59 protein-coding genes and 1 tRNA gene (2 of these 60 only partly in view) are annotated in these 57,671 nt (G+C 35.2%); 23 read left to right on the top strand and 37 right to left on the bottom strand.

All coding sequences use genetic code 11. From position 1 onward, the window contains the following. On the top strand, nt 1–118 hold the 3' portion of the coding sequence (locus tag ACQ65V_RS15135; protein WP_273289384.1) for a helix-turn-helix transcriptional regulator. Its footprint begins 83 nt before the window's first position; only the last 118 of its 201 coding nucleotides appear in the window; its start codon lies beyond the left edge, outside the window; its stop codon occupies nt 116–118. Between the two features lie 29 nt (nt 119–147). Here ACQ65V_RS15135 and ACQ65V_RS15130 read toward each other — a convergent pair whose 3' ends face one another. Continuing rightward, nucleotides 148–606 (bottom strand): hypothetical protein, encoded by a 459-nt coding sequence (locus ACQ65V_RS15130; RefSeq protein ID WP_430468567.1) that lies wholly within the window; start codon nt 604–606, stop codon nt 148–150. Beyond that, entirely contained in the window at nt 603–1,304 is a 702-nt protein-coding gene (locus ACQ65V_RS15125; RefSeq protein WP_430468566.1) for an SIR2 family NAD-dependent protein deacylase, read from the bottom strand. Before ACQ65V_RS15125 ends, ACQ65V_RS15130 begins: the two co-directional genes overlap by 4 nt. Before the next feature lie 96 nt (nt 1,305–1,400). Between ACQ65V_RS15125 and ACQ65V_RS15120 the strand changes: the two genes are divergently transcribed. The 4 genes from ACQ65V_RS15120 (at nt 1,401) to ACQ65V_RS15105 (ending at nt 4,359) form a co-directional block, all read left to right on the top strand. Further along, nucleotides 1,401–2,585, top strand: a complete 1,185-nt coding sequence (locus tag ACQ65V_RS15120; RefSeq protein ID WP_430468565.1) for a hypothetical protein — start codon at nt 1,401–1,403, stop codon at nt 2,583–2,585. A gap of 60 nt (nt 2,586–2,645) precedes the next feature. Then, nucleotides 2,646–3,302, top strand: coding sequence for a TrmH family RNA methyltransferase (locus ACQ65V_RS15115; RefSeq protein ID WP_430468564.1), 657 nt, complete (start codon nt 2,646–2,648; stop codon nt 3,300–3,302). A gap of 38 nt (nt 3,303–3,340) precedes the next feature. After that, nucleotides 3,341–3,874 (top strand): SRPBCC family protein, encoded by a 534-nt coding sequence (locus ACQ65V_RS15110; RefSeq protein ID WP_430468563.1) that lies wholly within the window; start codon nt 3,341–3,343, stop codon nt 3,872–3,874. 122 nt (nt 3,875–3,996) lie between these two features. After that, nucleotides 3,997–4,359: a VOC family protein gene (locus tag ACQ65V_RS15105; RefSeq protein WP_430468562.1), complete on the top strand. Its 363-nt coding sequence runs from the start codon at nt 3,997–3,999 to the stop codon at nt 4,357–4,359. Nucleotides 4,360–4,362: 3 nt separating this feature from the next. Here the strand turns inward: ACQ65V_RS15105 and ACQ65V_RS15100 are convergent, their stop codons facing one another. The 7 genes from ACQ65V_RS15100 to ACQ65V_RS15070 form a co-directional block, all read right to left on the bottom strand. Beyond that, entirely contained in the window at nt 4,363–5,166 is an 804-nt protein-coding gene (locus ACQ65V_RS15100; protein WP_155089536.1) for a carboxypeptidase-like regulatory domain-containing protein, read from the bottom strand. A 180-nt stretch (nt 5,167–5,346) separates the two neighbouring features. After that, nucleotides 5,347–7,164, bottom strand: a complete 1,818-nt coding sequence (locus ACQ65V_RS15095) for a DEAD/DEAH box helicase (RefSeq protein ID WP_430468561.1) — start codon at nt 7,162–7,164, stop codon at nt 5,347–5,349. A 178-nt stretch (nt 7,165–7,342) separates the two neighbouring features. Continuing rightward, a complete protein-coding gene (locus ACQ65V_RS15090; protein WP_430468560.1) occupies nt 7,343–7,495 on the bottom strand; it encodes a hypothetical protein in 153 nt (50 codons plus the stop codon). 168 nt (nt 7,496–7,663) lie between these two features. Continuing rightward, the gene (locus ACQ65V_RS15085) at nt 7,664–8,128 is read right to left on the bottom strand and encodes a hypothetical protein (RefSeq protein ID WP_430468559.1); all 465 of its coding nucleotides are present in this window, start codon (nt 8,126–8,128) and stop codon (nt 7,664–7,666) included. Nucleotides 8,129–8,343: 215 nt separating this feature from the next. Beyond that, nucleotides 8,344–8,760, bottom strand: coding sequence for a hypothetical protein (locus tag ACQ65V_RS15080; RefSeq protein WP_430468558.1), 417 nt, complete (start codon nt 8,758–8,760; stop codon nt 8,344–8,346). Nucleotides 8,761–8,879: 119 nt separating this feature from the next. Further along, complete coding sequence (locus tag ACQ65V_RS15075) at nt 8,880–9,707, bottom strand: alpha/beta hydrolase (RefSeq protein ID WP_430468557.1); 828 nt, start codon at nt 9,705–9,707, stop codon at nt 8,880–8,882. After that, the gene (locus ACQ65V_RS15070) at nt 9,707–10,285 is read right to left on the bottom strand and encodes a non-canonical purine NTP diphosphatase (protein WP_430468556.1); all 579 of its coding nucleotides are present in this window, start codon (nt 10,283–10,285) and stop codon (nt 9,707–9,709) included. Before ACQ65V_RS15070 ends, ACQ65V_RS15075 begins: the two co-directional genes overlap by 1 nt. 214 nt (nt 10,286–10,499) lie before the next feature. Here ACQ65V_RS15070 and hpf point away from each other — a divergent pair, with 214 nt between their 5' ends. The 3 genes from hpf (at nt 10,500) to ACQ65V_RS15055 (ending at nt 12,480) form a co-directional block, all read left to right on the top strand. Then, entirely contained in the window at nt 10,500–10,799 is a 300-nt protein-coding gene (gene hpf / locus ACQ65V_RS15065) for a ribosome hibernation-promoting factor, HPF/YfiA family (RefSeq protein WP_155089540.1), read from the top strand. A 189-nt stretch (nt 10,800–10,988) separates the two neighbouring features. Then, complete coding sequence (locus ACQ65V_RS15060; protein ID WP_430468555.1) at nt 10,989–12,020, top strand: helix-turn-helix domain-containing protein; 1,032 nt, start codon at nt 10,989–10,991, stop codon at nt 12,018–12,020. A 19-nt stretch (nt 12,021–12,039) separates the two neighbouring features. Further along, nucleotides 12,040–12,480, top strand: coding sequence for a BLUF domain-containing protein (locus ACQ65V_RS15055; RefSeq protein WP_430468554.1), 441 nt, complete (start codon nt 12,040–12,042; stop codon nt 12,478–12,480). A gap of 9 nt (nt 12,481–12,489) precedes the next feature. On the opposite strand, the gene rlmH is transcribed toward ACQ65V_RS15055, so the two are convergent. After that, nucleotides 12,490–12,963 (bottom strand): 23S rRNA (pseudouridine(1915)-N(3))-methyltransferase RlmH, encoded by a 474-nt coding sequence (rlmH, locus tag ACQ65V_RS15050; RefSeq protein ID WP_273289400.1) that lies wholly within the window; start codon nt 12,961–12,963, stop codon nt 12,490–12,492. A 91-nt stretch (nt 12,964–13,054) separates the two neighbouring features. Between rlmH and nadC the strand changes: the two genes are divergently transcribed. From nadC to priA, 3 genes are read left to right on the top strand one after another with little or no spacing between them, the layout of a single operon-like run. Continuing rightward, nucleotides 13,055–13,912: a carboxylating nicotinate-nucleotide diphosphorylase gene (gene nadC, locus ACQ65V_RS15045; protein ID WP_430468553.1), complete on the top strand. Its 858-nt coding sequence runs from the start codon at nt 13,055–13,057 to the stop codon at nt 13,910–13,912. A 1-nt stretch (nt 13,913) separates the two neighbouring features. Beyond that, complete coding sequence (locus ACQ65V_RS15040; RefSeq protein ID WP_430468552.1) at nt 13,914–14,873, top strand: YihY/virulence factor BrkB family protein; 960 nt, start codon at nt 13,914–13,916, stop codon at nt 14,871–14,873. A gap of 1 nt (nt 14,874) precedes the next feature. Beyond that, on the top strand, nt 14,875–17,328 hold the full coding sequence (gene priA, locus ACQ65V_RS15035; RefSeq protein WP_430468551.1) for a replication restart helicase PriA: 2,454 nt from the start codon (nt 14,875–14,877) through the stop codon (nt 17,326–17,328). Between the two features lie 261 nt (nt 17,329–17,589). Here the strand turns inward: priA and ACQ65V_RS15030 are convergent, their stop codons facing one another. Next, nucleotides 17,590–18,285 (bottom strand): LytR/AlgR family response regulator transcription factor, encoded by a 696-nt coding sequence (locus ACQ65V_RS15030; protein WP_076620930.1) that lies wholly within the window; start codon nt 18,283–18,285, stop codon nt 17,590–17,592. A gap of 199 nt (nt 18,286–18,484) precedes the next feature. Between ACQ65V_RS15030 and rpsF the strand changes: the two genes are divergently transcribed. The 6 genes from rpsF (at nt 18,485) to ACQ65V_RS15000 (ending at nt 24,336) form a co-directional block, all read left to right on the top strand. Next, nucleotides 18,485–18,823 (top strand): 30S ribosomal protein S6, encoded by a 339-nt coding sequence (gene rpsF, locus ACQ65V_RS15025; RefSeq protein ID WP_155089546.1) that lies wholly within the window; start codon nt 18,485–18,487, stop codon nt 18,821–18,823. Beyond that, nucleotides 18,823–19,122 (top strand): 30S ribosomal protein S18, encoded by a 300-nt coding sequence (gene rpsR, locus ACQ65V_RS15020; RefSeq protein WP_273289456.1) that lies wholly within the window; start codon nt 18,823–18,825, stop codon nt 19,120–19,122. The genes rpsF and rpsR overlap by 1 nt, the downstream gene beginning before the upstream one ends. 13 nt (nt 19,123–19,135) lie before the next feature. After that, the gene (gene rplI / locus ACQ65V_RS15015; RefSeq protein WP_155089548.1) at nt 19,136–19,597 is read left to right on the top strand and encodes a 50S ribosomal protein L9; all 462 of its coding nucleotides are present in this window, start codon (nt 19,136–19,138) and stop codon (nt 19,595–19,597) included. A 111-nt stretch (nt 19,598–19,708) separates the two neighbouring features. Beyond that, nucleotides 19,709–22,915 carry a TonB-dependent receptor gene (locus ACQ65V_RS15010; protein WP_430468550.1) on the top strand — a complete coding sequence of 1,069 codons (3,207 nt, stop codon included), beginning with the start codon at nt 19,709–19,711 and terminating at the stop codon, nt 22,913–22,915. Between the two features lie 57 nt (nt 22,916–22,972). Next, a complete protein-coding gene (locus ACQ65V_RS15005) occupies nt 22,973–23,845 on the top strand; it encodes a glycerophosphodiester phosphodiesterase family protein (protein WP_430468549.1) in 873 nt (290 codons plus the stop codon). Nucleotides 23,846–23,856: 11 nt separating this feature from the next. Further along, on the top strand, nt 23,857–24,336 hold the full coding sequence (locus tag ACQ65V_RS15000) for a DUF6495 family protein (RefSeq protein WP_430468548.1): 480 nt from the start codon (nt 23,857–23,859) through the stop codon (nt 24,334–24,336). Between the two features lie 188 nt (nt 24,337–24,524). Here ACQ65V_RS15000 and ACQ65V_RS14995 read toward each other — a convergent pair whose 3' ends face one another. Beyond that, nucleotides 24,525–25,766 carry an ABC transporter permease gene (locus ACQ65V_RS14995; protein ID WP_430468547.1) on the bottom strand — a complete coding sequence of 414 codons (1,242 nt, stop codon included), beginning with the start codon at nt 25,764–25,766 and terminating at the stop codon, nt 24,525–24,527. Nucleotides 25,767–26,038: 272 nt separating this feature from the next. On the opposite strand from ACQ65V_RS14995, the gene hisS reads away from it, so the two are divergent. After that, nucleotides 26,039–27,421 carry a histidine--tRNA ligase gene (gene hisS / locus ACQ65V_RS14990; RefSeq protein ID WP_430468546.1) on the top strand — a complete coding sequence of 461 codons (1,383 nt, stop codon included), beginning with the start codon at nt 26,039–26,041 and terminating at the stop codon, nt 27,419–27,421. Nucleotides 27,422–27,505: 84 nt separating this feature from the next. Here hisS and ACQ65V_RS14985 read toward each other — a convergent pair whose 3' ends face one another. The 3 genes from ACQ65V_RS14985 to ACQ65V_RS14975 all read right to left on the bottom strand — a co-directional run bounded on the left by ACQ65V_RS14985 (nt 27,506) and on the right by ACQ65V_RS14975 (nt 36,933). After that, nucleotides 27,506–33,859, bottom strand: coding sequence for a choice-of-anchor D domain-containing protein (locus ACQ65V_RS14985; RefSeq protein WP_430468545.1), 6,354 nt, complete (start codon nt 33,857–33,859; stop codon nt 27,506–27,508). 178 nt (nt 33,860–34,037) lie between these two features. Further along, a complete protein-coding gene (locus tag ACQ65V_RS14980; protein ID WP_430468544.1) occupies nt 34,038–36,548 on the bottom strand; it encodes a M14 family zinc carboxypeptidase in 2,511 nt (836 codons plus the stop codon). A gap of 311 nt (nt 36,549–36,859) precedes the next feature. Further along, a tRNA-Met gene (locus ACQ65V_RS14975) sits at nt 36,860–36,933 on the bottom strand. A gap of 129 nt (nt 36,934–37,062) precedes the next feature. Here ACQ65V_RS14975 and ACQ65V_RS14970 point away from each other — a divergent pair. Both ACQ65V_RS14970 and ACQ65V_RS14965 read left to right on the top strand, forming a co-directional pair. Then, entirely contained in the window at nt 37,063–37,455 is a 393-nt protein-coding gene (locus tag ACQ65V_RS14970; protein ID WP_155089576.1) for an START-like domain-containing protein, read from the top strand. A 69-nt stretch (nt 37,456–37,524) separates the two neighbouring features. Further along, nucleotides 37,525–38,379, top strand: coding sequence for an aminotransferase class IV (locus ACQ65V_RS14965; RefSeq protein ID WP_430468543.1), 855 nt, complete (start codon nt 37,525–37,527; stop codon nt 38,377–38,379). On the opposite strand, the gene ACQ65V_RS14960 is transcribed toward ACQ65V_RS14965, so the two are convergent. The 5 genes from ACQ65V_RS14960 to ACQ65V_RS14940 all read right to left on the bottom strand — a co-directional run bounded on the left by ACQ65V_RS14960 (nt 38,376) and on the right by ACQ65V_RS14940 (nt 42,920). Beyond that, the gene (locus ACQ65V_RS14960; protein ID WP_155089578.1) at nt 38,376–38,930 is read right to left on the bottom strand and encodes a YqgE/AlgH family protein; all 555 of its coding nucleotides are present in this window, start codon (nt 38,928–38,930) and stop codon (nt 38,376–38,378) included. The genes ACQ65V_RS14965 and ACQ65V_RS14960 overlap by 4 nt on opposite strands. 127 nt (nt 38,931–39,057) lie before the next feature. Next, nucleotides 39,058–39,330, bottom strand: coding sequence for an HU family DNA-binding protein (locus tag ACQ65V_RS14955; RefSeq protein ID WP_155089579.1), 273 nt, complete (start codon nt 39,328–39,330; stop codon nt 39,058–39,060). 196 nt (nt 39,331–39,526) lie between these two features. Then, nucleotides 39,527–40,486: a methionyl-tRNA formyltransferase gene (gene fmt / locus ACQ65V_RS14950; protein WP_430468542.1), complete on the bottom strand. Its 960-nt coding sequence runs from the start codon at nt 40,484–40,486 to the stop codon at nt 39,527–39,529. Next, nucleotides 40,483–42,378 (bottom strand): RecQ family ATP-dependent DNA helicase, encoded by a 1,896-nt coding sequence (locus tag ACQ65V_RS14945; protein ID WP_430468541.1) that lies wholly within the window; start codon nt 42,376–42,378, stop codon nt 40,483–40,485. Before ACQ65V_RS14945 ends, fmt begins: the two co-directional genes overlap by 4 nt. Then, entirely contained in the window at nt 42,378–42,920 is a 543-nt protein-coding gene (locus ACQ65V_RS14940) for an AAA family ATPase (RefSeq protein WP_155089582.1), read from the bottom strand. Before ACQ65V_RS14940 ends, ACQ65V_RS14945 begins: the two co-directional genes overlap by 1 nt. Before the next feature lie 90 nt (nt 42,921–43,010). On the opposite strand from ACQ65V_RS14940, the gene ACQ65V_RS14935 reads away from it, so the two are divergent. From ACQ65V_RS14935 to murA, 3 genes are all read left to right on the top strand, one after another. Next, a complete protein-coding gene (locus ACQ65V_RS14935) occupies nt 43,011–43,304 on the top strand; it encodes a DUF493 family protein (protein WP_155089583.1) in 294 nt (97 codons plus the stop codon). Between the two features lie 89 nt (nt 43,305–43,393). Then, nucleotides 43,394–44,038: a DUF4290 domain-containing protein gene (locus ACQ65V_RS14930; RefSeq protein ID WP_155089584.1), complete on the top strand. Its 645-nt coding sequence runs from the start codon at nt 43,394–43,396 to the stop codon at nt 44,036–44,038. Between the two features lie 5 nt (nt 44,039–44,043). Next, on the top strand, nt 44,044–45,360 hold the full coding sequence (murA, locus tag ACQ65V_RS14925) for a UDP-N-acetylglucosamine 1-carboxyvinyltransferase (RefSeq protein ID WP_412560447.1): 1,317 nt from the start codon (nt 44,044–44,046) through the stop codon (nt 45,358–45,360). Nucleotides 45,361–45,463: 103 nt separating this feature from the next. Here the strand turns inward: murA and ACQ65V_RS14920 are convergent, their stop codons facing one another. The 17 genes from ACQ65V_RS14920 to ACQ65V_RS14840 form a co-directional block, all read right to left on the bottom strand. Continuing rightward, on the bottom strand, nt 45,464–45,826 hold the full coding sequence (locus ACQ65V_RS14920; protein ID WP_430468540.1) for a SnoaL-like domain-containing protein: 363 nt from the start codon (nt 45,824–45,826) through the stop codon (nt 45,464–45,466). 401 nt (nt 45,827–46,227) lie between these two features. After that, nucleotides 46,228–47,532, bottom strand: coding sequence for a cryptochrome/photolyase family protein (locus ACQ65V_RS14915; protein ID WP_430468539.1), 1,305 nt, complete (start codon nt 47,530–47,532; stop codon nt 46,228–46,230). A gap of 67 nt (nt 47,533–47,599) precedes the next feature. After that, complete coding sequence (locus ACQ65V_RS14910; protein ID WP_273289421.1) at nt 47,600–48,061, bottom strand: SRPBCC family protein; 462 nt, start codon at nt 48,059–48,061, stop codon at nt 47,600–47,602. A gap of 32 nt (nt 48,062–48,093) precedes the next feature. Beyond that, the gene (locus tag ACQ65V_RS14905) at nt 48,094–48,558 is read right to left on the bottom strand and encodes a TspO/MBR family protein (protein WP_430468538.1); all 465 of its coding nucleotides are present in this window, start codon (nt 48,556–48,558) and stop codon (nt 48,094–48,096) included. A 4-nt stretch (nt 48,559–48,562) separates the two neighbouring features. Further along, the gene (locus ACQ65V_RS14900; RefSeq protein WP_273289423.1) at nt 48,563–48,730 is read right to left on the bottom strand and encodes a Lacal_2735 family protein; all 168 of its coding nucleotides are present in this window, start codon (nt 48,728–48,730) and stop codon (nt 48,563–48,565) included. Between the two features lie 5 nt (nt 48,731–48,735). Beyond that, nucleotides 48,736–49,275, bottom strand: coding sequence for a glutathione peroxidase (locus ACQ65V_RS14895; protein ID WP_430468537.1), 540 nt, complete (start codon nt 49,273–49,275; stop codon nt 48,736–48,738). A 4-nt stretch (nt 49,276–49,279) separates the two neighbouring features. After that, nucleotides 49,280–49,966 carry an SDR family NAD(P)-dependent oxidoreductase gene (locus ACQ65V_RS14890; protein WP_430468536.1) on the bottom strand — a complete coding sequence of 229 codons (687 nt, stop codon included), beginning with the start codon at nt 49,964–49,966 and terminating at the stop codon, nt 49,280–49,282. Between the two features lie 5 nt (nt 49,967–49,971). After that, the gene (locus ACQ65V_RS14885; RefSeq protein WP_155089593.1) at nt 49,972–50,199 is read right to left on the bottom strand and encodes a hypothetical protein; all 228 of its coding nucleotides are present in this window, start codon (nt 50,197–50,199) and stop codon (nt 49,972–49,974) included. 3 nt (nt 50,200–50,202) lie between these two features. Further along, a complete protein-coding gene (folE, locus tag ACQ65V_RS14880) occupies nt 50,203–50,892 on the bottom strand; it encodes a GTP cyclohydrolase I FolE (RefSeq protein ID WP_273289426.1) in 690 nt (229 codons plus the stop codon). Nucleotides 50,893–50,948: 56 nt separating this feature from the next. Beyond that, complete coding sequence (locus ACQ65V_RS14875; protein WP_155089595.1) at nt 50,949–51,221, bottom strand: TIGR03643 family protein; 273 nt, start codon at nt 51,219–51,221, stop codon at nt 50,949–50,951. After that, nucleotides 51,218–51,649 (bottom strand): hypothetical protein, encoded by a 432-nt coding sequence (locus ACQ65V_RS14870; RefSeq protein ID WP_273289427.1) that lies wholly within the window; start codon nt 51,647–51,649, stop codon nt 51,218–51,220. Before ACQ65V_RS14870 ends, ACQ65V_RS14875 begins: the two co-directional genes overlap by 4 nt. 89 nt (nt 51,650–51,738) lie before the next feature. Continuing rightward, the gene (locus ACQ65V_RS14865) at nt 51,739–53,229 is read right to left on the bottom strand and encodes a deoxyribodipyrimidine photo-lyase/cryptochrome family protein (RefSeq protein WP_430468535.1); all 1,491 of its coding nucleotides are present in this window, start codon (nt 53,227–53,229) and stop codon (nt 51,739–51,741) included. A 1-nt stretch (nt 53,230) separates the two neighbouring features. Next, nucleotides 53,231–54,700 carry a cryptochrome/photolyase family protein gene (locus ACQ65V_RS14860; protein WP_430468534.1) on the bottom strand — a complete coding sequence of 490 codons (1,470 nt, stop codon included), beginning with the start codon at nt 54,698–54,700 and terminating at the stop codon, nt 53,231–53,233. Between the two features lie 2 nt (nt 54,701–54,702). Beyond that, the gene (locus ACQ65V_RS14855) at nt 54,703–56,007 is read right to left on the bottom strand and encodes a DASH family cryptochrome (protein ID WP_430468533.1); all 1,305 of its coding nucleotides are present in this window, start codon (nt 56,005–56,007) and stop codon (nt 54,703–54,705) included. Further along, the gene (locus ACQ65V_RS14850) at nt 55,989–56,126 is read right to left on the bottom strand and encodes a DUF2256 domain-containing protein (protein WP_412560455.1); all 138 of its coding nucleotides are present in this window, start codon (nt 56,124–56,126) and stop codon (nt 55,989–55,991) included. Before ACQ65V_RS14850 ends, ACQ65V_RS14855 begins: the two co-directional genes overlap by 19 nt. Further along, a complete protein-coding gene (locus ACQ65V_RS14845) occupies nt 56,123–57,544 on the bottom strand; it encodes an SDR family oxidoreductase (protein WP_430468532.1) in 1,422 nt (473 codons plus the stop codon). Before ACQ65V_RS14845 ends, ACQ65V_RS14850 begins: the two co-directional genes overlap by 4 nt. Then, a protein-coding gene (locus tag ACQ65V_RS14840; protein WP_430468531.1) for a flavin reductase family protein crosses the window boundary here: on the bottom strand, nt 57,544–57,671 show its 3' end. The gene runs 511 nt beyond the window's last position; only the last 128 of its 639 coding nucleotides appear in the window; its start codon lies off the right edge, out of view — the gene reads right to left on this strand; its stop codon occupies nt 57,544–57,546. The genes ACQ65V_RS14845 and ACQ65V_RS14840 overlap by 1 nt, the downstream gene beginning before the upstream one ends.

Raw genomic sequence — 57,671 nt, 5'->3', positions numbered from 1 at the left:
AACCATTAATTCCATTGAAGCCAATCGTTATGTGCCTTCTACAGTTTTGGCTTTAAAATTATCAGAGGTTTTTGGTAAGCCTGTAAATGACTTTTTTAAATTGAGTACAGATGATTAATTTAATGGGCTTTTTGATTTCAATATTGATTAATTGCTTAATAATTCATATTTAGAATTAGGTTTTGCCGCTTCAACATCTGCCCAAGTGTCCCAAATGTCTTTTAACAACGATTTAAATTGCGTACTATCTTTGGTTTTTTCAATACTATCAAACAATACGTGCATTTCCCCTCTTAAATCAGAATATGCTTTTGTAAATTCACCCATACGGTCCCAAGCAGAAATGTGACCTTCAAAAGCCGTACTGAATGCCTCTGGACAACCTTCAAAATTAAGATTTTGCATGGCTTTAGTGTAATTTTCAATGGTCTTGTGCAAAGTCGTTGTTTCACACTCATGGTTTCTGGTTTTACCAAGTTCACTATCCTTTGCTAAAACAGATTCAATACAATCTGTTTCACTTATTGTAGTATTTGTTTTTTTGCTGTTTTGGCAACAGTACAAAGACAACAAAAAGAGGATTGTATAAAGTTGATTCGTTTTCATATCGTATCGGTTTTTAAAATGGTTAATAAATCTTTCATGCCTTCTGTGGCAGATTTAGCTATAACATTCACATTACCATCATTACTTATAGCTGGTCTAGGATCTATATAATAAATGACAGTGTCTGGTTGTACATAATTAATTAAACTAGCAGCAGGATACACTTGCATACTTGTACCTATAATAATAAGAATATCAGCAGCGTAGCAAATTTTAACGGCAGTTTCGATCATAGGTACATCTTCGCCAAACCAAACAATATGAGGGCGTAATTGATAGCCTTCATTACAAAGATCACCAAGATTAATATCTTCAGTCCAAGTTTTAATATCGTTAGGGTTGCCAGTACTTCTTATTTTCAGTAATTCACCGTGTAAATGCACCACATCAGTACTTCCAGCACGTTCGTGCAGATCATCTACATTTTGCGTAATAATGGTCACCTTGTAATCTTTTTCTAGCGCAGCTAAATCTCTATGTGCTTGGTTGGGTTTTACTTCTTTTAGCTGTCGTCTTCTTTGATTATAAAAATCTAAAACCAATTCAGGGTTTTTTCTAAACCCTTCAGGTGAAGCTACTTGCATAACATCATGTCCTTCCCAAAGGCCATCATGGTCCCTAAAGGTTTTAACACCACTTTCGGCACTCATACCAGCTCCTGTCAATACAACGATGTGTTTTTTTTCGTGTTGGCTCATAATGTCATTAAATGAGTTAAAATAGATTCCTTTATAGCAAAGTTAATCTTTGATTTTAATATAAGTTTAGACTAAATCTCAAAAACAATTATACTTATGAAAAACATTTTAAAATTTACAATAATATTTTTTATCACATTAGGCTTTACAAGTTGTAGTCTAGATGATGACGGAAATGTTATTGGTCCGACAGGCAATTCCAAAACTTACGCATTAGTGTCCGTAGATGACCCTAATATTTTTGGAACAGCCAGATTTATAGAAAATAGTAATAATTCTACGACCGTTGAGTTAGAGCTTGTAGGAACACCAAGTGGTGGAATGCATCCTGCTCATATTCATTTTAATACTGCTGCAGAAGGTGGTGATATCGCCGTAACCTTAGGTACTGTTGATGGTTCTACTGGATTTAGTACGGTTATTGTTAGCGAATTAGATGATGGTAATCCGATTACCTATGATCAATTAATAAATTTTGATGGCTACATTAATGTACACTTAAGTGCCAGTGATTTAGGAACACTAGTGGCGCAAGGTGACATTGGTGAGAATGAATTGACAGGAGAGTCTAAGGTATATGCACTAGACTCGGTAGATGATCCTGCGATTTCTGGTACGGCTACGTTTCAGGAGCGAGTTAACGGTGAATCTTTAGCTACCATCGATTTAGAAAATACTACAGATGGAGCTATGCATCCAGCGCATATACATGCTAATACAGCTGCTGAAGGTGGTGATATAGTATTTACGTTTAATTCTATTGATGGAACCACAGGTATGAGCAAAACCAATGTAGATGCTATTGCTTATGTGGATATTTTAGACTACGATGGTTACATTAACGTGCATTTAAGTTCAAGTGACTTAGGAACGCTAGTTGCCCAAGGTGATATTGGACAGAATGAATTGACAGGAGAATCTAAGGTCTACGTACTAAATTCAGTGGATGTACCTACAGCTTCTGGTACTGCAACCTTTGAAGAGCGTGTTAATGGTGAAGCTTTAGCAACTCTCGATATAATTAATAGTGTGGATGGTGAAATGCACCCAGCACATATACATGCTGGTAGTGTTGCTACTGCACCTGGAGCAATTTTATTTACTTTTAATTCTGTAGATGGTACAACTGGTGTTAGTAAAACCAATGTATCTGCCTTAGATGATGACACTGCATTTGGCTACGATGATGTTTTAACAGTTGATGGCTATATCAATGTACATTTTAACGCAGCTAATTTAGCCACCTTAGTTGCTCAAGGAGATATTGGTATTAATGAATAATACATTTCAATATTTTATATTAAACCTAGCTTTACGGCTAGGTTTTTTTATTTTTATCCTATGTCAGATTTAAAACTTCTCAATCACTTAGAGTCCTATCTCACTGAGCACAGAAAACAACGGTTTCAAAAGGTTTTAGCACAGCGCACCAAACATTTTACTGTAGCAACAGAAGATGTCTATCAATTGCATAATACAAGTGCTGTAATTCGTTCTTGTGACGTGTTTGGCATACAGGAGGTTAATGTTATAGAGGAGGTCAACTCAAAACGTATTGATAGGGAGATTGCTATGGGAGCCCAAAAATGGGTGGATCTAAACCGATATCACTCCACAAAATCCTGTATAGAAGATTTAAAATCCAAAGGTTATCAAATTGTAGCGACAAGTCCACATGCTGAAGATTGTGATCTTATTGATTTTGATATTTCCCAAAAATCTTGTTTTTTCTTCGGAAGGGAAACCGAAGGGCTTTCGCAACACGTTTTGGACGAGGCAGACTGCTTCCTAAAGATTCCCATGGTTGGTTTTACAGAGAGTCTTAATATTTCTGTATCTGCTGCAATTATTCTACAGCATGTGACTTCAAAATTGCGTAAATCGGAAATCGATTGGAAATTGACTGAAAAGGAATGGATTGAAAAACGATTCGACTGGATTAAAAAGACCATTAAAAATTACGACTCCATCGTAGAACGATACCATTCACAACGCTAATTTTCGTAACTTTAAGAACTAACTAAAACCAAAAGATTATGATGATTGTTCTTTACGTCGTCCTTGCCATTATTGCGCTTATAATAATATTGGCATTAGTCGCTCCCAAAACCTATAGCGTAAGCCGCAGTGTAACAATTAACAGACCAATATCGGAAGTATTCAATTATGTAAAATTCACTAAAAATCAAAATGATTGGTCTCCCTGGAAGAAGAAGGACCCGAATATGACACAGGAATTTATAGGGACTGATGGTGAGGTCGGTTTTATTTCTAAATGGGAAGGAAATAAAGAAGTAGCCACGGGAGAACAGGAAATAAAACGAATTGTTGAAAATGAACTTATAGAAAGCCAGCTACGCTTTTTTAAGCCTTGGAAGTCGCAATCCGATGCATATCTTGGTGTTAAATCCGTAGATGTAAACACCACAAAGGTCACTTGGGGATTTTCAGGTGTTAATAAGCCGCCTTCAAATATTTTCTTCTTGTTTTTTGATATGGATAAAACCGTTGGAAAGGATTTTGAAGAAGGTCTAAATGATTTAAAACAAATATTGGAGTCTAAAAAATAAAAATCAGGTCAGACAAGTTAGAGTAATGAGGTTAATTGAACTCTATTTTATATGGGTTTCGACTGCGCTCAACCTGACAGAGAAGTAATAAACAATAAGAATAAAAAATAAACAATAGCAAAATGATAGGATGGTTCGAAATTCCGGTTAACGACATGAGTCGTGCAAAAAAGTTTTACGAAACCGTATTTAAGGTAGAAATTCAGGAAGTGGATTTTGGCGGTATGTTAATGGGTTGGTTCCCCAATCACAATGATGGTCATGGTGCCACAGGCACATTAATTAAGCAAGAGTCTTATATTCCAAGTCAAGAAGGGACTTTAGTCTATTTTATGTGTGAGGATGTACAGAATGAATTGGATAGGATAGAAGATGCAGGCGGAAAAATCTATCAGCCAAAAACTAAAATCTCAGACGAACACGGTTTTATGGGAGCTTTTATAGATACCGAAGGCAATAGAGTTGCCCTTCATTCCAGCAAATAGGAATTAAGCCTTATCTTTTTTCTTTTTACGGTCTTTACTACGCTGAATCACTTTGTATTCTTCGTAGCATTCACTTATGGCATCTAAAATTTGAAGATCGTTAGCCGTATTTATAAAGTCTTTTGAGTAGTTACATTGGTTAACGATTTCATCTAAATCGTACTTGGTGACTTGAAGCAATACCATCAACATTTCTCTATCAAAACGCTTAGCGAGCTGATTTCTAATCTCGTCATCTTCCTTAATCTTTTTAAGCTTGTGCATCTCGTTTGGTTTTTTTCCAAACATATTATAGAGGAAGTCTGCAGGATTGAAGATTGCGCCCAAGACTTTGGTGGCAATATTAGGTTTCCCACCTTCATAAGCTTTACCGTATAAACCAGAAATTCTATATTGATTATTGTTGCGAATAGGAACCTGTTTCATATCCACTTCCAAATAACCCGTAAGTTCAAGGGATTTTACCGTCACTTCTTCAAGTGCCAATGCCAATTCGGTCATAACTATTTCAGTATTTCCAAATTTTAACCAGTCGTTGGTTACGCGAACTTTGATGGATTTATAGCCTAGATACGATAAGTGCAAGGTATCATTGGCTTTAGCCTTAATCTCAAATTCACCGTTTTCATCCGTAGCCACACCTACAACTTGGTTAATATTCACAATATTAACATCACTTAAAGGCTCTTCTGATGTAGAACTTACAATAGTTCCTTTAACCGTCTCGGGAGTTTTTGTGGCTGTGCTGTCTTGGCTATAGCTGTAAACTGTAGTAAAACAAAATAATATAATTAGTAAATACCGCATTTGTGTCAATTACGTTGTAAAGGTACTAAACAAAACGGATTTTAACATATCGCTATTGCGATTTGACTTAATATTAACAAAATAGGGCTATGCCCTAAATCTCAAAAAACATAAACTAAAAATCAAATTCCAATACATGTAGTACATATTGGAATTTAGTCTGTGTGATTTTAAATTTTATTAACGTCTAGAGCGTCTTGGTCTGTCAGAAGCCGACTTAGAACGTCTCGGTTTTGGACTATCAGAACGCTTTCTATCGTTTCTGTCTGAATCACCGCTTCTGCGAGAACGTCTTTCGCTTCTTGGTTTATCATCGCGTCTGCGACCTCCACCACCAGAGCGTCTATCACTTCTTCCACGACCTTTATCTCGTCTTCCACCTCCGCTACGGCCTCGGTTTTCACTGACCTCTACATTTACAAAACGACCTTCGTGTTTGTAATCTGTAAAGAATGTCAATACTTTTTCCTGAAGTGCTTTTTCGGTATTGAAGAATGAAAAACTATCCTTTACATCTACTTTAAAGACATCATCTCTGCCTAGTTCTAAAACTTCTTTTAAGAAATCCTTTAGTTTCATCCAATCGTAACCATCTTTGCGACCTACGTTGATAAAATAACGCGTGTCATCTGATGATTTACCATAATCGCGGCCTCCATCAGAGTCTCTCGAATCCGTAACGGCTAAATCTTTCGATTTTTGGTAATAATTAAAGAAGCGCGAAAATTCCACCGAGAAGAATTTTTTAATCAATTCGTCTTTGTCGGTATCTTCAAACAGTTCGTTGATACTGTCTAGATACTTATCAATTTCATGGCTGACTTCTGTGTTATGGATTTTATTTGCTAAGCTCATTAATTGCACTTCGCAGATTTCCATACCTGAAGGAATGTCTTTCTTTTCGAACTGCTTTTTAATAATTCGCTCTATGCTTTTTATTTTTCTAACTTCACTTTTAGACACAATCACCATAGAGACACCAGTTTTACCAGCACGTCCTGTACGACCAGAACGGTGTGTATAGGTTTCAATCTCATCTGGTAATTGGTAATTGATAACGTGTGTAATGTCATCTACATCGATACCACGAGCGGCAACATCTGTAGCCACAAGCATTTGAATCTGCTTATTTCTAAAGGATTTCATCACCAAATCACGTTGGTTTTGGCTTAAATCTCCGTGTAATGCTCCAGCAGAGTAACCATCTTCAATTAAGTTTTCAGCTACTTTTTGAGTATCGCGTTTTGTTCTACAGAAAATTACAGAAAATATATCTGGATTGGCATCAGCCAAACGTTTTAAGGCTTGATAACGATCTCTAGCATTGACTAAATAATACTCGTGCGAAACGTTGCTGGTACTTTCGTTTTTGTTTCCTACAGTGATTTCAATAGGATCGTACATAAATTTTTTGGCAATGCTAGATACTTCCTTAGGCATTGTTGCCGAAAATAACCATGTACTTTTATCTTCTGGAGTATGAGACAAAATATCAGTAATATCTTCATAAAAGCCCATGTTGAGCATTTCATCAGCTTCATCCAATACGCTGTATTGAATTTTAGAGATATCGACCAATTTTCTACTGATCATATCCTTCATACGACCTGGTGTTGCTACAATAATCTGTGCGCCACGCTTTACCTGTTTGGCTTGGTCTGTAATGCTTGCGCCACCATAAATGGCAACAACGTTTAAGCCTTTACAGTATTTACCGTAAAGCTTAAGTTCGTTGGTAATCTGTAAACAAAGCTCACGCGTCGGTGAAAGGATAAGCCCTTGTGTGGTTCTACTATCTACATCAATTTTTTGTAGCATCGGGAAACCAAAGGCTGCCGTTTTACCAGTACCTGTTTGTGCCAGTGCCACAAGGTCGCTTTCTTTTTCTAATAAAACTGGGATGGCTTTGTCTTGGACTTCACTAGGTGTTTCAAAACCTAAATCCGTAATAGCCTTAAGAAGGTCTTCATTAAGACCCAATTCTTGGAATGTGTTCATTCTAATAAGTAAGTATTCGATAACGTTATGCAGTGTTACATAAGAAGCGTATCGACATACTTAAACCTTAGACTTCTGGTAACACATCCTCACTCTGAGGAGTACTCAAAATACAATCTTTTGATTTTGAAGGTGCAAAGGTAGGTGAATTAATTGGATTGGCAATTTTTGGGTGGGTTTATCGGTTTTGTGTAAGATTAGTTCCGAGTAATATTAGAGCTTTTTCGTGATTCGGATAATTATTATCAATTTTTAAAAAGTTATCAATTTGTTCAATCCAATCACTTTCATTCATATATTCAGAAACATTCTTTGTAACTGAGATTTTCATAAATGTTAGAGCTAAAACACTTTTAGTGATTTTCAACGACCTTAAGTTCTCAGGCAGAACATCAAGAGTACAAAATAGAGAAAAGCACAGGTTATATAAATCTCTAAAATTTACAGAATCAGGTAATTTTAAAATCAGATAATCATATAGTTTTTCAGCACTATCCATTTATACTTTATTCTTATTACAATCTGGTCCATCACCTGACCAGTCAGGGAACCTAACTAATATCCACAAATCATTAGATTCAGAATTTAGAAGAATTCTCCAAGCATTTCCTGGCTTGCAGTCGTCAATTAGAAACCAATTTCCATTTATCTTATTATTTGGTCTATTCTTTTCTTTGAGTATATAGTAAAAACCAATCTTAATATCTTTAATATCAGTCGCTTTTTTTAATTTGTTTTTAGAAATAAACTCTTCTACTTTGCTTTCTGGTATTTGAAACTTACCTATAACAGCAACTTCCGTCGTTGCAGTTTGATTAGCTGTTGTCCAAAATGGAAGGTATATTCCAGTCGTTTTTTTTATGTAAGCTTCGGAAGAAAGATATTTATGGTATATAACCTTAAAGCTCAGAAGAACTAATAGTAAAATAAGAATCCTAAACTTTGTTTTTCTTTTGAGTTTCATTAATTATTGCCAACGATTAGAAAAGTTCAGTTTTAATATTTAGACAAACTCAGGATAGGTTGACTTTATCGGTTTTGTGTATGGTTAGTTGCGTGTTTAAGCAACTAATTTAGCAAACAAATCACAGATAGAAAATTCCAGCGGAATTTTCGTAAGTCGGCAGTGACCTAGCAATTAATTATACACGTCTTAAGTTTACAATAGTATTTTTATTTTCAATCAAAGAAATGAACATATAAATACGTCATTTCAGTTTCTTTATCAGTCCACAAATAATATTCACTAAATGAATGGTCTAAAAAATCATTCTTATAATAAATTCGGTCAACATTTTCATTAGGTAAATCAAACCAACTTGGTGGGTTTTCGTCTTTTTCCAACTCCTCAATTATAATTCCAAATTTCACATTATTCCTTTCGGCAATATTCAGGGGTTGGTCGTGCGCAATAATTTTGTCCAGTACAGTTGAGTCATACGTAAATGACATGTAATGAACTTGAAAATCAAAATAGCCTCGGTTTTTAAGTTTAATTTTCTTTATAGATTCAGGTGGTTTAAATCCAAAGTTGTCCTCAAAAGACGATTCGAGTTTGTCTCTGTTTTGCGATTCATAGGCACAACTATAACTCATTACGAATATAATTAAAGTCAAAAATTTCAGATATTTTCTCAATGTTTTTTGGGTTCAGTTATATTATTGCCAACGTCTATTACGCGAAGTTAACTTTTTGCTTTAAGAATGTCAATAAATCAGTCCTCCTTTTCAAACAACACCTCAAAAGCACCATAAACCGCTAAGTGCAAAGCATCGCCATGGTCTTGTGCTTCTAAAAATTGAAAGTACACTTTGGTGTTTTCTTTTTTATTGGCCTCTAAGTTTTGGTATAGGGATTTGGCATCACGTTCCATAATTTCACCTTCTTTACCTACAGCGACATAAATTTGCTTTTCAGAATGATAAGCTTTAGGCTCTAATTGTAAAAGTGATTGATTGTCCCACCATAAGCTTGGGCTTACAATGATGTAGTTATCGAACAACTCAGGTTTTTTGTACACGATTTCTGTGGCCAATAAGCCTCCTAAGGATTGCCCAATGATGGTTCTAGTGCCTTCTGTTCTGTAATGTGCTTTTATAAAGGGTTGAAGGTCTTTTTCGATAAAATTGATAAAATTCTCGGATTTGCCAGATGTAGGAAAGTCTTTTTTGTCTTGCTCGATAGTGGTTGGGTAGGTGAAATCCCGTTTTCTGTCCACATTGGCAATGCCCACAACTATGGATTCTGGTACCATATTAATCCAAGAAAACGACCCGAATTGTACAATCCCAGCGATATGGATAAAATCTTCGTCTAAAGCGCCATCCAACAAATAAATAACGGGATAGGTTTTGGTAGAGTCCGCGACGTAGTTTTGGGGTAAATAGATATTGAGGGTACGGTTTTCATCTAGGACTGAAGAATGAAATGTTACCGTTTCACCAATGACCAGTGGTTTTGTTTCTGGTGTTTTAGAGTGGTCTTGGGCTGATACTTTAATTGTTGTAAGCAGTATCAACAATATACATAAGTGCTTTTTCATTATTGAAATGTATTTAGATGAGAGATGAGCGATGCAATTGCTTTTCCTCTATGTCCGATTTTGTTTTTGAGTTCTAGGTCCATTTCGGCAAAGGTGTCTTGATAGCCCTCTGGTCTAAAAATAGGGTCGTAGCCAAAGCCTTTGTCACCGTGTTTTTTGTTGGTGATTTCACCTTTGCAAATGCCTGTAAAGGTTTCGAGTTTTCCGTTAAGGTGCAAGGCGATGACGGTTTTAAATTGGGCTTTTCGGGAGTCTTTGTTTTCTAATTCCGTTAGTAACTTATTCATGTTGTCCTCTGCATTACGTTCCGGACCAGCATAACGCGCTGAAAACACACCAGGCTCACCGTTTAGGGCTTCCACCTCTAAACCTGTGTCATCTGCAAAGCAATCGTAGCCATAATTGGCTTTAACGTATTCTGCCTTTTGTATGGCATTGCCTTCTATGGTAGGTTGTGTTTCTGGGATATCTTCAATACAAAGGATATCTGCCAAGCTTAATAATTTGATATGTTTAGGTACTAAAGCTTGTACTTCCTTTAGCTTGTTTTGGTTATTGGTGGCGAAGACGAGTTGCATGGATTAAGAATTTAACCCAAATATAAATTTATTTTATAGGAATTAAGTTTTTACTTCCAAGTATCAACGGTACCACAATACTACAATAAATTTTGTCTTTCAGGTTTTCAGGCATTTATAATTTTAATCCTTTTTTATGACAAATGTCAATGGTAAAAAGCTTTAAATTTTGTATCTTAGAGTTAGCTAATATTAACTTAAAAAAGGAGGAATTATGACAGTAAATTTTCAGTATGTAAACACAGATGTAAGTGAAGCGTTATCTACATACATCCAAGAAAGATTGGATAAATTAGCTAATAAATATGAGTTTCTAATTTCCGCGCAAGTGTATATAAAACACAATGACAAAAACCATGATGCCGGAAAAATCTGTAATATAGAATTGAGCTTACCTGGCCCGAGACTGTTTGCCACCTCAAATGAGCACACCTATGAGTTGGCAGTTAATCAAACCATTAGCGATCTAAAAAGACAATTGGAAAAACGGAAAGAGATTTATAAAGTCTATTAAGAAATATGCTCAGAATAGAGTTTTGTTTAACGTTCTCTGTGCTTAGATTTATTAATTAGCCTAAAACAATATATTTCATATATAGTTGAAATACAGTAATTTATAATTTATTTTAACTCTGGTAAATTAAATGTTTTACTATTTTTTACTAAAGTCATATCTTTAATGATTAAACAAACGGTTTTTTTAATGACAAATGTAAATATCGTTGGGTCAGATATTGGTGAGATAACTAAGTCTTTATCGGCTTTTTCAGATGCAAGTCATTATTTTAATGAGAGTTATGTTAGTATGACTCTTAGTACGACTTTTGGTAACGGTTCTATATCAATTGTTAGAATTTCTGATTCTATTTCTGCGATTACGTTTAATGTGGTTTTTAGTGAAGATCAAAGCATAAGTCTTCAGAACAAAACTTCTCATAATATTGACTTTATATATTGCCTGGAAGGTCATGTAAAGCAAAAATTTTTAAATAACTCTAGACTAGAATGTATATCCTTTCGTCAGAATTCTATATTTGGCAGAACACCAAAGACGACAAATTTCATTACATTTTTAAGTGGAGTTCCTGTTAAAGCTTGTATTATAATTTTTGACAATACATATAGTATGAGGATTATTGATGAGGATAAAAACTTGGATTTAAGAACAGCTGCAGTTAAGGAATTATCAAATAATTTTAAACAAGAAGATTTTAGATATTTAGGTCGAATCTGTTTTAAACCAGCGATCTATGCCAAAAAAATTATAGATAACAATAATCCGTCATCTTCAGATTTATTGTTTATTGAAGCCGCTATTTTAAATATTATGGCATCGCAATGGGAGAGACACCAAGAGGATTCTAAGACTAACGGTATTGAAGCTCCCTTAAGACCTTCAGAATTGGATAAAGTGGTAGCTTTAGAAAGTTTTATAAACTCAAATATAACAGAGAATCTATCAATTGATAGATTAGTGAAAATATCTGGGCTTAATCCAGCTAAGTTGCAATTAGGATTTAATTATCTGTTTAATGCAACAATTTCTTCGTATGTCAGAGACAAACGCTTAGACAAAGCCGCACAGCTTATAAAAGAAACGGATTATAATGTTTCTGAGTTGGTATATAGTATTGGGTTCTCAAGCAGAAGCTATTTCAGTAAAATATTTAAACAAAAATTTGGAGTGCTGCCATCGCAATGTGTGTCTAATCCTAGTTTATTAATGGCAGTTTAAAATTTAGTAGTTAAAAAAAATGTACTATTCCATAATATACCAATCAAAATCCCAGTCTCATTTCGCGCCAATGGATATAGAGCTTATGCTCATGAAAGCCAAGCGTAAAAACAAAAGGCTTAAAATTACAGGATGTATTGTTTATGCTGATAATAAATTTATTCAACTCATACAGGGACCAAAGGATGCTATTATAGATCTATATAAGGAGATAAAGGCAGATAAAAGACATTTTAAGGTTATAACTCTTTTAGAGCAATCAACTGAGCAAAAAATATGGAGTGATTGGTCTATGGCAATGCTAGACTTTTCTGGTAATGTTAAACAAGTTATGAATAGCAGAATATTGCTTGAGTCCTACTTGGAAAATGTTACTCCGAAAGAAAAGGAATCAGATTCATACAAAGTATTTAGAGCGAGCGTCAATGACTTATTGAATGCATCCGAACAACATGTTTGATTTTAGCTACTAACGATGATGATAAGGTTCATTCCTTAAAATCGTAAAGCCTCTATACAATTGCTCTATAAAAAACACCCGAACCATTTGATGCGAAAATGTCATTTTAGACAAACCTAACTTTCCGTTAGATCTGCTATAGACTTCATCAGAAAACCCATAAGGGCCACCAATTACAAAGACTAGGGTTTTTATACCAGAGTTCATGTGCTTTTGTAAATAGTTTGAGAAAGCCACCGAATCCATTTGCTTACCGTTTTCATCAAGTAGAATAAGTATGTCTGATTTCTCGGTCTTAGAAAGTATGAGTTCACCTTCCTTAACTTTCTGTTGAGCTTCAGACAAATGTTTAACCTTTTTTAGGTCTGGTATGATCTCAAACTCAAACCTTATATAGTGTCCAAGACGTTTTTTATAATCGTCAATAAGAGCTTGAAGATTTTTATTGTCGGTTTTGCCTATGGCTATGAGTTTTATGTTCATGGTTTCAAAGTTATGCTTTTTTGGAATTTGGTATTTAGTTTTTGAAGTTTTAACCTTTCAATTCCTATTTTTACAGTAAATATTAGGTTTCATGATTTCACAAGAACAATTCAATAAAGAAATAGGATTAATCATAGCCAATGCCATCCGCGAAGATGTTGGTGATGGCGACCATAGTTCATTGGCTTGTATTCCTGCGTCAGCTCAAGGAAAAGCTAAATTATTGGTTAAGGATAAAGGTATAATTGCTGGTGTTGAATTTGCAAAACACGTGTTTGCTTATGTAGATGCCGATATGAAAGTTGAAACCCTAATAAAGGACGGAAGCAAAGTAAAGCATGGTGATATTGTATTTTATATTGAAGGAGCTTCACAGTCCATTCTCAAAGCGGAGCGCTTGGTCTTAAATGCCATGCAACGTATGAGTGCTATTGCAACCAAAACAAGGCAGTTTGTCGATTTGCTCGAAGGTACAGGAACCAAGATTTTAGACACCAGAAAAACCACTCCTGGTATTAGAGCGTTAGAAAAATGGGCTGTAAAAATCGGAGGTGGAGAAAATCACAGATTCGCGCTTTATGATATGATAATGCTAAAGGATAACCACATTGATTTTGCTGGTGGTGTTACTAAGGCTATTAACCTCACCAAGCAATATTTAAAAGACACCAATAGAGATTTAAAAATAATCGTAGAAGCTCGTAATCTTGATGAAATCAAAGAGATTTTAGATTGTGGAGGTGTGTACAGAATTTTAATAGACAACTTTAATTACGAAAACACACGCAAAGCTGTAAAGTTAATAGGTGACCAATGTCTAACGGAATCTTCTGGTGGAATAAATGAACATACCCTAAGAAAGTATGCCGAATGTGGTGTGGATTATATTTCATCAGGAGCATTAACGCATTCGGTGTATAATATGGATTTGAGCCTAAAGGCAGTATAATATGACAAAACATATTGAAGATAAACTCGATAAAATTCCTGTTCTTAATCTAATCGCTCGTTTTTTTAAGCAGATAAGGTTACCTGGTTTTGAAGGGTTATCTATTTACGATCTGCTGGAGCTTTATGTGATGGGTATAATTAAAGGTGCACTCACCACAAGAGCCAGTGCTATTGCCTTTAGTTTTTTTACGGCGATTTTTCCGTTTTTGTTGTTTGTAATCATTGTAATCCCAGAAATACCAATTGAAGGATTTGAAACCGACTTTTTAGAGTTTCTTAATTCGTTCTTACCTCCTCAAACTTCAGACTTCTTTTTCGGTTATATTTTTGAGGACATTCAAAACAACACCAGTGCAGAATTGATTTCAACAGTATTTGTATTGTCCGTTTTTTTAATGGCAAATGGTGTTAATGCTGTTTTTTCTGGTTTTGAAAGCTCTTACCATAGGCAAGTTTATAGAAATGTGTTTAAGCAATACATGTTCGCACTTGGTATTGCACTCATACTTGCATTTATTCTCATACTGTCGGTTGCCGTGTTTGGGTATGTTCAGATATATGTTATCCTACCGCTCTACGAAAGCTTTGGTGGCAAAATTGGAGTGGACCCAAGTAAGGAATTGGGATGGATAGTATTTGCCAAATACTTGTTCTTTGTTATAGTTATATACTTTGCAACAGCAACACTGTATTATTTTGGAACAAAGGAAGGACGCCATTCCAGGTTTTTTTCCGTTGGTGCATTACTGACCACCTTGTTGATTATACTAACCTCATTTCTATTTGGATTGTACATAGAAAACTTTGGAAGATATAACGAATTATATGGCTCGGTTGGAGCGCTATTGATACTACTGTTTTATCTATGGTTAAACTCCAACATTCTACTTCTGGGCTATGAGCTCAATGCATCTTTGCAGTTTTTAAGAAAGTACCCTAAAAAAGACAAAGGCGAATAGTATGACCTATTTCCTGGACGTCATACTACCTATTCCGCTTCAAAAAGCATTTACCTATCACATTACCGAGGCTGAAGCAGAATTTCTTACAGTAGGAATGCGAGTCGCGGTTCCTTTTGGAAAGAGTAAGATCTATACGGCTTTAGTTTATAGTATTCATAAAAATCCACCAGTAGCATACGAAGCAAAAACCATCCATCAGATTTTAGATGAACAACCAATTGTTACTGAAGTGCAATTAAAACATTGGGAATGGGTTGCCAGCTATTATATGTGCAGTATAGGTGAAGTTATGCGTGCCGCAATGCCAAACGCTTTTATACTAGAAAGTGAAACCATCATTTCTAAGAACGAAAAAAATGAAGTCAATGATCTAGAGCTAAAGGATGACGAGTTTTTAATCTACGAAGCTCTGCAATATCAGTCTTCTTTAAAGATTCAGGATGTGGTTTCCATTTTAGATAAAAAACGTGTACTACCTGTTATTAATGGTTTGGTTGAAAAAGGTGTTCTCAATCTGCAAGAAGAACTTTATGAAAAGTATCAGCCTAAATTGGTTCGCTATGTAAAACTTCATGAACATCATAAATCCGAAAAACAACTTCAAGAATTATTGGATGAACTCAGTAGAGCGCCAAAACAGCGTGAAGTAATTTTAACGCTATTCACTTTAGAGGCTTCTGAAAACAAACCCATACAAGTTTCAGAATTGGTAAAACGAAGTGGAGCGTCTTCAGCTACGGTAAAAGCACTCATTGATAAAGGGATTTTAGAGGAATATCACATCAAAACAGACCGTATTCAATTTGAAGGTGAAGGTGATGCCGATTCTAAAATTTTGAATGAAGCACAAACCGAAGCTTTTAATCAAATAGAAACAGCCTTTAACACCAGATCTGTTGCGTTATTGCATGGAGTAACGTCATCTGGTAAAACAGAAATCTATGTTCAGCTTATTGAAAAGCAATTGGAGCTTGGAAAACAAGTCCTTTATTTGTTGCCAGAAATTGCATTGACAACCCAATTGGTACAACGTTTACAAGATTATTTTGGAGAAAAGGTCGCTGTGTTTCATAGTCGATATTCCGGTAACGAGCGTGTTGAGGTTTGGAATAATTTGCTCAATAATTCCGAAAAAGCACAGGTGGTCATAGGTGCGCGTTCTGCATTGCTATTGCCATTTTCAAATTTAGGTTTAATTATTGTTGATGAAGAGCACGAGCAATCCTATAAGCAATTCGACCCTGCACCGCGTTACCACGCTAGGGATGCAGCTGTAGTATTAGCGAATATGCATAACGCTAAAACACTTTTAGGTTCGGCTACACCAAGTTTGGAAAGCTATTTTAATGCCAGCCAAGGTAAGTATGGGCTAATAGAATTAAAAACACGATACAACAATGTACTAATGCCAGATATAGAGTTAGTAGATTTGGCAGATAAGTATAAACGTAAACGCATGAAAGGTCATTTTTCGGATCGACTGATTGAAGAAATGACTGAAACCTTGGAGCAAGGCTTTCAGATTATATTATTTCAGAACCGAAGAGGGTTTTCACCTATAGTTGAATGTACAACCTGCGGTAATTCGCCACAATGTCCAAATTGTGATGTTAGTTTAACGTATCATCAGTATAGAGATCAGTTACGTTGTCATTATTGTGGTTATAATTCGGCAATGCTAAAGAGCTGTCAGGCTTGTGGAAATGCGACGTTAGATACCAAAGGATTCGGAACCGAGCGGATAGAAGAAGAGGTGAAGGTTTTATTCCCAGAAAAGAAAGTAGCTCGAATGGATTTAGATACCACAAGAGGTAAGTATGGTTTCGAGAAAATCATCAATAGTTTTGAGCAACGCGAAGTCGATATTTTAGTAGGTACGCAAATGCTTACTAAAGGATTAGACTTTAGACATGTTAAGCTCGTTGGTATTATGAATGCTGACAACCTATTGAATTTTCCAGACTTTAGAGCGCATGAGCGTAGTTACCAATTAATGGCTCAGGTTTCGGGTAGGGCAGGACGTACTGATATTAGAGGCAAGGTATTGATTCAGACTTACAACCCTCATCACAATATTCTTCAGCAAGTTTCTACCAATGCATACAAGGACATGTATGCTGAGCAGATGAATGATAGATATAACTATAAATATCCACCGATTTATAGATTGATTAAAATAACCTTTAAACATAAAGACTACAACAGAGTGAATCTGGCAGCAGATTGGTACGCAAAATCACTTCGACAGGTGTTTAAAGCTAATGTCCTTGGGCCTGAATTTCCACCTATTTCAAGGATTAGAAACCTTTACAATAAAAATATCCTTGTTAAGATTCCACAAAAGCAATCATTAGCTAAAACTAAAGAGGCTATTTTAAAGATTGATAATAGCTTTAATGCCGTAAAGGATTTTAGATCAGTGCGAGTGGTTTTGAATGTGGATAATTACTAGAAACACCCCTAAAGTCCCCTCAAGGGGACAATTGTTCTAAAGTGTCTTCTTGAGGGGGCTTTAGGGGTGTATATCCCGAAGTGTTTTTTATGAAGTACAACTAAAAAAATCCCATTAAAATGTAATAATTAAGTAGCAATTTGTCATTCTGAACTTGTTTCAGAATCTAAAATAAAATTTTTTTGAAGTAAAAAATCCCAGCATTTCTGATGGGATTTTCAATAAATTATAATGTAATGCTTTAAATGATAAAATAATGGTTTACATATTATTCAAAGCATCAACCAATTGTGTCTTTTTATTTCGACTCAATGGAATTTCGTAAGCACCAACTTCAACATTTTTACTGTTAAAACGGTCAATTTTGTCTAAATTCACGATATAAGATTTGTGAATTCTTAAAAATTTCCCTTCTGGTAATTCCTTTTCAAAAGCTTTCATGGTAGATAATACCACTAAGCTATTTTCTTCTGTTACAACTTTTACATAATCGCCTAAGGCTTCAATCCACTTAATATCCTTAATGTAAACTTTACGTTTTTTAAGGTTACTTTTCACAAAGATGTGTTCACCATCCGTTTCGTTGAAATCTAATTTCAACTTATGCTGCTCAATAGCTTTTTCTACGGCAGTATTAAAACGTTCTTTAGTGATTGGTTTTTGAAGATAGTCGGTAGCGTCGTAATTAAATGCTTTAAAAGCATATTCCGTTTTACCTGTAACAAAAATAATTTGGGGTTTGTTGTTGAGTACATCTAAGAGTTCAAAACCGTTTAATACAGGCATCTCTATATCTAAGAAGATAAGATCTACTTTGTGGGTATTAAGACCGTTTTTTGTTTCTAACGCACTGCTGTATTCTGCAATAAGGTTAAGCGAAGAATGATTCTCGATTAACTTTACTATAGAAAGACGTTGAATCGCAGAATCATCAACAACTACACAGTTTAAAGTCATAACATTAATATTTTATTAGGTTAAGATATCGACAATAGTACGATAAATTCGGTTAAAAAACAAATTTTACCGACAAACTGTAAAATTTAACACAATCTTTAGTAGTTGAATATTTTGAAATTTTACACTATAAATCGTTGGTAGAATAGTAATTAATGTGTATTTTTGCAGCCGTTTTAACAACAAAAAACAAATATTTATGAATCGTTATGAAACTGTTTTCATCTTAAATCCCGTTTTATCTGAAGATCAGATAAAGGAGACAGTAAAGAAATACGAAGATTTTCTTGTTTCTAAAGGTGCGAAGATGATAGCCAAGGAAGATTGGGGCTTAAAAAAGCTGGCTTATCCAATCCAAAACAAAAAAAGTGGTTTTTATCACTTATTTGATTACACTGTTGCTGGTGAAGTCATCGAGCAAATAGAAGTAGAGTTTAGACGTGATGAGCGTTTTATGCGTTACTTAACTGTGAAATTAGACAAGCACGCAGCGGCTTGGGCTGATAAGAGAAGAGATAGAAACAAACAAAAAGCGTAATTATGTCATCTATAGAACAACAAGCTAAAGGAAAAAAGGACGGAGAAATCAGATATCTTACTCCTTTAAATATAGAAACTACAAAGCAAAAGAAGTATTGTCGTTTTAAAAAGTCTGGTATTAAGTATATCGATTATAAAGATCCAGATTTTTTATTGAGTTTCGTAAACGAGCAAGGTAAATTGTTACCAAGACGTTTAACAGGAACATCATTAAAATACCAAAGAAAAGTATCTGTGGCGGTAAAAAGAGCTAGACATTTAGCTTTAATGCCATATGTTGCTGATTTATTAAAATAAAAATATCATAACAATGGAACTTATATTAAAACAAGACGTTGAGAACTTAGGATTTAAAGACGACATTGTAACGGTTAAGAACGGTTATGGTAGAAATTTTTTAATTCCTCAAGGCCAAGCTGTAATGGCAACGGCTTCTGCTAAGAAAGTATTGGCAGAAAACTTAAAGCAAAGAGCTTATAAAGAAAAATCTATTATTGCCGAAGCAGAAAAAACTGCTGAAGCTCTAAAAGGATTAGACATTAAGATAACAGCAAAAGCTGGTACTGGTGCTACGGCAGGCGACAAATTATTTGGATCTATTACCAATATGGATTTGGCTAATGCACTTAGAAACGAAGGTCACGAAATTGAAAAGAAGTTTATCTCTATTCAAGGTGGTAACATTAAGCGTTTAGGTCAGTACGATGCTGAAATTAGATTACATAGATCTGTAACAGTAGATTTTACTTTTGAGGTTATCGCAGAAAGTTAATAACAGAAGTATTTAGTTAATAAATAAAGAGTCTCTTTTTAGAGGCTCTTTTTTTTATTATTAAATTTACGTCAACTAATAATCACTAAACAATTAATTCATAACTTTCTCATGAAACATTCAATTCTGGTTATTTGCTTACTTTTTGCATCGTTTTCATATGCACAAGTAACGACATCTAACATCAAAGGTCTTATACAAGACGAAGAAGGACAACCACTACCTGGAGCAAATGTTGTAGCTATACATACACCTACAGGTACAAAGTATGGTGCGATTTCAAATTTTGAAGGCCGCTACAATTTATTAAACCTTAGGGTCGGTGGTCCTTACACGGTAACCATAACTTATGTAGGTTATACCGAAAAAGTATTTTCGGACATTTATTTAACTTTAGGTAAGACAGAAAATATAGATCATCAAATGACACCTGGTGATGAAGCATTAGATACTGTAGTCATTACAGCTAGTTCATCTGGTACATTTAGTAGTGATAGAACAGGTGCGGAAACAAGTGTTGGCCGTAGGGAACTTACGAGATTACCAACCATATCTAGGTCTGCGTCAGATTTTACACGTTTAGAACCATCTTCAACAGGAAATTCTTTCGGTGGTAGAAACGATCAGTTTAATAACTTTTCATTAGATGGGTCTATTTTTAATAATCCGTTCGGGTTAGATTCGCCAACACCAGGAGGGCAGAGTGGAGCACAGCCAATCTCATTGGATGCGATAGAACAAATTCAAGTATCGTTAGCACCTTATGACGTTACCCAATCTGGGTTTACAGGTGCAAGTGTTAATGCGGTTACAAAAAGTGGAACAAACGAATTCCATGGAACCGTTTATGGATTTTCAAGAAATGAAAGCCTTACTGGTAGTCAAGTCAACGGAGATGATGTACTGCAACCAGATTTAGAGCAAAACCAATTTGGCTTTAGCCTTGGAGGGCCTTTGGTAGAAAATAAGCTGTTTTTCTTTATTAATTTTGAGAAAGATCAACGTACGGATTTAGGTACAAACGGTTTCTTTCCAGGAAATGGCGGTAATGCAGCAGGCGAGTCTAGTGTATTAGAATCCGATTTTATGCTGGTTGATAATATCTTAAGACAAGTATCTATAGGAAATGGTGAATTTTACAATCCTGGTGCTTACGAAGGCTTTACTTTTGATAGCAACTCTACAAAAGGTATTTTTAAATTAGATTGGAACATTAATGACAAGAACAGACTTGCATTTATATACAACTTTTTGGAAGCATCTAGAGAGCAACCTGCGCACCCTTCGGCATTAGGCTTTAGAGGGCCTGGTCCAAATCAGTTACAATTTCAAAATGCTGGATACCAAATAAACAATAACATTGATTCTTTTCAACTAGAATTAAATAGTGATTTGGATGACGGCATAAGTAACAAACTTCAAATAGGTTACACACATTTTGATGACTTTAGAAATCCATTTTCTACACCAGCTCCAACGATCACTATAACTAATGGAGGTGCAAACTATATTATTGCTGGTCATGAACCATTCTCTATCAATAATACCCTAGACCAAAAAGTGTTTCAGTTTACCAATAATCTAAACATGGTTAAAGGAGATCACACGTTTACATTTGGTATTTCTTACGAAAAGTTTGAATTTGATAACTCATTTAATTTAGGAGCTTATGGTGCTCAGGGAGTGTTTTTCCCAACTGCAGATATTCAGTCGTTTAGGGATGCAGCTGGAGATCCTGGTGCAGAAGCAAATTTAGTCGCTTTTTATCAAGATTTATTTGATATGGCTATTGCCAATCACAATGCGTTAGAATCAGCTGGTGTAGGTAATCCAGGCGGTTGGGCTTTGGCAGAAACTAACGTAGGACAATTGGCTTTTTATGCTCAGGACGAATGGAATATTACCGAAGACTTTAAATTGACCTATGGTATAAGATTCGATAGACCGCTTTACTTTGACACCGCTGATAAAATCAGGGAAAATATAGATAGAAAAGGTGGTCCGTTTAATCCTGCTGATTTCTCAGGAGGTACTTATCAGCCTACGATAGATTATTTTGATCCAGATACAGGTGAGATGGTTAATCTAGATTCTACAACACTACCTTCTAATGAATTATTGATTTCACCGAGATTAGGGTTTAATTGGGACGTAAATGGAGATAATACCACTCAAGTTAGAGGTGGTACAGGTGTTTTTACAGGTCGTTTCCCATTTGTTTGGTTAGGTAACCAAGTACAAGGTGTTGACTTTTTCTTCTATCAAGTGGTTGATCCAGATTTTAAATGGCCACAGGTTTGGAGAAGTAATATAGGTGCAGATCATCGTTTTGAAAATGGTTTAACTTTATCGGCAGACATTTCATACACTAAAGATATAAATGGTGCACATGTACAAAATTGGGCATTGGATGATCCTTCTGGTACATTACAAGGTGTTGACAACAGACCGGTTTATGAATCTTCAGACATCGCAACCAATGAGTTCGGAGGACCTACTAACGCTTATGTATTTACCAATTCTGATAAAGGAAGAATTTGGAATGGAACGTTAAAAGCTCAAAAAACCTTTGGAGGTGGATTTTATACAAGTTTAGCATATAACTATTTAGATGCAAAGGATGTTAATTCAATTGAAGCTGAAATTACTGGTGATGCTTTTGCTGGTAATGCGATTTCTGGCAATGCCAATGATGATGTGTTATCTCATTCTAGATATGGTGACAAACACCGATTTATAGGTGTAGGTTCTAAGAAATTTGAATATGGCAACGGTAAATTTGCAACTACGATATCAACATTTTTTGAATATGCTCGTGGTGGAAGATTTAGTTATACTTATGGTGGTGACTTAAATGGAGATGGCTCTAATTTCAACGATTTATTATACATTCCTACCAGTGGAGAGGTACAACAAATGAACTTTTCTGGTGCAGGACAAGCTGAAGCTTTTGAAGCCTATATTCAACAAGATGATTATTTAAGTGAAAACCGAGGTAGTTATGCTGAACGTTATGGTGCTCTATCTCCATGGAGAGGTCGTTGGGATATTAAAATTCTTCAAGATTTTAACTTTAAGATAGGTGAGAGAACACATACTATTCAGTTAAGTGCAGATGTGTTGAATGTTGGTAATTTACTTAATAGTGAATGGGGAGTTGTTGAGGTACCTAACAGTATTCAACCATTAGGAGTTTCTGTAGATGGTAACAATAACCCAACTTACACGTTTGACGGTAATTTAGAAGAGACATTTAGTGCGGATGTAAGTTTATTGTCTAGGTGGCAGGCGCAATTCGGAATTAGATATATTTTCTAATCGCAAAACACATAATAATTAATTAAATTTGCGCTCTTGTTTAAGGGCGCATTTTTTATGAAAAAATTTAAGTTACAATACGTACTTTTTCTATCTGTTTTATTCGTTTTTACCAATTGTAAGAGTGATAAAAAAACCTACACGGAAAAATCTAAACCAGTTGAGATATTTAGAGCTTCAAAATCTGATTATCCCAACATTAGTGTACATCGTGGCGGAAAAGGTTTAAAAAATTATCCTGAGAATTGTTTAGAGACCATACAATACATAAACGATAGTATTTCTGCGATTTTTGAAGTGGATGTAGCTCAAACCAAAGACGGACAGCTCATACTAATGCACGATAATTCCATAGATAGAACTACCAATGGAAGCGGCTCTGTAAAGAATCTAACTTACGATGAAATAAAAAATTATAATCTCATTGATGACTTCGGAAATCAAACCAATTTTAAAATTCCATTGTTTTCTGAGGTTTTGGATTGGTGCAAAACTAATAATGCAATCTTAACTGTAGATATTAAACGCAGCGTGCGTCAAAAAGATGTGATTGATACTATTAAAAAGGCGATGGCAGAAGACAATAGTATTATAATTACTTATGATGTTGTACAGGCACAATCTGCTTATAAATTGGCACCAGAATTGTTACTGTCTGTATCAACAAGAAATCATGAGGAATTAGATAGATTGCTCCAAACCGAAATTCCAACCGAAAATATGATAGCCTTTACAGGAACACGTTTATCTAATGTGTCATTGTACAAAAGGTTGCATGATGAAAATATAGTTTGCATTTTAGGTACTCTAGGTAACTTAGACAAACAAGCGGAAGTTAGAGGCGACGAGATGTATAAGCGTTGGCACAAATTTGGTGCAGATGTTTTGGCAACAGACAGACCATTTGAAGCTTATAAAGCGATTAATTAAGATATAAGATTATGAAGTACGCGAGATTAACAAAAGAACAATTTGAAGAATTACACCAAGAATTTATCAATTTTTTGGCAACACAGTCCATCACAGCTGATGAATGGGAAGATATAAAAAAGAACAAACCAGAAGCTGCTGAGCAAGAACTTGACGTATTTAGCGATTTGGTATGGTATGGAGTTTTGGATAAGGTAGAATACTTGGAGCATATCTCTCCAAACCAGATTCATCTGTTTAAGTGTAAGGAAAAAGATATGCATCTTATTGCATTAAAAGTAAAAGAGAATAAAGTCGATTTAACTACAAAAGATGGTTTTCAGTGGCTTAGAGATAATTTACTCTCAGACGATATCGAATTTTTCAATGCGAAAAAAGACTATTCAGACGATAAACACTTAGATATTTTTAAACTGATACAGCAAGGTGCAAACATCACAAAAGGGGAACTGTTTCAGTATTTTGAGAAATTGATAAAAGGCAATAACTAAATACCTCTACTTTGCTCATTTTGTTCTTGGGCTCTTTTTTGTTTTATCACATCTTTTAACTGCCTAAAAGTGCGAGGTTTCAATCGATAAGGTAAAGATATGCCGTAATCTTTATCAACATCATCTAAAAGGAGGTTTCTGAAAAAGTTATTTAATATTAGAAAAAAGTTTTTCAAAAATTCTAACTTTTACTCATAACGTAAAGACTCAATAGGATCTAATCGTGCGGCTTTCGTTGCAGGATAAAGCCCTGAAATCACAGCAACTATAAAGGCTATACTCGTTGCCCAAATCATAGCGACCCAAGGTGTGGAGAAATCGAGTTCAAACCCTTTGGCAACGCCCCAACCTATTAAAATACCCAGAAAAATACCTAAAATTCCACCTAATTGACCTATAATAACAGTTTCCATAAAGAATTGAAAGGCAATGGTTCTGCGTTTGGCACCTAAAGCCTTTCGTACACCGATTTCTCGAGTACGTTCACTAACGGAAACTAGCATAATGTTCATTAAGGCAATAGTGGAGCCAAAAATTGTAATGATACTTATTATCCATGCTGCAATGTAGAGTGTGCTGGTATTTTCAGCAACACGATTCAATAAGTCATCACTTCGCTCAATGCCAAAGTCATTCTCTTCTATTGGGTTGAGTCCTCTAATATTTCTAAAGGTTAAGATAGCATCCTCTTGCGCTCCTTCTAGCATATCGTTTTTTTCAACTTTTACACTAAGCGTGTAATTGATGTTAGGATTGGTAAAAATAGAACGTGCCTTTTGTATCGGCATAATAACCCTTAAATCCTGGTTATTTCCAAAGGTTGAGCCTTTTTCCTTTAACACACCAATAACCTTAAATTTTGAGCCTCTTATGCTAATGGTTTTGTCAATCGGGTTTTCATTTGGGAACAATGCTTTTTGCAAATCACTACCAATAACACAAACCGAACTACTATTTTCTATGTCAAAGAAGTTAAGTGAGCGACCATTTGCCACCTCGAGACCAGAATTTTCAATAAAGTTTTCATTAGAACCAATAACGGCAACTTCGGGATCTGTTTTTTGGTTTTCGTACTTTACCTCAGCGGCAAAAGTACCCATAAATGATACTGCGACCTTTGTGAATGGATAATCGTAGTTTTCTTCAAATTCCTTTACATTTCTGTAATTAATAACTGGATTTATCTTTTGACGTTCCCTACTACTTTGGCGTTGATTGGTAAACTCATAGCGCTGAAAATTGAAGGTGTTGGCACCCATAGAAGAAAAACTACCTGAAATGGTGTTTTCTAAAGCTGACACACCACTAAGAATACCTACCAAAGCCATAATACCAATAGCGATGATCAATACCGTTAAAATAGTACGTAGTAATTGACTTTTAATAGAACCGAAAGCAATTTTAATATTCTCTTTAGCCAGTGAAAACATAGTTGTATCTAAAGTTAGTTGGGTTATTTAAAACCATAAGACGTTCTAAACCGCATAAAGTTACTATAAAAATGAAATTACTTGGGTATGCCTCTAAAATTTATAATATTTTTGTGATGAATGTTGAATTTTAAACTGCTATCATGCTGAGCGCAGTCGAGGCACATCAGTGTTGTTCATTAAAAAGTACTTCGACTGCGCTTAGTGTGACAATTGAATTCAAATTAAATTAAGTTTCATTTAAAGAGATTTCCGTTTTCACGGGAAATGTTATGTCAAAAAAACCAAGTATACCAAAAGGAACCAGGGATTTTAATGCCGAAGAGGTTGCAAAACGTTCCTATATTATGGAAACGATTAAGGAACAGTTTCAGCTCTATGGATTTCAACCTATTGAAACACCAAGTTTTGAAAACTCAGAAACCTTAATGGGGAAATATGGAGATGAAGGTGACCGCTTGATTTTTAAGATTTTGAATAGTGGTGAATATTTGAAGAAAATCTCTGATGAAGACTATAATTCTAAATCGGAAAGTTCAATTACTCCAAAAATCTCAGAAAAAGCCCTTCGCTACGATCTCACAGTCCCTTTTGCTCGTTACGTGGTACAACACCAAAATGAGATAGAATTTCCATTCAAACGCTATCAAATACAACCGGTTTGGCGCGCAGACCGTCCACAAAAAGGACGTTTTAGAGAGTTTTATCAGTGTGATGCTGATGTTGTGGGTTCAACATCCTTATTTCAAGAAGTTGAATTTGTGCAATTGTACGATGCGGTCTTTTTAGCTTTAAAGTTGGAAGGTGTAACCATTAAAATCAATAATAGAAAGATTTTATCTGGTATAGCCGAAGTTATTGGTGCACAAGACAAATTGATAGACTTTACGGTAGCCTTAGACAAATTAGATAAAATAGGAGAGGAGAAGGTAAAAGAGGAAATGCGAAGCAAAGGCATTCCAGAAGATGGAATCGCCAAACTTCAACCTTTATTTTCTTTATCTGGAGATTTCGGTGACCAGGTAGAAAGCTTAAAGTCTATTTTAAGTACTTCAGAAATTGGTAAAACAGGAATAGAGGAACTGGAATTCATTAATTCAGCTATTTCAAAACTAAAACTCAAAACAGCCAAGCTTCAGCTGGATGTTACATTAGCCAGAGGACTAAACTATTATACAGGTGCCATTTTTGAAGTATCCGCACCAGAAGGTGTTAAAATGGGCTCTATTGGTGGAGGTGGTCGCTATGATGACCTAACAGGAATCTTTGGATTGAAAGATATGAGTGGAGTAGGGGTTAGCTTTGGTTTGGATCGCATCTATTTAGTATTGGAAGAACTACAGCTATTTCCTGAGACCATTACTGAAGCAACTAAGGTGTTGTTTATTAGTTTTGGTGATAAAGAAGCCATGGTTTCCTTAGAGGCTGTTTCCAAACTTAGGGACAATGGTATAAAAGCAGAAATATATCCTGATGCGGTTACCTCAGGTAAACATATGAAAAAACAAATGACTTATGCCAACCGACGTAATATTCCTTTTGTGGTTTTGGTGGGAGAGGAAGAATTGAAGTCTGATACATTCTCATTAAAAAAGATGGCTACTGGCGAACAACAAAAGCTAGAGTTTCGAGATTTGTTAAAAGCGCTAGAATAACTTCCTTATTATTTCATAAAATAAAAAAGCCCTGAATAAATCAGGGCTTTTTTGAGGTTAAGATTTAAGATTTGGGGCAAAAAATTACTTTACTAAAACTTTCTTCGTCGATACTGAACCGCTTGCAGCATATAACTTAATTATATAAGTTCCAGTACTTAAATTCTTAACTTCATATTCAGAGTAACCGCTCTCTGAAATATTTTCAATAGTATGAATAGATTGTCCTAATACATTGAATAATTCAATCGATTTTACTTCTATTTGGTTAGGGTTTATTAATATGATTTTCTCTTTGTCATTAGAGTATAACACATCTAAACTTTCGCTAACTTCATCATCTATACCAAGTATATCAGCAGCTGTTCCGAAAGTGATTTCAAAACGATCGAGATATTCACCAGCGTTTAGGAAAATTTCATAGTCACTAGCGCGTAGGTCATGATAAAGTTCTAGATCCTTATCATGGACATAGATATTTAAATCACTAGGTACATTTTCTAATTCATCTATGGTAATAGAATTTGTACCATCTTCATTAACTTTAACACCTATTGGATAAACAGCAGAAATTTCTGCATCGTTACTTCCTTGGATAATATATTGTTCATCATTGATTATCCAGAACATGTCATCTGTTTGATTGTCATTTAACTTAGCATCATAAGCCCAATCTACATCTGTTGTTGTATTTTCATCAATGGTCAATAACAGTTGTCTGTGCAATTGCATTGAGTGACTTGCGTTAAAACCAATTCTAAACTTCATTCTATCATCTGTTTCTGCATCGTTATTTGAAGTATGAGAATTTCTCAAAAACACAGAACTTGCTCCACCTTCTCTTTGGAAAACACGTTGGTCATTTTCAAAATTTATAGTTCCAGTACTGATGCCACTTACAAAGAAACCTTGACTAACAGGAATATATCTGCCAGGTGTCTTAGTACCTACACCTACTTGAGCCACATCTGGATCTGGCGCAGGAGCTGGCACACCACCTGAAAGGTTGTACAATGCATATCCCCCTTGATATTCTTGTAGTATATGGGAACCTCCTCCCCAATGCTCCCAGAAATAAAGTGTACCAGAAGTATCTGTGTTGTCAGAAATAAACTCGTCCGCATCTATAGCAGAAGCATAAGGATTACCAACTAAATAATCGTTACCGTTATTGATGGTTAAAGTAATATCGCCATTATTCGGTTTTCCTAAGAACACATAGTTTTGTTCTGTGAGTATTGAACCTGTTCCAGGACCCTTCATTGTAAAACCTTCACCTGCATTTATGGTACCTGTGCGTCTTACGTGTTGCCATGCAGAATAATCATCACTTGTTAAGTTGGCAAACTTCCATATCCAGTAATCTGCAATTCTAATAGGACTGGTTGCTGCTCCGTCATAGCCAGAACTTGAGAAATTAACTGCGTTAGTACCATCGAACATTACATCCTGTACAGTGTAACGGTAATCATTTGTCGCCATATCAGTTTCACCGACTGGTGAAGACCAATAGTTATAAGTATATGTGTCAGCTGTACCTTGTTGATCTTTTTCAAGCTCACCAGTAGCGTCAACCAGCAAATTACTACCTGTTTCTTGAATCAATTGAGATTCCCCTTCTAAATCTAATTTACCTGTTAATCTCATATAGTGAGAAACTGTAATTCCATTACCTGTATCAGTGGCATTGTCTCCACTTACTGTTAATTCATTGGCATCTATGTATAGTCCGAGTAACTCTCTATTGTCATTGTTACCACCAGGTAATGAAGAATTATCCATCGTAACATTGTGAGATGTTCTAACAATATTCCAATTTACTGTAATTGATGGGTCAACAATTGAAGCTGAACCAGGTATGTATTGTAAACTACCATTTGCCCATGTTGCTTTTGTATCCCAATCGCCATCTTGTGTAGACTCATAAGGTAATGGAGCTGTTTGTCTATCTACGGTATCTAAGTTTCTCAGTGCACCTTGATTTCCTTTCCCTGATGCATCATCTGTATTGGTATATGTATAAACTGACATTGGGTAATAACCAGCTAAATCATTCCATGGTACGGCATCAATATCATGTTTTGTAATGGTAGTAGGAAGTTCTTTACCCATTGCCTGACCAGCATTATCCTCAATTTCTTGATTCATTACAAATCGTAGTTGATCTTCCGTTAAATTAGTATCCCATACTCTAACTTCATCTATATTGCCTCTGAAGTGTTGATAGGTCGTTCCTTTTCCTGCAGCTGCAACTAAGAAAGAATCGTTTGTAGTTACTGGAGGAGCTAAGTTCACATCATTGTCTAAAACACCATCAATATATATATATGCTCTTGTTCCATCATATATCACAGCGATATGATGCCATTCATCATCAGGAATTCTTGTTGTCGAGATTATTTCTTGAGCACCGCCATTGAACCAACGAATCTGTAACCTGTTATCATTTTGTATTCTAAAGTCATAACCTTGAGTGAAAGATATATCTCTCTTTGATAGAATAGATTTAGTACCAATATCACCAGCATCGCGCTTAATCCAAGCAGATACTGTAAACCCTGTTGGATCTAAGCTTAAGTTGTCTTCCATATCTATATAATCTACAGCTCCGTCAAAGTATACTGAGCGTTCAACTATAACTTGAGGGGCATAACCAAAAGTGATGTATTTTGTGCCATCAAAATCGTACTCTGTTTCTAAATTGCCACTTCCGTCTGGAGTCATAACTCTATAGTCTGCAGTAGGATCAAATACACCAGTACTAGAGATAAACATGTAGTAACTGCCAGGAGGTGAAATATTTCTTATAGCATTTTGAGGAATTCTAACTTTTACAGAAGGAATATCACCACCGTTTTCAACTACTTTCCAAACACGTTGCATAGCGGTAAAACTAACGTTAGTTGTTAGGGCAGGTGTAATACCCGCACTCATGTTTACCGTAACTACAGAAGCAGCAAGGTCTAAATCTACACCATTATTTCCCCACATTAAAAACTCTTTATCGTTAAAGGTTGTCGGGTTTGTTGACTTGTTTAGGTTATTTGTGTCGTAAATATCAGTTAGTCCCATAGTAAGAACCCCTTCAATTCTACCTGTGCCATCAGTAGCGTTATTAACACTTCTAGATTGTTTTTGGTTTAAATCAGAATCATCATCTCTACCGATACCAGCAATATCATAATTATACCCTGAATTAACTGATTGGTCCCAAATTACTGTACCATCGCTATCTACATAATCTTGTGAAGTACCATTAACGCCGAGAGTAATACCATATTTTATAGCTAAATAAGACTGAATTCTATTACGCTCTTGTGTTAGGTTTGCATCAGTTTTTCTTGAAGAATATGTGATAACCTCAGCAACTCTTGCATTTAAGGATGATTCCCAACCTTCACTTCGTCCAATCCACCATCTCGAATCATTGGTATTCATGTATTCTGCAATGTCGTTTTGAGTGGTTTCAATATCATTGGCATTATAATATAACTCTTGTTGTGTATTTGCGCTGTTGTTTCTTGTGTTTATAATTCCGACATTGTCATAACTAGACCCTGTACCGATTTCTGCTACTGCATAGCCATCTGGTGGTGTTTGCCCTTGCGTGTAAGAATCGTGTGCATAACAAATGATTTCACCATCTACTCTCCCTGTATAAAAGCCGAAACCAATTCCGGTTGCATCTTCAGCAGCAGTATGGAGGTGGGCATCACTACAAAAGACATCCATAAAGCCAAAAGAGTTAGTGATGGGCGTGTCATCTGGTATAAGAACTATAAAAATATCTTGAGTATAGAAGCCATAATCACCTGATAGGAATTCAGAACCCGTATCGTCGTGTGAGTAATCTGTGTCTTCGGTGTATGTTCCATAAGAATTATCAAACTCAATCACTGGATTAAAATTGACATTCTGTGTTGTGTTGTCTCGATATGTTGGAGCTTGGGAACTATTTTGAACTCTAGCATCTGAACCAAGTCCTTGATCTTGCCAAGCCGTAACGCTTTGTCCATCTGTATAACTGTGTCCATCGTCAGATTTTAACCACAGAGCTAAACCTGATGTTACACCGCCCGGCGCAACGGTAGGGCTGGCCTTATCTACCATTGAAACCAAGTCAATTGCCATATCACTTCGGTCATCACCCAATATATCTCCACCAATTCTTATTTTAACAGTTTGACCCACATAACTACTTAAATCCACACCTATCGGTGTAAATGATGAGTTATCACTTAGTTGGGCATAACCAGATGCACTGTACAATACACTTGAATATGATAAGCCATTATCTGTGCTAATTTCTACAGTTAAATCACCCATATAATTGGTTGTTCCATTATTTCCATACATGTGATAGAAAAAAGTAAATCTTGGGTTGTCTGTACCTGTTAAATTAAAACAAGGGCTTACTAATCTTGCTGTTGTATTAAGATTTCCCGTAGCTTCGGTATAAATAAAATAACTTCCATCTTGTGCGGCATTAGGACCTGTTTGAGATGTTGGTGTGCCACTATTTCTTCTTGTCCAATCAAAATCGTCTTCTACACCATTGATTTCTTGTGTCCAAAGCCCAAAGCCTGCTTCGAAACTTTCTGAGTATGGGTATGATGATACGGTCGAAGAACATGTGCCAGGGGTAACACCATAACCTTGAATATTAAAATTATAAGGGTTTTCATCACTATCACCATTAACTATACTTACTGTAGCAGATCTTAGACCTACAGCACTAGGATCAAAAGTGATATCAAATGTTGTGTTGCCAGATGCTGCTACAGATGAGGCAGGTGAGGCTGTTACTGTAAAATCAGATGCGTGTGCACCACCAATAGTGATTGCACCAATAGATAATGTTGCAGTACCAACATTTTGAATAGTAAAAGTATTTGTATCTGTTGAGCCAGTAACTGATACCGCACCAAAGTCGGTGTCATCTGCAGTTGTAGGTGTTACGTCTCCATCAGTAATAGTAGTGGCATTACCTTGAATATTTATTTCTGGTGCAGGAGTAAACCCTGTTCCCTGTATATCGAAGTTGTATGGGTTTTCATCACTATCATTATTTGCTATAGAAACAGAAGCTGTTCTAAGTCCATTTGCACTTGGATTGAATGTAATTTGAAATGTTGTTGATCCGCTTGCTGCAATTGGTGTTGCTGGAATTGCCGTTACTGTAAAATCTGCTGCATTGGCACCAGTAATATTAACGTAAGGTGATCCACCGGTTAAATTTAAATTTAAAGTTCCTGTGTTTTGAATTGTAAATGTGTTTACTTGCGTCCCTCCAGAGGTAGCGACACTACCAAAATCAGTGTCATCACTCACAGCTGGTGTAACATCTCCATCAACAATTGTTGAACCATTACCTGTAATATTTACTTCTGGTTGAGGTGTAGCGCTTACTATGTTTATGGTGTAATCTTCTACTTCTCCATACCCAAAAGACTCACACTCTGTAGGAATTCCGTTATACTTCATGGAAACTCTCATTCTTGTGTTTCCTAAAGTGGCACCAGATGGTATAGTGAAATTACTTGAGATAGGAGTTGCTGTCGTTGCTGATTGCGTGAAAACTAATTCACCAGCATCCGCAAAGTCATAATCTTGATTATAATCAATCCAAATGGCATAACCTTCTGCATAGGTTGTACCTGGCCAAGTAGGGGTAATTGTAAATGTATAGTTATTTGTTTGAGTGAGGCTGGTCGAAATTGCCGTAAAATCAGAATACCCTGTACTTGTAGTACCAGCACCTGAAGAGTTGTCTATGGTGTTCAATTGAAATCTACCTATATACTCATCGGCAGTGCTATTACCATTAGATGCACAATAGCTTGGTGTTGTGGTAAAACTTACATTATCTATAGCAAAGTCACTTCTATAGTTTGTACCCGTTGTTGCATTGAATCTTAGTTTGATTGTTTGACCGACATATGATGATAAATCTATAAGATCAGTATTCCAGGTGTTTCCCAAATTTCCTGAATAAGTTCTTAGGGTCGTTGGGTACGTTGAGCCATTATCTGTACTTATATCTACATTTAAAGTGCCCATATCTACACCATACATATGGTAGCTATAACTAAAATATGCATTAGATTCAGACGTTATATCAAAACATGGGCTTTCAAAATTGGCAACCATGTTTGGAAAGCCACTTCCATTACCCGAAGCTTCAACATACATATACCATGTGTCTCCATTTCCCGTGCTTGGGCCTGTGCTTCCAGATGGAGTTCCACCTGAATCTCTTGTCCAATCTATATTATCTCCAGTGTCTTGTGTCCATGAACCTACACCAGATTCAAAATTTTCAGAATAAGGATAACTCGAAATTGTAGTTCCGCAAGTCTGGGAATAGATGGATGTGGTAAAAAGAATAGCACATACAATTAGTGCATACCTATCTAGGGTTAGAGTAATAGTTTTCATAAGCGGTTAAGTTTAGTTTGGGACTAAATTTATGCACCAAACATAGAACATTATTCCATAAACAGCAAAAATAATCGATGAAATGCAATTTTAATTTTTAAATGATTAATAATCAGGGTGATAAAAAAAGCTCAATTTTTACAAAAACTGAGCTTTTTTAAAGAGGTTTAAATATTTCTTATTGTTTAACTAACTGTTTAACAAGGGTTTGGTTTTTGGTTAAATTTTGTATTTTCAAAATATAAGATCCACCTTTTAAATGATTTAATGACGATAGTTTGATAGTTTGATTTACTGATTTTGCACTTTGATTATAAACGGTTCTACCTAATACATCATATATAGTTACTAAAACGTTATCATCAGAGATATTACTTGGTACTATTATATCAATTGTATTACTAAATGGATTAGGGTATATTTTGATATTTTTAATATTATTATTTTCTAAACCTAAAGTTTGATCAAATAAATTAACTGTATAATCCTCAACTTCACCATAAGCAAAAGTTTCACAAGGATCTGTTTGATTTGTGCCTTCATTAGCGTTGTTGTAGTATTTCATAATAACACGCATAACAGTATCTCCTGTTTTTGCAGAATTTGGTACTGTAAACGTATTTGATACTGTTTGTGGGTTAATGTAAGCTCCTGCTTCAAGTATCTTTTCAGCGTTAGTAAATATTCCGTCCTGGTCATAATCTATCCAAACAGAAACCGCTTCATTATACTGAGTAGTTTCCCAATACTTCATAACAGAAATGGTGTTTCCCGTACTACCAATTTCTATGGGACTAAAAATGGAAGAACCTCTGTAATTTGAATATCCGGAAGATGTAGTACCTAGAGAATTGTTAGCAGTTCCATTTAAGCTAACTTCTCCAATATATTCATCATTTATGTTATTACCTTGAGCAGCGCAATATGAAACTACAGCAGTAGTGAAATTTTCTGTCGGTGAATATGCCGATGAATTTGTTCCACAGTTAGAACGTACTTCATATTCGTAATTTGTTTCTGGGTTCAATCCTGTTAAACTATAAGAATCTGAATCTATATCTAAAACTTCCTCCCAAGTACCAGAGCCAACTTCTCTATATCTTAAATCATAACTAGATCCTGTGGCAGAAGACCAGCTTAAAGTAGCAGAAGATGACACTATATTGGTTGCATTTAAACTCCCAGGAACTGTAGGTGTTAAAGGAGTCATCAATACGTCTGCAAGTATTTTAGTTTGATAATTACTAATGGTTTCTGACGATAATGTTACAGATTGATAGCATGGAGCCTCGAAGATAAGGTCGTAGGTACCTCCGTAAATTGGTCTGTAATAGTCACCATCTACATCAGAAACGGTCCATGAACCTAAATCATCATGGCCTATTGCTTTAATAGTTGCTCCTTCAATAGGATTGCCGGTATTGACATCCTTTACCATACCTCTAAAACCATATGTTCCTTGAGTTAAATAATCTAATAATGCCTCTCGATTATAATTCCAGAAATCATCTAACTGATTGGCTGGTGGTTTTTTTGTGTTTGATAATTCAATTGTTACCTCTTTACATTGGTGATCGTGATTCATATAGTCTTGTCGTCCACCATTAACTAAATACCAATCTGCACCGTGGGTAATTCCATTGTTTTCATCATCCATATATCCTGCAGGCCCATCGTTTTGTGCATTATCTCTATATTCTCCAGCTGTTAATATAAACCAAGAGTCATCAGGATGTCTGTCATAAGTATTATCCCAAGGATAGTTTACCAATTCTATACCTCCATGAAAATTTGCAGATATTACAAAGTGATTATCTTCTGCTAATTGCATAAACAATAACGTCTCAGCTTGATAAACTTCACCATCTGTATGTGCTCCACCTAAATTATCTGGGTAGTTTCTGTTTAAATCTACATTGTTGCCGTTACCTCTTCTTGCGTTTGCAACCGAAGTATTATCTGCACTTAAATGATAGGTTCCGTCTGGATTTGCATTAGGATTGATCCAAATTTCTGAACCGTTAACAAGATCTGCTATCCTTGTATGGTCGGGATGTGTGTTGTCTTTGTAAGCCGTTATTATATAATCGATGAGATTTAACATCATAGGATAACCTGCTATTTCATCACCATGCATAGATGATGTATATAATAATTTTGGTTCAGCTTCATCAGTAGAGATATTATCAGAGATCTTAACAAATAGAATTTCCTTATCACCTTGGCCTGTTGTACCAATGCTAAAAAAGTCAACAATGTCTGAGTGCTCAGTTTCAAAATTTTGCATTTGAGAAGCATAGTCTGCATAGGTTGGATAGGCCGTCAAAGGGAACTCTAATGTATATCCTGGCTTCGGAGCTCTTGAAAATACACTTATGTCGTCTGACATTAATCTTTCATTAATATCGTTATCTTCTTCAAGTACTTTATAGGAGATATTCATTGTCAAGAAGTTTTCAAATTGTTCTTGGTTAGCCCATGCCTTAACTTCTTTTGTATTTCCATTAAAATTTACAATCGTTAAAGTTTTTGATAACGATTTTAGCTGTTCTTTAGTTTCAATTTTGAAATTGAAAGTCAGTTCTCCCTGAGTGTTGAGTAAATTGTCAACTTCTCTTTTTTGAAGCTCTTGAGAGAAGGCTGTTGACAATAGCATACAGGCCAAAAGCCACAAAGTAATTTTTTTCATCAGATTTGGGGTTAAATGAAATTTATGTTGAGTGCAATATATAAATTATATTAAAAACATCTATAAAACGCATAAAAAAACCGATGAAATGCATTTTAATATCAAAATCTACTTATATAATTGTACACTTAGATATTTTTTAATCTGAAAAACTAAAGAGTTAATATTGATTTCATGGTTAATTTCCTTGAGTTATAAATTAGAATACTTAGTAAAACATAACCTAGTTATTAAACCTAATAATTTATGGAGTAGTTTCAATAGAAGGCATAAAAAAAGCCCAACACTTTCGTGCTGGACTTTTACTGCTGTAGCGAGATCGAGATTTGAACTCGAGACCTCCGGGTTATGAATCCGACGCTCTAACCAACTGAGCTACCTCGCCATTATTGCGGCTGCAAATATAAAAACAAATTCAACGACAACAAACATTACATTCTAAAAAAATAATTTTAGTTTAAAGTTTTGAATTGTACCATAATTGTATATATTGAGCACATAATAAAATGCTTATATGGAGGACAAAGAAAAATATGAAATGGAGTTTGTTATACAGGCATCTCCTTCACTTATATATCAATATATATCTACACCTTCAGGCTTGTCTGAGTGGTTTGCTGATAACGTTAATTCTCGAGGAGAATTATTTACGTTTATTTGGGACGGTTCGGAAGAACAAGCAAAATTACTAACCAAGAAAAGTGGAGAACGTGTAAAATTTCGCTGGCTCAGTGATGATGAAGATGGTGCAAGTTGCTATTTCGAAATCCGTATACAGGTAGATGAAATTACTAAGGATGTATCTCTTATGATTACAGACTTTGCGGAAGAAGACGAGATAGAAGAAGGAAAAATGCTTTGGGATAACCAAATCTCTAGTCTTAAACAAGTTTTAGGCTCAAGGTAACAAGTAACTAACTCAACTATTATATCTTTGTCTCGATTTAATTTTAAACTAAATCGGGACTTTTTTTTTATGATAAATTTTAACGGAAATCTTGTCGCTGAATCAAACTCTAAATTGACTTCAGAAAATAGAGGATATAAATACGGTGACGCTCTTTTTGAAACTTTAAAAGTTGTAAATGGTAAAATCTTTTTTTGGGAAGATCATTACTTTAGACTCATGGCTTCAATGCGTATTATGCGGATGGATATTCCCATGAACTTTACCATGGAATTTCTCGAAGCAGAAATTTTAAAAACTCTTGAAGCTAATACATTGCTTGATGCTTCAGCCAGAGTAAGATTAAATGTTGATAGAGGAGAGGGTGGCAAGTATTTACCTGATGAAAACTCGAAAGTTAATTTTAATATAGTAGTTGAACCTCATAACAATCCGTTCTATACAATTGATGCAGATAAACCTTATGTAGTTGATTTGTACAAGGATTTTTTTATGGCTCCTGGCTTATTATCGGGTTTAAAATCTAACAACAAATCTACACAAGTCATTGGGAGCGTCTATGCTAAGGAGAATGATTTCGACAACTGTTTGGTTCTCAATACCAATAAAAATGTGATTGAGGCACTAAATGGCAATTTGTTCTTGGTAAAAGGAGACAAAATTAAAACACCACCATTGGAGGATGGTTGTCTTAAAGGTGTAATGCGTAAGCAAGTTCTAGAAATTTTGTCCAAGGATGTTAATCTCTATGTTGAAGAAACCTCTATTAGCCCGTTTGAACTACAGAAAGCTGATGAATTGTTTATTACAAATGTTATAAAGGGTATTGTGCCAATATCAAAATATCGTAAGAAGAATTATGGTAGTGATTTTGCTCAGAAAGTAGTGGGAAAACTTAATGCCAAATTGAGGCTGATGTCTTAATTATAACTCGGATTTTCTGGTGCATTGGACCAAATGCTATAATCTCCACCAAGTTCTAGCATCTTTTCGCGCCAAAACGAATTACATGACTTGGCAATAATATCATTGTTGTATATATTTTCAGAAACCAACCAGGCATTAGACTCTAACTCGCTGTCTAATTGTTGTTCTGCCCAACCAGAATAACCCAAGAAAAACCGAATATCATCTTGTGAAATCTTTTGGTTATTGATCAAATCGAGAACAATATTAAAATCTCCTCCCCAAAAAATACCATTAGAAATCTCTACACTATTTGGTATCAATTCTGGAGATTTATGAATAAAATAAAGATTATCCTGCTCTACAGGTCCACCATTGTAAACCGTAAATTCTGATTCGGTACCATCAATAAGATCTTTTAGATTATAATCTAATGGTTTGTTTAGTATAAACCCAACAGAGCCTAGCGCATTATGATCTGCTAAAAGTATCACTGCACGATTAAAAGACATATCTCCAATAATGGATGGTTCTGCAATTAACAAATTGCCTTTTTCGGGTTTTGTCATCTTAGCTGGCTGTTTTTGCTTACTAAATCTATGGTATTTTTGCCATTTAAACAACTTAAACTCCTAAAATTAGAACAAAAAAAAGCCTACTCATTGAGCAGGCTCTGTATTTTTAAGAAAAAATGTCTTAGTTTACTGCGCTACTTAAGTCAGAACCTGCCTTAAATTTCACTACATTTTTAGCTTTAATCTTGATAGTCTTACCAGTCTGTGGGTTTCTTCCGTCTCTTGCCGCTCTTCTAGAAACTGACCAAGAACCAAATCCTACTAAAGAAACTCTGTTTCCTTTTTGTAAAGCTCCTTCGATGTCAATTAACATAGAGTCTAATGCTTTTTTTGCAGCTGCTTTTGTAATTCCAGCATTCTCTGCCATACCATTGATTAAATCTGTTTTGTTCATAAAATTTTAAATTTAAATTGTTAAAAATTCGGTTTTTAATTATGATTCTTAAAAATCCGTACACAAATTTATTAGGAATATTAAGCTACGCAAGTAATAGCAAGGGAAATAAGCGATTTTGTTAATAAGTTATAGCATTTGTTAATAAAGGAATGCATTTTGTCGGATTTTTTACTATACCAACAGCGATAAGGGTTCACAGCAGTTTTGCACTTTTTGAAAATTCAAAACCATTTAAAAGTGATTTTACATCCATTTTTCGTTTTCCTGGAAGCTGAATTTCGTTCACTTTAATATAACCTCCTCTACATGCTACTTTTAACTCGTCCTTCGAAACAAAAATAGATCCTGGTTTATGGCTGTGTTTGTCTAATTCTTTTTCAATACCATATATTTTAATGGTAAGGTATTCCTCATAGCCATTGTCTAAATAGCACCAAGCTGCTGGAAAAGGATTTAAGCCACGTATCTTATTATATATGGAGTCTAAATCTTGTTCCCAATCAATTTTACAATTATCACGATTGAGTTTATAAGCCGTTTTTAAATCTTCTGACTGTGGCTGAATGGTTGTGGAGACTTTGTCTTTTTCTATTAATCTTACCGTTTTTATAACTAAATCACTTCCAATAGTCATTAATTCATCATGAAGTTCGCCAACTGTTGTGCCATCATTAATTTTGGTTTCTTCACTTAGAATTATGGCACCAGTATCAATTTTTTCATCGATAAAAAATGTGGTGACACCAGTTTTAGTTTCTCCGTTGATTATAGCCCAATGAATTGGCGCAGCACCCCTATACTGCGGCAATAAAGAAGCGTGAAGGTTAAACGTACCATATTCTGGCATTTGCCAAACCACTTTTGGTAACATTCTAAAAGCGACAATAATCTGTAAGTTGGCCTTAAGTGCTTTTAATTCTTCAATAAAGGATTCTGCTTTTAAATTTTTAGGTTGTAGAATATTAAGATTGCGCTCTAAAGCAAACGCTTTGACTGCAGATGCTCTTAATTTTTGCCCACGACCTGCTTTACGATCTGGTGCTGTAATGACTCCAACCACATTGTAATTGTGGTCTAAAAGCCCTTTTAGGGAAGCCACAGCAAAATCTGGCGTTCCCATAAATACAATCCGTAAATCTCGTTTTTGTGTCATTTTAAGGTGTAGGTATTAGCTTGGGTTATTTTAATTTTTTTAATTTCCATTAATTCTGAAAGAGTTTGCAACAATTCTTTTTCGGTACAATTAATGGATTTTAATAATTGTCGCGAAGATAAATCTTCTGCTTGTAACGCTTTAAGAATAAGGTTTGAAATATTAATTTTTGAATCTTTTTCTCTATGTGAAACTTTTGCTGTACAAACCGAACACTGACCACATGTTTCTGTGGTTTTTTCGCCGAAGTAGGCGAGCAGTTGCCGATTTTTACAAACGGAATCATTCTTAATATAATTAAGGACAGCTTCAACTTGTTTGTGTTTCAATTGATGTTGTTGCTCAATGGTTTTAGCAATGGGATTTATGGTGATATCGTCCTCACGAGGTTTCAGTAATGTGATTTCAGAATCGGTATTTGCCATTTGAAGGCTAATAACCTCGTCTTTCTCTAAACGTTTTAATTGTTCTATAATTGCTTTTTCCGATAGGTTGGCTTTCTGAACAACCAGATTCAGGTTCACTTTTGTTTCATAATCAAAGATGCCACCATAGGTTCGTAATAGAACTTTAACCACAGTATTTAGATCTAAATGTGTTTCGAGATATTGAAACAGTGCAGAATTGGTTGTTAAAAATTGAATCTTAGTTCTAAAATTAAAATGCTGTGTTAAAGCTATTATTGAATTTCTGTCTAACACCAATAGTGCGTTATAAGTTATGCTAGCATTCAATTGGTATGTAGAACAAAATGTTTTAAAATCGAACTGATGCGTACTATTTTCTCCTTCGCCATAAGCAATCTGAAAATAGTTGCAAAGCTTTATGTAAACCTTCTTTACAAAGTAAACAGAAGGTAATGTGCTCAAAAACTGATTGCGCAAATGATCTTCGTCAATGTGCTGTTTTAAAATAATAGCATGTGCCAACTCTCCATCGCGACCAGCACGACCAGCTTCTTGATAATAACTTTCTAAACTTTCTGGTAAATTGAAATGAATTACTGTTTTTACATTAGCTTTATCAATTCCCATTCCAAAAGCGGTTGTAGCGACCATAATTTGCTTTTGTCCATTCAACCATTGTTGCAGACGCTCCTGTTTTTCCTTGTTGGTTATACCTCCATGGTAAAACGTTGAAGAAAATCCTTTGGCTTCTAAATAAGTGTTAATCTCGGTTGTGGCACGTCGATTTCGCACATATATAATGGAAGCGCCTTTATATGTGTTTAAAATATATTCTAGCTGAAATAATTTGTCATCCGTGTGGATAACCTGATAAGCAATATTGGGTCTGGCAAATGATGCTTTAAAAATCTTCGGATTGATAAAATCCAAATTATCAACAATATCATCAATGACATTGTGTTTTGCAGTAGCCGTTAACGCAATGCAGTTGACTTGAGGGTGTAATTGCCTTAAGATTGAAATATTCTTGTAAGCTGGCCTAAAATCATTTCCCCATTGACTGATGCAATGCGCTTCGTCAACAGCAATGAGATTAACCTTCATTTGCTGAATACGTTCTTGTACTATGGGCTGTTGTAATCTCTCTGGTGAGAGATATAGAAATTTATAATTTCCATAGATACAATTATCCAATTGCGTATCCAATTCATTATATGGCATGCCAGAAGTTAACGCAATAGCTTTAATGCCTTTATGTTTTAGTGTGTTAACCTGATCTTTCATTAAAGCAATTAAAGGCGATACTACAATGCAAATGCCATCTTTAATCAGTGCAGGAACCTGAAAACATATCGATTTTCCACCTCCAGTTGGTAGTAAGGCAAAAGTGTCTTCATTCTCTAAAACCGAATTGATAATGTCTTCTTGTAGTGGTCTAAAAGAGGTGTAATTCCAGTAGCGTTCTAAAACTTCTATCGGATGCATTACTGAATGTTTAGTTCCTTAAGTATAAAATCAGACCTATCTTCTATTGAACCAAAAGGCACATCGATAAGTTGATAGCCAAAACGCATATATGTCTTTAATAAATGCTCGTGAATTTCAATGGCTTGTTCAAAATTTTCATAGCGTTCGCTATCACTTGTAAAGATTTCTTGCCAAGGTGCCAAAACAAAAACAAAATCATACGTATTGGTATTGCAAACATCGATGAAATACTGTGGGTATTTGTCACCTATATAATCCATATATGCCAAAACGTCTGGTAAACCTCTGTCTAAAAACACCACAGATTCTGTTGCTTTACCAGCATCCTTAAACTGCTGCAGTCTGCCTTCCAATAATTTTTCACTAAAAAGCAAAGGTTCGGTGAGAAACAATTGTTCAATGCCATCTTTTCTAGCTTGTAAAGTGACTTGTCTGGAGATTTCATCAAAACAGAGAAAACCACGTTCTTTTAAGTGATTGATAATTGAGGTTTTTCCTGTTCCAGGGCCACCAGCTATGACAACTTTTATAGGATTCAAATTGGCAATGTTTTTGCTATATAATAAGTGAATAAAAATAAAGATAAAAATGTAAAGTTAAGTGTATCTTTGCAACTGAAAAATTTTGATATGAATAGTTCTAAAAAAAGTGAGGAATTTTACGAAAAATTAAAATCACAATTGTACGATACAGCCATGTGGCCAACGGAGTATCTGTATAAGTTTATTGTGGTTTCTAAGGGTACGGGAATAAAAGATATTGAAGATTTATTCAATGATTTGGGAGCTGTCATTAATACCAACGAATCCAAGAAGGGAAAATATACAAGCGTCTCTATTAACGTTAGAATGAAAAACCCTGAAGCCGTAATTGAAAAGTATAAAGAGGTTGCCGAAAACGTTGATGGTGTAATTTCTCTATAAAATTTATATATGCTGCTTAAAATTTTGTACTTTGCAGCAAAACCTAGAGACTTCAGGTTTTAAAATTATTTACTACACATTTTACAATTTTGATTGACGATTTAGAATACAACACAGAACGCGAGCATTTAATAATTCCTGAGTATGGACGCCATCTACAAAAGATGATAAACTATGCCAAGTCTCGCGAAACCAAGGAAGAACGAAACAAGTTAGCAAAAGCTATTATTTCTGTAATGGGAAATCTACAGCCGCATTTACGAGATGTGCCAGATTTTCAGCATAAGTTATGGGATCAGCTATTTATAATGTCTGATTTTGATTTAGACGCTGATTCTCCGTTTCCGAAACCTTCAAAAGAAGAGTTAACCGCTCGGCCAGAACCGTTAAAATATCCTCAGAATCATCCAAAATATCGTTTCTACGGAAATAATATTAAAACGATGATTGATGTGGCATGTACTTGGGACGATGGTGAAATGAAAGAGGCATTGGTTTATACCATTGCTAATCACATGAAAAAGTGTTACCTCAATTGGAATAAGGATACCGTTGAAGATGAAGTTATCTTTGGTCACCTATTTGAGCTTTCTGATGGTAAGATAAACTTAAAAAATAAGGATGAGGATTTAACGGATTCTTCAGACTTAATGAGATCCAAATCCAAGTATAGTAAGAAAAGCGGTCCAAAAAAATCTAAAAAGAAATATTCCAACAATAGAAAACGTTACTAAAACGTATGGGAACATTTAAAATTGAAGGAGGCCACCAACTCAAAGGTAAAATTCAGCCTCAAGGAGCAAAAAACGAAGCTTTACAGATTTTATGCGCAGTTTTATTAACTGACCAAGAGATAAAAATAGACAACATTCCAGATATTATTGATGTTAATAAACTCATTGCTTTATTAAAAAAGCTGGGTGTTAAAATCAATAAACTAGGTAAAGGGTCATATACCTTTAAAGCAGATGAGGTAAATCTAAAATATTTAGAATCTGCAGAATTTAAAGAAGATGGTAAAGGTCTAAGAGGTTCAATCATGATTGTAGGACCTTTGTTAGGCCGCTTTGGTAAAGGCTATATTCCTAAACCAGGCGGTGACAAGATTGGACGTCGTCGATTAGATACGCATTTTGAAGGGTTTATAAACCTTGGAGCTAAATTTAGATATAATAAGGAGGATTATTTTTATGGTGTAGAAGCTGAGAAGTTAAAAGGAACTTATATGCTTCTTGATGAAGCTTCTGTTACAGGTACTGCAAACATTGTAATGGCTGCAGTATTGGCAGAAGGTAAAACCACCATTTATAACGCAGCCTGCGAACCTTATCTGCAGCAACTATGTAAAATGCTTAATCGAATGGGAGCGAATATCTCTGGTATTGGCTCTAATATGTTAATTATTGAAGGTGTTGATAAACTTGGCGGAACCGAACATAGAATGTTACCAGATATGATTGAAATTGGTAGCTGGATTGGTTTGGCCGCGATGACTAAGAGTGAATTGACCATTACCAATGTAAGTTGGGATGATTTAGGAGTTATACCAAGTGTTTTCAGAAAAATAGGTATAACAGTAGAACGGCAAGGAGATGATATCCACATACCTGCTCATAAAGATGGGTATGAAGTTCAAAATTATATAGATGGCTCAATATTGACCATTGCAGATGCACCTTGGCCAGGTTTTACGCCAGATTTATTAAGTATTGTCTTGGTTGTGCTTACACAAGCCAGAGGAAGCGCTTTAGTTCATCAAAAAATGTTCGAAAGTCGATTGTTCTTTGTAGATAAATTGATTGATATGGGAGCTAAGATTATTCTTTGCGATCCCCATAGAGCTACGGTTATCGGTCATGATTTTAAATCACAACTCAAAGCAACCACAATGACCTCTCCAGATATTAGAGCAGGTGTATCGTTATTGATTGCTGCTCTGTCTGCAAAAGGAACATCCACAATCCACAATATAGAACAGATAGATCGTGGTTATGAAAATATAGATGAACGTTTAAGAGCTATTGGTGCTAAAATTGAGCGTTTGGAAGGGAATTAGTCTCACAGTAATAAGTAACTAGTAAAAAGTAAAAAGTAAAAAGTAATAAGTGAGTTGTTCTAAAATCCACTTTACACTTTTCACTTTACACTAATATTTAGTGTTATTCCATCGAATAGAAAAATTGCTCATTTACAATTTTACCATCATTTACTTCCCATACACCAACTTCCTCCATTTGTTGTCTTCCTCTATCCTTTGTAGTTATATCAAACGTCATTTTAGAGGTAAAATGATTTCCAGCCACAACGGGTTCTCCAATCTCTCCACCATGAAATTCTTCAACATTGTCTAACCATTCCTTGTTTTTATTCCAGACATTTTGTCTTCCTTCAGTAACTTCTCCAGGCATACCTGGTATTTCTCGGCTTGTTACGTTTTCTGCGTAAAGTTCGTTGACGCATTCTAGGTTTTTACCTTCTGCGCACATTTGGTGCCATTTTTTGGCGACATCCCAAGTACTCATATTGCTTATGGTTTTTAATTAGTATTTTAAATGTACTCAAAAGTTTACCGACTTGTCTTAAAATAATGTTAGGATTATATTAACCCGTTGTGCATTTTGAGTGGGTTTCGTTAAAAACAATTGAAATTTCAAGCTTTTTGCCTCTTGTCCTAATTGATGAACTTGAAATTTCATCGATATTCCCATTAGGGATAGGGTAAAAATCGATGAAATGTTCATAATGCACAAGGGGTTACATTCCTAAAAAATTAAAAGCCCTGAGACTAATCAGGGCTTTTTAAAATTGTTTATTGAAATGGTTATTTCGGTTAAGACTTGATAAGTCTTAAAATTAGTAACGTTGGATTTTTTAAATTATTATATTAAATAGTTAAAAAAATAAAAATAATTTATTTGAGATGTTAATTTGGTGCTGATTTATAAGTTGTTAAACAGCGTTCCCTAGCTTCTTTATGGTCAACCATTTTCTCGGGATAATCCTCGGTGCCATATTCTGCTACCCATTTTTTGATGTATTTTTTGTCCTTATCGAATTTATCGATTTGAGTGGTGGGATTAAAAATTCTGAAATATGGTACAGCATCCACACCAGAACCTGCCACCCATTGCCAATTACCGACATTGCTAGCCATTTCATAGTCATGGAGTTTCTCTGCAAAGTAGGCTTCGCCCCAACGCCAATCAATCAATAGGTGTTTGCACAAAAAACTACCTACTAGCATTCGCACTCTATTATGCATAAAACCAGTTTTGTTCAGTTGTCGCATACCAGCATCCACTAATGGATAGCCTGTTTTACCTTCGCACCATTTTTTAAATTCATCTTCATTATTTCGCCACTCTATTCGATCGTATTTAGATTTAAAAGCATTGTCCTTGGTTTCAGGAAAATGCCATAGAATTTGCATAAAGAATTCGCGCCAAATTAATTCCTGCCAAAAGATTTCGTTACTCTCATTAATCGCTTTTTTAATCATTTTACGTACGCTTACCGTTCCAAAACGTAAGTGTGGACCTAAGCGAGAGGTGGCTTCTTTGGCTGGGTAATTTCGTTTCGCTTGGTATTCTTGGATTAGTGTTGGTGTCACTTCGTAATCTTCGATTTCCTGTGATGATGTATTAAAACCAATATCCGATAAACTGAGGTTGGGTAATCTGGTGTGTTGAATTAAGTTATCTAGATAATCGTTAGTGTAGTAAATTTTTAAATTATGATCCTTAAATTTTTCTTTCCAGGTTTTCATGTAAGGTGTATACACAACATAAGGATCTCCATCATTCTTTACGACTTCATCTTTTTCAAAAATTACTTGATCTTTAAAGGTCCTAAAGTCTATGCCATTGTCATCCAAGAGTTTTTCGATAGCCTCATCACGATCTCTTGCATAGGGTTCGTAATCGTGGTTTGTATAAACAGTTTCAATATCATAATCCTTAATTAATTCTTTATAAACATCAATAGGTTTCCCATGAAACATGGCAATACTACTATTATGCTCATTCTGCAATGTTTTGCGCATCTTCTGAAGCGTTTTAAAAATAAAGTTCACTCTGGCATCATCCTCGGGTAAATCATCTAAAATTTCAGAATCGAAAATGAATATTGGTGTAACAGGATACTCTCCCTTTAATGCTTCGTAAAAACCTAAGTTATCGTCCAGCCTAAGATCTCTTCTGAACCAGAATATATTTGTTTTATTATTCATTGTTTTTAATTATTCAGATAATGAATTAGTTATTAGACATTTGTCTTTGTTACATAATAATTCATTTTCAGTACTTTCCAAAGAGCGCTTCTAGCTTCTCAGTTCTGTAATTAAAGATTTCTTCCAATTTAGGCTTTACTAAAATTGGATGTACCATTTGCCCAAGAAAACCCATTGGGACTTTATAATCTATAATATCTTCCATTTCTACACCTCCTTCAATTTCCTTGATAAAATGTTTATGATGCCATAGCGCATAAGGACCAAAGCGTTGCTCATCTACAAAATATTTTTTATCCATTACATGTGTAATTTCAGTCACCCATTTGGTTTTTATTCCCATAACAGGCGTTACAATATACTGAATGATTTGTCCGGGAAACATAGGTCTATCAGCACCTGAAAGAATATTAAATCCCATATAATCTGGGGTAATGACTTTTAAATTTTTAGGGTCTGAAAGGAAATCCCATGCTTTTTCAACAGAGATGGGTAAGTTTTGCTTTTTATGTAAGGTGTATATTTTCATTTGGTGTATTTTGTTTTTGACTAGGTTTGGGCTTAGTTATTGAATAGTATATACCCATTTAAAGTGGTTGCTATAAATAGCCATATTATATAGGGTAACAATAGATATTTAACCCACTTAAGTCTATCGTGTCTAAATGTTATAAAAAAGTAGAGAATAGTAAGAAACAATAGTATTAAAACGATCAATCCTATAGTGATCATTTTTTGATTAAAGAAAAACCAATTCCAGCTAACATTTAAAAGCCAAGAGAATACATAAACTAACCAAAGCGAGACTTTTGATCTTTCAATAAAGAGTTCTGCTAGATAATAAGAAAAACACAGCATTATTATAGTCCATGCAAAACCAAATACCCAGCCTGGTGGTGTCCACGGAGCTTTATTAAGGTTGGTATACCATTCGCCAGATACAGCATCACCCATAAACCAATTACCAATGGCAAGCCCACCAAAATTAATGGCTAGAAAGAGGGTGAGGTAGTATGCTTTTTTCAAAGTATTATGCTTTTATTTTCTCGATATGTGCGAGGACTTCTTGAGCTTCGGCATACTTCTTATCGCTTTTGGCTCTATTAGTGGTCGATAGTTTGTGCCAGTCTGACATTAACTTTTCATACTGCTTTTGTAGCTTGTCTAATTCTGAAGTTTTTTTAAAAAGACCAAACATATTATCTATTTTAAATATTTTGTTATACGCGAATTTGTGGGTTTTGTGATGGAGTAGAAGTAGTCTGTTAATTCGCCTTCTTCATCAACTAAATATTTCTGGAAATTCCATTTTACTACAGAGCTTTTCTTACCATTAATAGCTTTTTTAGTCAACCATTTGTAAAGAGGATGTTGGTTATGGCCTTTTACGTTAATTTTTTGAGTAACAAGAAATGATACACCATAATTAACTTCACAAAACTGTTGAATGTCGTTAGAATCACCAGGCTCTTGTTTTCCGAATTGATTGCAGGGAATACCAATAACGACAAGTTGTTCCCTATAAGTATCATGGAGTTGTTGTAGTTCTTTATATTGTGGTGTGAAGCCACATTTTGATGCCACATTAACAAACAAGATTTTTTTACCTTTAAAATCGGCTAAATCAATTGGTTGTCCTTGTAAACTGTCTATTTTGATATCATAAATAGGTTTTGACGCCTTTCTAGTTACAGTATTATCTGAAGTTGTTAATGTGCCGACAAATGCTTTTAGTGGATTCATAAATCTATATTTTAAAACTAACTATACCGCAATCCATTTCAAATACCTGTCCGGACAGTGATGCTGCTTTTTGAGAAAGTAGAAAGCCAGCCATATCGGCAACTTCTTGAGGTTGTAAATATTTTTTTAGTGGATGTCGATCGTTCATATTTTCAATCATCCTTTCATTTCTCAAAAGTTTAGATGCCAATTCGGTATCAGTTACCGTTGGAGCTATAGCATTGACTCTTACCGTAGGTGCTAATTCTGCTCCTAATGACTTGGTCAAACCTTCAACAGCAGATTTGGAAGCTGCAACACTAGCATGAAATGGCATACCTAGCTTGGTGGCTACTGTACTGAATAAAACTATAGAAGGGTTATTGCCATTTTTAAGTGATGACAAATACTTTTGTATTGCTTTAACAGCACCTAATACATTAATTTCAAAATCGTTTTCAAAATCATCAATACTCAAACGATTTATCGGTTTAAGGTTAATGCTACCTGGGCAATATACTAATCCATCAGCACTGTCAATTTCTGGTAGTTCGTCATTTATGACATCACAACTGTGATGCTTTAGGTTTTCAGATTCATTTTCAGGTGGTGTTCTACTGATATTCACCACTTCATCATAGGAAGAAAGCAAAGATGTGACAATTGCATTGCCAATACCTTTGCTTCCTCCAATTACTATTAATCTGCTCATATTGCTTATGCTGCTGTTAATGGACGTCCTTTTAAACGTTTTTCAATCTTTTGTTTTATAACTGTTAAACGCTTCATGAGTTCCATTAATTTTGCGTCTTTCTTCTGCTTGTAAACTTCGTTTACACCAAGAATAATCTCTTTGGCTTCTCTTGCGGCCAAGATTCTGTCACTAGTTGTCTTGAAGGAAAACTTCCTGTTTTCAAATTCAGTTGCTTTTTCTAATATATCCATTTGCTAATTGTTTATATAATTCTGTAATTCAACAATTTTTTCGGGTGTGTTGAAAATTCCACCATAATAAGTTGTAACTGTTGTTGATGTATCATCTTTAACACCTCTAGATGAAACACATAAATGTTTAGCATCAATGATTACGGCAACATCATCGGTTTCTAATACAGTTTTAAGTTCGTTTGCTATTTGCTGGGTTAAACGTTCTTGAACCTGTGGGCGCTTTGCGTAATACTGTACGATGCGATTCAGTTTTGAAAGCCCTATGACTTTCCCTGATGATTTGTAGGCAATATGTGCTTTGCCAATTATAGGAACGAAATGATGTTCGCAATTTGAGTAGAACGTAATGTTCTTCTCCACTAACATTTGATTGTACTGATATTTATTATCGAATAACGCTACTTTAGGTTTATTATTTGGGTCGAGGCCAGAGAATATTTCTTCGACGTACATCTTGGCAACACGGTCTGGCGTGCCTTGTAGTGAATCGTCTTTTAAATCTAAGCCCAATACATCCATTATTTCAGAAAATAGTATTGAAATTCGCTGTTTTTTTTCGTCATTGGACATCTCAAAAGCATTAGGCTTCATAGGTGTCTCTAGACTTGTAAATAAATGGTCATCTCCAATATCTTCAATCGAAAATCCATTTAATTTGTGACCATTTTTAGTGGAAGTTGTAGTATTCATAAAAATCTTTTTAATGTGCTGTCTTTAAGTACTCCAAGCTTAAATCAAAGCACGTGTTAACGTTTACTTATAGAGTTATTTGTTATTGTTCTTTGACGCGTACATTTAAATCTGCCTTTGTCAAATGTTCTTTTTTTAATGTGTTTGGTTGCTCGTCCTTGAACTCGTGCTCTCCACATTCTGAAACTACTAGGTTTCATTTCTCTCCGCATTAAATCAATAATTTCTTGTTCTTTTAAACCAAACTGAAATGTTATTGCTTCAAATGGTGTTCTATCTTCCCATGCCATTTCTATAATACGATCAATGTCTCTAATACTCAAATTCATAAACTTTCGGGCATTGCATATTGCATGTCGTATTTAACTTTCTGATCGAGTAACTTATTAAAGAATTTCTTGTTCTCTTTAAACGTTTTACTGTTTCTAAAACGGATAAACCTACCTTGTGCGTGCAGACTTGATCCATTAACCTTATATATTACTAATTGATAGTAAGGAATTATCCAAGTAAAATTTCTTAGCCCTTGATTGATCATCACCAAAATACCCTTCGGCCGTAATTCTATATTAGCATAATTTATATCTGACACTTTGTTCATCATGCTCTGCATATTAGGACTTACTTCTTCTATTATCATCCTTTTAGAGCCTATACCTTTAAGTTTCAATATCTGTACCAAACTAAAAGGACTGCCAATAAGGTCGGCTATAATTTGCCTGTGCTCACTATTATGATGTGTAGTGTTTAAAATCATTACACCGTAAATATACAAAATGTTTAACCTTTTATGTAAAAAGTTAAACAAAAATTAACACAGAATTATGAATGTTGAAAATTTGGAGTCTATTCGTTTCGTAACATGCGCTTTCTATCACTAATGGTATGTCGCTTAAGTATTCTAAAACTTTCACGCATAACATCAGGATCTTTTTTCATATTCCAAAGAATATCGCTGGCGTACTTGCGGTTTTCCTTTATATCTACAATTGGAAATGGATAATCCTCACCAAGCTTAAAACTATAGAATGCTTGTTCCATTTCGGTCATAAGGTAAGGTTCGTGAATAAATGGTAGGTCTAAATTTTTCAATTCGGGCACCCACTTTTTGATAAAGACCGCATCTGGATCGTGTTTGAGACTGTTGGTAGTTGGATTGTAAATTCTAAGATTATTTATTCCTGTTTCTCCTGCTTGCATCTGTAATTGCGGAAAATGAATGCCAGGTTCAAAATCAAGAAATTGTTGTGATAAATGTGTGGTAGCATCTTGCCAAGGCTGCCAGAGAATATGCGTAAAGAACGATGCTAACATTGCACGCATTCTAAAATTAATATATCCAGTTTCAATAAGACATCGCATACTGGCATCTACTAACGGAAAACCAGTTTTACCTTCTCTCCAAGCTTTTTGATATGTTTTTGAAATACTCTTTTTCAGCTTATGGTAGCCTTTATTAATACTTGCGTTTTCCATGGTGTGTTCCATTTCAAACTTTTGAATAAAATGAGCTTGCCATCGTAAACGCGATATAAATGCCGCAATATGAGATTTATCCTTTGCATTGGTTTTTAAAGCTTTTGCTTTTTGATAAACTTGGCGTATCGACAAGTTTCCCCAAGCTATATAGGGTGAAATCCTACTGCAACTACTACGTGATGCCTCGGGCTTAGATATATTGAACATGTAATCTTCATGTCTGCTTTCAAAGAAAGAGCTGGCATATTTCCAACCCATGGTGCTACCTCCTTTTTGAAAATTAGTGACTGATGGTGTCTCTAAATCGGTAACTGTAAATACCTTTTCTAAGGTTTCAATAGCGGTATTATTTATCAATTGGTTATCGTTGGGCTTAAAGATTTCCAAGTCCTTGTTCATATAGCTTTCCCAATTTTCAAACCAATTATCTCGATATAGCAATCCACGCTCTACACCGTTGTTTTTGCTCTCGTGCCAATCGATAAAATTATTCCGACAATATCTCGTAAATTCTTTGTCTCTGTTGTAGGTGACCAACAATCCTGTTTCTACATGCGAATAGATGGCGTTAACTTTATAAAATTCCTGAATGAGATTAAACGCACTTTGAATATCGCAGGTCACAGCTAAAACCTTAGTATTGTATTCTTTAAGGCTTTCATTGATATCTCGAATCGATTCCTTTATAAAATTGAAATGGCGTTCGCTATAATGTTCATCATTTAGAATGATATATTCAAAAGCATAAAGAATCAAGGTTCGTTTTCCGGCTTTTAGGGCGTTTGCAATAGCTTCATTGTCTTGAAGTCTTAAATCGCGCTTTAACCAAACGACATTGATATGTTCTTTTTCTGCCATACTAAAGTTGCTCTAAAAACTGTTCAGCATTGTTGAAATGGTTTTCTAAAGTTTCTTTGTTCATTCTATCTAAATTGCCCAAAAGCATACCTAATCTAGGATTGCCTGAGAAGAAATCGCGATGCTTATCCATAAAGGTCCAGAATAGACCATCCCAAGTGTCTTGCCAATCGCCTTTAGAATAGTTGCTCATTTTCATGATGTAATTACTACTGCTTATATAAGGTTTGGTCGACATTAGACCACCATCAGCATAAAGGCTCATACCATAGACGTTTGGTACCATTACCCAATCATAAGCATCAATGAATAATTCCATAAACCATTTGTACACTTCGTCTGGATCAAATTCACATAACACCATAAAATTGCCCAGTATCATTAGGCGTTCAATATGGTGTGCATAACCTGTTTTGAGGACTTTTTTTATAACGTCGTCGATGGGTTTTATACCTGTTGTGCCATCATAGAATGACGAAGGAATTTTTCGATCAAAATTCCAGAAATTCTTAGTGCGTTCTTCTGTTCCTTTTACTTCATAGACACCTCTAATAAATTCGCGCCAGCCCAATATTTGACGGACAAAACCTTCAATGGAATTGATGGGAACATCATTTGATTTTCCAAAGCCAATCGCTTTTTCAATCACTTCTGAAGGGTTCAGTAATCCTACATTAATAAGCGGTGAGAGGATACTATGGTTTAAAAAGTGTTCTTCCTTAACAATAGCATCTTCGTAGGGTCCAAACTCATGAAAGCGTTGTTCAAAAAACTGTTGTAGCCAATCCTCAGATGATTTAAAATCTATAGGATAAATGGTTAAATCAGTAAGTTCACCATAGTGATTGCCGAAATTATCAGTCACATAGTTTTCAGCTTCCTTGTGATAATCACTTTTATCCGGAAATTGAATATGTGGTGGTGTTTTATCTTTAGGATACTTCTTTCTATTGTCACCATCATAGGTCCAGTTGCCACCTTCTGGCTCCTCAGAAACCATTAAGATGTCACGATTTTTACGCTGTTGTTTGTAAAACGATGTTTGAAAGAATTTCGTTTTATTCGGTTTAAAGAACGAAGTGAGTTCTTCTTTTGTGTTTATAAAAAGTGGGTTCTCATACCATTTTATGTCAATAGCATTAGAAACTTCATTAATGTGTTTTTGCAACCAATTGTCTGTTGGGTCAATGATATGAAGCTTTTCGACACCTTCATCAATCAGTTTAGGGATGAGTTGTCTTACATCACTTAAGTCTGATGTAGCATCAATATAATTAACCGTTTTATCTTTACTCTTAAGATATTCTGCATAAGCCTTCATGGAAGCTCTATGAAAGGCAATTTTTTGTTTGTGAAACTTGTAATGCGTAAAGAATAGAAATTCTTCAATGATATAGACATCAGCTTTTACCTCGAGAATTGGTGAATTTCTGAATAATTGATGTGGGAATATGAGTACGGCTTCTTTCATTATTAAAATAAGCTAGGTTGCAACCAAAGACTTCTAAATTTTCCATTAGCATCATAGCGCTCTGCTTGCAATTGCACATTGAATTTTCGATCTCTAGGGTCGTTACCAACACCTGCTACATACATCCAATTGCCGTAGTTGCTGTGTACATCGTAATCTACTAATAAAGACTCAAAATAGGATGCGCCAATACGCCAATCGAGTTCTAATTCTTTAGCGAAGTAGGACGCCACATTTTGGCGTCCTCTGTTACTCATCCAGCCGGTTTCTTTGAGTTCAATCATATTGGCATTTACAAAGTCAGACTGGGTTTCGCCATTAATCCAATTATTGATTTGAGTTTGGTTTGTAGACCATTCGTAATCTTTTTGAAGTATACCTCCTAGTTTGAATATTTGGCTACCGTGCTTAATGGATACGTACTTAAAATAATCACGCCATATCAATTCAAAAATCAACCAGTAGGTTGATTGGTTTTTAAAATGTTCTTTTTCAAATTGTTTTACGTTCCAATAGATTGTTCTCGCAGAAATACTGCCATTAGCCAACCATGGTGAAAATTTTGAACTGTAATCAACACCAACTAAGCCATTTCTAGTTTTCTTGTAGAATCCTAATTTTTTAGTATTGAAGAAATAATCGTTTAATCGATTTAAGGCTTCGGTTTCACCGCCTTTAAAAGGGAATACTGAATGCGGATGTTGTTCAAAGTCTTTAAACCCAAGGTCTGACAACGTTGGGATATTGGTATTGTTTTCAATTCTATTATCGTTGGTTTGCTTTTTGGTTGTCACCTCATGTCTTATGTCAACATACTTTTCTAATTTCTTTCTGAATACAGTAAAAACTTGTGGTGTTTTAGAAATTTCAAAATTGATATCTTCTGGATGAAATAAAAGCTGATTGTGAATATGGTGCCAGTTGATATCCTCTAGTTCGGCTTTCACCAAATTCTCAGTATCTACTTCCTCTTGCGTCCATTCTTTTTGAAGGTAAATGTCCGTTATCTGATGTGCTTTGCCCAACTCTGGAATGACAGCTTCAGGTGCATCAAGAAAAACCAGTAGATCAATATTGAGCTGATTGAGCTGTTCTTTTAAATCGTGAATTGTCTCTATCAGGAATTTAGCTCTGAACTTTTCTGTCTTTTTAAACCCAAATTTATCGACTTCAAAATGTCTTGGGTCAAAACAATATACGCCAACAAGTTTGTGGCCGTTCTTTGTTGCTTCAGCTAAAACAGCGTTGTCAATTGTTCTTAGGTCATTTCTAAACCAAACCAAGTTTTTTATTTTGTCCTTCTGCATTTTTCGCTACAATATTTTACGTTGTCCCAATCCTTTGCCCATTTTTTGCGCCATGTGAATGGACGTCCACAAACGAGGCAAATTTTCTCTGGTAAATGTTGTTTTTTTGCACCTTTCATTTCGGTTCTACAAGGGCATTTAGCATACCTTTAAAGACAAAGGCATGGAACGGTAAAACCATATACCAGTACAATCGTCCCCAAACGCCTTTAGGCCTAAACACTGCACGCTGATATAGTTTGTCCTTCACAATTTTAAATTCCAACCAGGCTTCTCCAGGCAATCGCATTTCGGCAAATAATAAAAGCCGTTTTTCGTTTTTATCAGCATAAAGTACACGCCAAAAATCGAGAGGGTCACCAGCTTCAAGATAATTATCATGCGTACGACCTCTTCGTAATCCAACACCACCAAATAGTTTATCCATATAACCTCTTAGCTTCCAAAGGTTATTAAAGCTATACCATCCGTTACGACCACCAATACTCCAAATTTTGTTTAAGGTGTATTCTTCATCTACTATATTTCTCGACCTCACATCTTTAAAACAGCCGTATTGAGGTAGCTCGATGTGTTTAGATAATTGACTTCTAAATCGGCCACTGCTAACGGCATCTTTCCAGCTTGATATTACCGCATTTTGTTCAATTTTTTGAAATGCTAAATCGACCGCAGTTTTATAATCGACCGGTTTTATGTCTATAACATCATTGACTTTACTTGGTTTGCCAATAACTTCTACTTTCATGCTGTCTACCAATGCTTGAGCCAGTTGAAATGAAGTGGATGTTACAAAATACAGCCAATAAGAAGATAATTTTGGTGTTAAGACAGGTAAGGTGTAGATGTAACGCTTCAGACCACGAACTTCTGCAAATTGCAATAGCATTTCTTTGTAAGTCAAAACTTCAGGGCCATAAATGTCATAGGAATTGTTGTATAATTCTTTTTTCCCCAATGCGCCAGATAGATAGCCAAGTACATCTCGTATAGCCAAGGGTTGGGTTTTAGTGTTTAGCCACCTTGGAGTTATCATAACAGGTAATTTTTCAACAATGTCCCTAATAATTTCGAACGACGCGCTACCGCTTCCTACTATGATGCCTGCACGTAGCGTAGTGAGTGCATATTCATCTGATTTTAAAGTTTCCTCTACTTGTAGTCTAGACTCTAAATGCTTAGACAATGATTCATCATTAACAATCCCACTAAGGTAGATGACTTGTTTGCAATCCGTAGCGTTAATTAGGTTTTTGAAATTAAGGGCGCATTGACGTTCTAGGGATTCAAAATCATCAGAACCAGTTGCCATAGAATGGATAAGGTAATATGCGGCATCAATATCTTTAGGGATTTTATTGGGCTCAGGATCTAAAAAATCAATTTTTATAAAAGAACAAAGTGGGTTGTCTTCTATTTCATCTGGAATACGGTTTAAATCACGTACACAGCATATTAATTCGTGTTCATCTTCTAGAAGTTGAAGTGCGAGTCTTTTGGCGATATAGCCTGTTGTGCCTGTAATTAATATGCGCATTAGTCATTAGGGATTGCAAATTCTGGTTTTGGGCGCTGATATTCTAATCGTTTTTTTAACTCTGGTACTGCATAGCCATCTAACCCGTTGATAGTCGCTACCTTGCCCTTAGATAAATTAATGAATC

Source organism: Winogradskyella ouciana (assembly GCF_965284585.1).
Lineage (GTDB): Bacteria > Bacteroidota > Bacteroidia > Flavobacteriales > Flavobacteriaceae > Winogradskyella > Winogradskyella ouciana.
The sequence above is the reverse complement of the archived record's forward strand: the minus strand, read 5'-3'. Positions and strand labels throughout refer to the sequence as shown.

Bases quoted from the DNA above. Each gene is read 5' to 3' on its own strand.
- ACQ65V_RS14875 (WP_155089595.1), bottom strand. From the start codon at position 51,221: ATGAATTTGAGTATTAGAGACATTGATCGTATTATAGAAATGGCATGG.
- ACQ65V_RS15000 (WP_430468548.1), top strand. From the start codon at position 23,857: ATGAAGTACGCGAGATTAACAAAAGAACAATTTGAAGAATTACACCAA.
- ACQ65V_RS14955 (WP_155089579.1), bottom strand. From the start codon at position 39,330: ATGAACAAAACAGATTTAATCAATGGTATGGCAGAGAATGCTGGAATT.
- hpf (WP_155089540.1), top strand. From the start codon at position 10,500: ATGACAGTAAATTTTCAGTATGTAAACACAGATGTAAGTGAAGCGTTA.
- ACQ65V_RS14860 (WP_430468534.1), bottom strand. From the start codon at position 54,700: ATGAAAGAAGCCGTACTCATATTCCCACATCAATTATTCAGAAATTCA.
- ACQ65V_RS15080 (WP_430468558.1), bottom strand. From the start codon at position 8,760: ATGAGTTATAGTTGTGCCTATGAATCGCAAAACAGAGACAAACTCGAA.
- ACQ65V_RS14995 (WP_430468547.1), bottom strand. From the start codon at position 25,766: ATGTTTTCACTGGCTAAAGAGAATATTAAAATTGCTTTCGGTTCTATT.
- ACQ65V_RS15010 (WP_430468550.1), top strand. From the start codon at position 19,709: ATGAAACATTCAATTCTGGTTATTTGCTTACTTTTTGCATCGTTTTCA.
- rplI (WP_155089548.1), top strand. From the start codon at position 19,136: ATGGAACTTATATTAAAACAAGACGTTGAGAACTTAGGATTTAAAGAC.
- ACQ65V_RS14935 (WP_155089583.1), top strand. From the start codon at position 43,011: ATGAATAGTTCTAAAAAAAGTGAGGAATTTTACGAAAAATTAAAATCA.
- ACQ65V_RS15130 (WP_430468567.1), bottom strand. From the start codon at position 606: ATGAAAACGAATCAACTTTATACAATCCTCTTTTTGTTGTCTTTGTAC.
- ACQ65V_RS15085 (WP_430468559.1), bottom strand. From the start codon at position 8,128: ATGAAACTCAAAAGAAAAACAAAGTTTAGGATTCTTATTTTACTATTA.
- ACQ65V_RS14855 (WP_430468533.1), bottom strand. From the start codon at position 56,007: ATGCAGAAGGACAAAATAAAAAACTTGGTTTGGTTTAGAAATGACCTA.
- ACQ65V_RS14915 (WP_430468539.1), bottom strand. From the start codon at position 47,532: ATGAATAATAAAACAAATATATTCTGGTTCAGAAGAGATCTTAGGCTG.
- ACQ65V_RS14845 (WP_430468532.1), bottom strand. From the start codon at position 57,544: ATGCGCATATTAATTACAGGCACAACAGGCTATATCGCCAAAAGACTC.
- ACQ65V_RS14965 (WP_430468543.1), top strand. From the start codon at position 37,525: ATGATAAATTTTAACGGAAATCTTGTCGCTGAATCAAACTCTAAATTG.
- ACQ65V_RS14970 (WP_155089576.1), top strand. From the start codon at position 37,063: ATGGAGGACAAAGAAAAATATGAAATGGAGTTTGTTATACAGGCATCT.
- ACQ65V_RS14910 (WP_273289421.1), bottom strand. From the start codon at position 48,061: ATGAAAATATACACCTTACATAAAAAGCAAAACTTACCCATCTCTGTT.
- ACQ65V_RS15060 (WP_430468555.1), top strand. From the start codon at position 10,989: ATGACAAATGTAAATATCGTTGGGTCAGATATTGGTGAGATAACTAAG.
- ACQ65V_RS15005 (WP_430468549.1), top strand. From the start codon at position 22,973: ATGAAAAAATTTAAGTTACAATACGTACTTTTTCTATCTGTTTTATTC.
- ACQ65V_RS15095 (WP_430468561.1), bottom strand. From the start codon at position 7,164: ATGAACACATTCCAAGAATTGGGTCTTAATGAAGACCTTCTTAAGGCT.
- ACQ65V_RS14960 (WP_155089578.1), bottom strand. From the start codon at position 38,930: ATGACAAAACCCGAAAAAGGCAATTTGTTAATTGCAGAACCATCCATT.
- nadC (WP_430468553.1), top strand. From the start codon at position 13,055: ATGATTTCACAAGAACAATTCAATAAAGAAATAGGATTAATCATAGCC.
- ACQ65V_RS15100 (WP_155089536.1), bottom strand. From the start codon at position 5,166: ATGCGGTATTTACTAATTATATTATTTTGTTTTACTACAGTTTACAGC.
- ACQ65V_RS14945 (WP_430468541.1), bottom strand. From the start codon at position 42,378: ATGCATCCGATAGAAGTTTTAGAACGCTACTGGAATTACACCTCTTTT.
- folE (WP_273289426.1), bottom strand. From the start codon at position 50,892: ATGAATACTACAACTTCCACTAAAAATGGTCACAAATTAAATGGATTT.
- rpsF (WP_155089546.1), top strand. From the start codon at position 18,485: ATGAATCGTTATGAAACTGTTTTCATCTTAAATCCCGTTTTATCTGAA.
- ACQ65V_RS14920 (WP_430468540.1), bottom strand. From the start codon at position 45,826: ATGAGTACTTGGGATGTCGCCAAAAAATGGCACCAAATGTGCGCAGAA.
- ACQ65V_RS14870 (WP_273289427.1), bottom strand. From the start codon at position 51,649: ATGATTTTAAACACTACACATCATAATAGTGAGCACAGGCAAATTATA.
- ACQ65V_RS15125 (WP_430468566.1), bottom strand. From the start codon at position 1,304: ATGAGCCAACACGAAAAAAAACACATCGTTGTATTGACAGGAGCTGGT.
- ACQ65V_RS14865 (WP_430468535.1), bottom strand. From the start codon at position 53,229: ATGGCAGAAAAAGAACATATCAATGTCGTTTGGTTAAAGCGCGATTTA.
- ACQ65V_RS15040 (WP_430468552.1), top strand. From the start codon at position 13,914: ATGACAAAACATATTGAAGATAAACTCGATAAAATTCCTGTTCTTAAT.
- ACQ65V_RS15120 (WP_430468565.1), top strand. From the start codon at position 1,401: ATGAAAAACATTTTAAAATTTACAATAATATTTTTTATCACATTAGGC.
- ACQ65V_RS14985 (WP_430468545.1), bottom strand. From the start codon at position 33,859: ATGAAAACTATTACTCTAACCCTAGATAGGTATGCACTAATTGTATGT.
- ACQ65V_RS14895 (WP_430468537.1), bottom strand. From the start codon at position 49,275: ATGAATCCACTAAAAGCATTTGTCGGCACATTAACAACTTCAGATAAT.
- ACQ65V_RS14890 (WP_430468536.1), bottom strand. From the start codon at position 49,966: ATGAGCAGATTAATAGTAATTGGAGGAAGCAAAGGTATTGGCAATGCA.
- priA (WP_430468551.1), top strand. From the start codon at position 14,875: ATGACCTATTTCCTGGACGTCATACTACCTATTCCGCTTCAAAAAGCA.
- ACQ65V_RS14900 (WP_273289423.1), bottom strand. From the start codon at position 48,730: ATGTTTGGTCTTTTTAAAAAAACTTCAGAATTAGACAAGCTACAAAAG.
- ACQ65V_RS14885 (WP_155089593.1), bottom strand. From the start codon at position 50,199: ATGGATATATTAGAAAAAGCAACTGAATTTGAAAACAGGAAGTTTTCC.
- ACQ65V_RS14850 (WP_412560455.1), bottom strand. From the start codon at position 56,126: ATGAAAGGTGCAAAAAAACAACATTTACCAGAGAAAATTTGCCTCGTT.
- ACQ65V_RS15105 (WP_430468562.1), top strand. From the start codon at position 3,997: ATGATAGGATGGTTCGAAATTCCGGTTAACGACATGAGTCGTGCAAAA.
- ACQ65V_RS14980 (WP_430468544.1), bottom strand. From the start codon at position 36,548: ATGAAAAAAATTACTTTGTGGCTTTTGGCCTGTATGCTATTGTCAACA.
- ACQ65V_RS15030 (WP_076620930.1), bottom strand. From the start codon at position 18,285: ATGACTTTAAACTGTGTAGTTGTTGATGATTCTGCGATTCAACGTCTT.
- murA (WP_412560447.1), top strand. From the start codon at position 44,044: ATGGGAACATTTAAAATTGAAGGAGGCCACCAACTCAAAGGTAAAATT.
- ACQ65V_RS15110 (WP_430468563.1), top strand. From the start codon at position 3,341: ATGATGATTGTTCTTTACGTCGTCCTTGCCATTATTGCGCTTATAATA.
- hisS (WP_430468546.1), top strand. From the start codon at position 26,039: ATGTCAAAAAAACCAAGTATACCAAAAGGAACCAGGGATTTTAATGCC.
- ACQ65V_RS15090 (WP_430468560.1), bottom strand. From the start codon at position 7,495: ATGAAAATCTCAGTTACAAAGAATGTTTCTGAATATATGAATGAAAGT.
- ACQ65V_RS15075 (WP_430468557.1), bottom strand. From the start codon at position 9,707: ATGAAAAAGCACTTATGTATATTGTTGATACTGCTTACAACAATTAAA.
- ACQ65V_RS15070 (WP_430468556.1), bottom strand. From the start codon at position 10,285: ATGCAACTCGTCTTCGCCACCAATAACCAAAACAAGCTAAAGGAAGTA.
- rlmH (WP_273289400.1), bottom strand. From the start codon at position 12,963: ATGAACATAAAACTCATAGCCATAGGCAAAACCGACAATAAAAATCTT.
- ACQ65V_RS15115 (WP_430468564.1), top strand. From the start codon at position 2,646: ATGTCAGATTTAAAACTTCTCAATCACTTAGAGTCCTATCTCACTGAG.
- fmt (WP_430468542.1), bottom strand. From the start codon at position 40,486: ATGACACAAAAACGAGATTTACGGATTGTATTTATGGGAACGCCAGAT.
- ACQ65V_RS15055 (WP_430468554.1), top strand. From the start codon at position 12,040: ATGTACTATTCCATAATATACCAATCAAAATCCCAGTCTCATTTCGCG.